The 57,671-nt window shown below is 59.9% G+C and carries 47 protein-coding genes, 2 tRNA genes, 2 pseudogenes and 1 riboswitch (2 of these 52 only partly in view); of the genes and pseudogenes, 39 read left to right on the top strand and 12 right to left on the bottom strand.

What is annotated here, in order from left to right; genetic code table 11:
* Positions 1-52 carry the end of a hypothetical protein gene (locus tag LT42_RS17875; RefSeq protein ID WP_152597691.1) on the top strand. It extends 176 nt beyond the left edge of the window, so the window shows 52 of its 228 coding nt (coding positions 177-228); the start codon falls outside the window, past its left edge; its stop codon occupies positions 50-52.
* A gap of 296 nt (positions 53-348) precedes the next feature.
* Here the strand turns inward: LT42_RS17875 and LT42_RS17870 are convergent, their stop codons facing one another.
* The gene (locus tag LT42_RS17870) at positions 349-1,788 is read right to left on the bottom strand and encodes a TolC family outer membrane protein (RefSeq protein WP_037015836.1); all 1,440 of its coding nucleotides are present in this window, start codon (positions 1,786-1,788) and stop codon (positions 349-351) included.
* Between the two features lie 180 nt (positions 1,789-1,968).
* Positions 1,969-2,073, top strand: a riboswitch (TPP riboswitch).
* Positions 2,074-2,243: 170 nt separating this feature from the next.
* Here LT42_RS17870 and thiC point away from each other — a divergent pair.
* Positions 2,244-4,145: a phosphomethylpyrimidine synthase ThiC gene (gene thiC / locus LT42_RS17865; protein WP_037015833.1), complete on the top strand. Its 1,902-nt coding sequence runs from the start codon at positions 2,244-2,246 to the stop codon at positions 4,143-4,145.
* A 135-nt stretch (positions 4,146-4,280) separates the two neighbouring features.
* The gene (gene cytX, locus LT42_RS17860; RefSeq protein ID WP_037015830.1) at positions 4,281-5,570 is read left to right on the top strand and encodes a putative hydroxymethylpyrimidine transporter CytX; all 1,290 of its coding nucleotides are present in this window, start codon (positions 4,281-4,283) and stop codon (positions 5,568-5,570) included.
* Here cytX and LT42_RS17855 read toward each other — a convergent pair.
* Positions 5,539-6,285, bottom strand: coding sequence for an RsiV family protein (locus tag LT42_RS17855; protein ID WP_037015827.1), 747 nt, complete (start codon positions 6,283-6,285; stop codon positions 5,539-5,541). The two genes, cytX and LT42_RS17855, sit on opposite strands and share 32 nt — an antisense overlap.
* Before the next feature lie 221 nt (positions 6,286-6,506).
* Between LT42_RS17855 and LT42_RS17850 the strand changes: the two genes are divergently transcribed.
* The 10 genes from LT42_RS17850 (at position 6,507) to LT42_RS17805 (ending at position 16,446) form a co-directional block, all read left to right on the top strand.
* Positions 6,507-7,124, top strand: coding sequence for an NUDIX domain-containing protein (locus LT42_RS17850; RefSeq protein WP_037015825.1), 618 nt, complete (start codon positions 6,507-6,509; stop codon positions 7,122-7,124).
* Positions 7,115-7,567: a DUF1249 domain-containing protein gene (locus LT42_RS17845; protein ID WP_037015821.1), complete on the top strand. Its 453-nt coding sequence runs from the start codon at positions 7,115-7,117 to the stop codon at positions 7,565-7,567. The genes LT42_RS17850 and LT42_RS17845 overlap by 10 nt, the downstream gene beginning before the upstream one ends.
* 182 nt (positions 7,568-7,749) lie before the next feature.
* A complete protein-coding gene (locus LT42_RS17840; RefSeq protein WP_037015818.1) occupies positions 7,750-8,106 on the top strand; it encodes a hypothetical protein in 357 nt (118 codons plus the stop codon).
* 112 nt (positions 8,107-8,218) lie between these two features.
* The gene (cpdA, locus tag LT42_RS17835; RefSeq protein WP_037015797.1) at positions 8,219-9,028 is read left to right on the top strand and encodes a 3',5'-cyclic-AMP phosphodiesterase; all 810 of its coding nucleotides are present in this window, start codon (positions 8,219-8,221) and stop codon (positions 9,026-9,028) included.
* Between the two features lie 142 nt (positions 9,029-9,170).
* Positions 9,171-9,788: a YqiA/YcfP family alpha/beta fold hydrolase gene (locus LT42_RS17830; protein ID WP_037015794.1), complete on the top strand. Its 618-nt coding sequence runs from the start codon at positions 9,171-9,173 to the stop codon at positions 9,786-9,788.
* Positions 9,789-9,889: 101 nt separating this feature from the next.
* On the top strand, positions 9,890-11,794 hold the full coding sequence (gene parE / locus LT42_RS17825; RefSeq protein WP_037015791.1) for a DNA topoisomerase IV subunit B: 1,905 nt from the start codon (positions 9,890-9,892) through the stop codon (positions 11,792-11,794).
* The gene (locus LT42_RS17820) at positions 11,794-12,771 is read left to right on the top strand and encodes an esterase-like activity of phytase family protein (protein ID WP_037015789.1); all 978 of its coding nucleotides are present in this window, start codon (positions 11,794-11,796) and stop codon (positions 12,769-12,771) included. The genes parE and LT42_RS17820 overlap by 1 nt, the downstream gene beginning before the upstream one ends.
* Positions 12,772-12,806: 35 nt before the next feature.
* Positions 12,807-13,289 carry a retropepsin-like aspartic protease family protein gene (locus LT42_RS17815; RefSeq protein ID WP_052075322.1) on the top strand — a complete coding sequence of 161 codons (483 nt, stop codon included), beginning with the start codon at positions 12,807-12,809 and terminating at the stop codon, positions 13,287-13,289.
* Positions 13,290-13,299: 10 nt separating this feature from the next.
* The gene (gene parC, locus LT42_RS17810; RefSeq protein ID WP_037015783.1) at positions 13,300-15,558 is read left to right on the top strand and encodes a DNA topoisomerase IV subunit A; all 2,259 of its coding nucleotides are present in this window, start codon (positions 13,300-13,302) and stop codon (positions 15,556-15,558) included.
* 180 nt (positions 15,559-15,738) lie between these two features.
* On the top strand, positions 15,739-16,446 hold the full coding sequence (locus LT42_RS17805) for a PqiC family protein (RefSeq protein ID WP_037017498.1): 708 nt from the start codon (positions 15,739-15,741) through the stop codon (positions 16,444-16,446).
* A gap of 59 nt (positions 16,447-16,505) precedes the next feature.
* Here LT42_RS17805 and LT42_RS26580 read toward each other — a convergent pair.
* Positions 16,506-17,210 (bottom strand): annotated as a pseudogene (locus tag LT42_RS26580) (histidine kinase); the annotation flags it as partial.
* 72 nt (positions 17,211-17,282) lie between these two features.
* Positions 17,283-18,035: pseudogene (locus LT42_RS26575) on the bottom strand (AhpA/YtjB family protein); the annotation flags it as partial.
* Positions 18,036-18,165: 130 nt separating this feature from the next.
* Here LT42_RS26575 and serB point away from each other — a divergent pair.
* Complete coding sequence (serB, locus tag LT42_RS17795) at positions 18,166-19,383, top strand: phosphoserine phosphatase SerB (protein ID WP_037015778.1); 1,218 nt, start codon at positions 18,166-18,168, stop codon at positions 19,381-19,383.
* A 45-nt stretch (positions 19,384-19,428) separates the two neighbouring features.
* Here the strand turns inward: serB and LT42_RS17790 are convergent, their stop codons facing one another.
* From LT42_RS17790 to LT42_RS17775, 4 genes are all read right to left on the bottom strand, one after another.
* Positions 19,429-21,213 carry a hypothetical protein gene (locus tag LT42_RS17790; protein ID WP_037015777.1) on the bottom strand — a complete coding sequence of 595 codons (1,785 nt, stop codon included), beginning with the start codon at positions 21,211-21,213 and terminating at the stop codon, positions 19,429-19,431.
* Between the two features lie 270 nt (positions 21,214-21,483).
* Positions 21,484-22,353: an archaetidylserine decarboxylase gene (asd, locus tag LT42_RS17785; RefSeq protein WP_162835419.1), complete on the bottom strand. Its 870-nt coding sequence runs from the start codon at positions 22,351-22,353 to the stop codon at positions 21,484-21,486.
* A 50-nt stretch (positions 22,354-22,403) separates the two neighbouring features.
* On the bottom strand, positions 22,404-23,219 hold the full coding sequence (locus tag LT42_RS17780; protein WP_037015771.1) for a rhodanese-like domain-containing protein: 816 nt from the start codon (positions 23,217-23,219) through the stop codon (positions 22,404-22,406).
* 46 nt (positions 23,220-23,265) lie between these two features.
* Complete coding sequence (locus LT42_RS17775) at positions 23,266-24,801, bottom strand: HDOD domain-containing protein (RefSeq protein WP_037015767.1); 1,536 nt, start codon at positions 24,799-24,801, stop codon at positions 23,266-23,268.
* 211 nt (positions 24,802-25,012) lie between these two features.
* Between LT42_RS17775 and motA the strand changes: the two genes are divergently transcribed.
* Positions 25,013-25,864 (top strand): flagellar motor stator protein MotA, encoded by an 852-nt coding sequence (motA, locus tag LT42_RS17770; protein ID WP_037015764.1) that lies wholly within the window; start codon positions 25,013-25,015, stop codon positions 25,862-25,864.
* A 3-nt stretch (positions 25,865-25,867) separates the two neighbouring features.
* On the top strand, positions 25,868-26,923 hold the full coding sequence (motB, locus tag LT42_RS17765; protein ID WP_037015761.1) for a flagellar motor protein MotB: 1,056 nt from the start codon (positions 25,868-25,870) through the stop codon (positions 26,921-26,923).
* A gap of 263 nt (positions 26,924-27,186) precedes the next feature.
* Here motB and rsgA read toward each other — a convergent pair whose 3' ends face one another.
* Positions 27,187-28,218, bottom strand: a complete 1,032-nt coding sequence (gene rsgA / locus LT42_RS17760) for a small ribosomal subunit biogenesis GTPase RsgA (RefSeq protein WP_037015758.1) — start codon at positions 28,216-28,218, stop codon at positions 27,187-27,189.
* Positions 28,219-28,332: 114 nt separating this feature from the next.
* On the opposite strand from rsgA, the gene orn reads away from it, so the two are divergent.
* Together orn and LT42_RS17750 are read left to right on the top strand one after the other, a co-directional pair.
* Positions 28,333-28,869 carry an oligoribonuclease gene (gene orn / locus LT42_RS17755; protein WP_037015755.1) on the top strand — a complete coding sequence of 179 codons (537 nt, stop codon included), beginning with the start codon at positions 28,333-28,335 and terminating at the stop codon, positions 28,867-28,869.
* A 117-nt stretch (positions 28,870-28,986) separates the two neighbouring features.
* Entirely contained in the window at positions 28,987-29,598 is a 612-nt protein-coding gene (locus LT42_RS17750; RefSeq protein WP_037015750.1) for a trimeric intracellular cation channel family protein, read from the top strand.
* A gap of 10 nt (positions 29,599-29,608) precedes the next feature.
* Here the strand turns inward: LT42_RS17750 and queG are convergent, their stop codons facing one another.
* Positions 29,609-30,727, bottom strand: a complete 1,119-nt coding sequence (queG, locus tag LT42_RS17745; protein WP_276209544.1) for a tRNA epoxyqueuosine(34) reductase QueG — start codon at positions 30,725-30,727, stop codon at positions 29,609-29,611.
* A gap of 62 nt (positions 30,728-30,789) precedes the next feature.
* Here queG and LT42_RS17740 point away from each other — a divergent pair, with 62 nt between their 5' ends.
* From LT42_RS17740 to LT42_RS17685, 12 genes are all read left to right on the top strand, one after another.
* Positions 30,790-32,286: a bifunctional ADP-dependent NAD(P)H-hydrate dehydratase/NAD(P)H-hydrate epimerase gene (locus LT42_RS17740; protein WP_037015743.1), complete on the top strand. Its 1,497-nt coding sequence runs from the start codon at positions 30,790-30,792 to the stop codon at positions 32,284-32,286.
* On the top strand, positions 32,274-32,744 hold the full coding sequence (tsaE, locus tag LT42_RS17735; protein WP_037015740.1) for a tRNA (adenosine(37)-N6)-threonylcarbamoyltransferase complex ATPase subunit type 1 TsaE: 471 nt from the start codon (positions 32,274-32,276) through the stop codon (positions 32,742-32,744). The genes LT42_RS17740 and tsaE overlap by 13 nt, the downstream gene beginning before the upstream one ends.
* A gap of 25 nt (positions 32,745-32,769) precedes the next feature.
* On the top strand, positions 32,770-34,197 hold the full coding sequence (locus tag LT42_RS17730; RefSeq protein WP_037015737.1) for an N-acetylmuramoyl-L-alanine amidase: 1,428 nt from the start codon (positions 32,770-32,772) through the stop codon (positions 34,195-34,197).
* A gap of 32 nt (positions 34,198-34,229) precedes the next feature.
* Positions 34,230-36,179 carry a DNA mismatch repair endonuclease MutL gene (gene mutL, locus LT42_RS17725; protein WP_162835418.1) on the top strand — a complete coding sequence of 650 codons (1,950 nt, stop codon included), beginning with the start codon at positions 34,230-34,232 and terminating at the stop codon, positions 36,177-36,179.
* Positions 36,179-37,150 (top strand): tRNA (adenosine(37)-N6)-dimethylallyltransferase MiaA, encoded by a 972-nt coding sequence (gene miaA / locus LT42_RS17720; RefSeq protein ID WP_037015733.1) that lies wholly within the window; start codon positions 36,179-36,181, stop codon positions 37,148-37,150. Before mutL ends, miaA begins: the two co-directional genes overlap by 1 nt.
* Positions 37,151-37,240: 90 nt before the next feature.
* Positions 37,241-37,501, top strand: coding sequence for an RNA chaperone Hfq (hfq, locus tag LT42_RS17715; protein WP_037015731.1), 261 nt, complete (start codon positions 37,241-37,243; stop codon positions 37,499-37,501).
* A gap of 12 nt (positions 37,502-37,513) precedes the next feature.
* Positions 37,514-38,815: a ribosome rescue GTPase HflX gene (gene hflX, locus LT42_RS17710; protein WP_037015730.1), complete on the top strand. Its 1,302-nt coding sequence runs from the start codon at positions 37,514-37,516 to the stop codon at positions 38,813-38,815.
* A gap of 96 nt (positions 38,816-38,911) precedes the next feature.
* Positions 38,912-40,090: an FtsH protease activity modulator HflK gene (gene hflK, locus LT42_RS17705; RefSeq protein WP_037015727.1), complete on the top strand. Its 1,179-nt coding sequence runs from the start codon at positions 38,912-38,914 to the stop codon at positions 40,088-40,090.
* Positions 40,090-40,959 carry a protease modulator HflC gene (hflC, locus tag LT42_RS17700; RefSeq protein WP_037015724.1) on the top strand — a complete coding sequence of 290 codons (870 nt, stop codon included), beginning with the start codon at positions 40,090-40,092 and terminating at the stop codon, positions 40,957-40,959. Before hflK ends, hflC begins: the two co-directional genes overlap by 1 nt.
* A 289-nt stretch (positions 40,960-41,248) precedes the next feature.
* Entirely contained in the window at positions 41,249-42,436 is a 1,188-nt protein-coding gene (locus LT42_RS17695) for an ATP phosphoribosyltransferase regulatory subunit (RefSeq protein WP_037015721.1), read from the top strand.
* A 54-nt stretch (positions 42,437-42,490) separates the two neighbouring features.
* Positions 42,491-43,783, top strand: coding sequence for an adenylosuccinate synthase (locus LT42_RS17690; protein ID WP_037015720.1), 1,293 nt, complete (start codon positions 42,491-42,493; stop codon positions 43,781-43,783).
* A gap of 151 nt (positions 43,784-43,934) precedes the next feature.
* Positions 43,935-45,869 carry a methyl-accepting chemotaxis protein gene (locus LT42_RS17685; RefSeq protein WP_037015717.1) on the top strand — a complete coding sequence of 645 codons (1,935 nt, stop codon included), beginning with the start codon at positions 43,935-43,937 and terminating at the stop codon, positions 45,867-45,869.
* Between the two features lie 53 nt (positions 45,870-45,922).
* Here the strand turns inward: LT42_RS17685 and LT42_RS17680 are convergent.
* Both LT42_RS17680 and LT42_RS17675 read right to left on the bottom strand, forming a co-directional pair.
* A tRNA-Leu gene (locus LT42_RS17680) sits at positions 45,923-46,009 on the bottom strand.
* A 190-nt stretch (positions 46,010-46,199) separates the two neighbouring features.
* A tRNA-Leu gene (locus LT42_RS17675) sits at positions 46,200-46,286 on the bottom strand.
* A gap of 213 nt (positions 46,287-46,499) precedes the next feature.
* Here LT42_RS17675 and rnr point away from each other — a divergent pair.
* From rnr to LT42_RS17630, 9 genes are all read left to right on the top strand, one after another.
* Positions 46,500-49,109, top strand: a complete 2,610-nt coding sequence (rnr, locus tag LT42_RS17670; RefSeq protein ID WP_037015714.1) for a ribonuclease R — start codon at positions 46,500-46,502, stop codon at positions 49,107-49,109.
* Positions 49,106-49,855: a 23S rRNA (guanosine(2251)-2'-O)-methyltransferase RlmB gene (gene rlmB, locus LT42_RS17665; RefSeq protein WP_037015712.1), complete on the top strand. Its 750-nt coding sequence runs from the start codon at positions 49,106-49,108 to the stop codon at positions 49,853-49,855. Before rnr ends, rlmB begins: the two co-directional genes overlap by 4 nt.
* Positions 49,856-50,125: 270 nt before the next feature.
* Entirely contained in the window at positions 50,126-50,548 is a 423-nt protein-coding gene (gene rpsF / locus LT42_RS17660) for a 30S ribosomal protein S6 (protein ID WP_037015709.1), read from the top strand.
* A 28-nt stretch (positions 50,549-50,576) separates the two neighbouring features.
* The gene (gene rpsR / locus LT42_RS17655; protein ID WP_037015707.1) at positions 50,577-50,807 is read left to right on the top strand and encodes a 30S ribosomal protein S18; all 231 of its coding nucleotides are present in this window, start codon (positions 50,577-50,579) and stop codon (positions 50,805-50,807) included.
* 38 nt (positions 50,808-50,845) lie between these two features.
* Complete coding sequence (locus tag LT42_RS17650) at positions 50,846-51,742, top strand: YybS family protein (RefSeq protein WP_037015705.1); 897 nt, start codon at positions 50,846-50,848, stop codon at positions 51,740-51,742.
* 20 nt (positions 51,743-51,762) lie between these two features.
* Positions 51,763-52,209, top strand: a complete 447-nt coding sequence (gene rplI, locus LT42_RS17645) for a 50S ribosomal protein L9 (RefSeq protein WP_037015702.1) — start codon at positions 51,763-51,765, stop codon at positions 52,207-52,209.
* A 148-nt stretch (positions 52,210-52,357) separates the two neighbouring features.
* Positions 52,358-53,755 carry a replicative DNA helicase gene (gene dnaB, locus LT42_RS17640; RefSeq protein WP_037015699.1) on the top strand — a complete coding sequence of 466 codons (1,398 nt, stop codon included), beginning with the start codon at positions 52,358-52,360 and terminating at the stop codon, positions 53,753-53,755.
* Between the two features lie 112 nt (positions 53,756-53,867).
* The gene (locus LT42_RS17635) at positions 53,868-56,168 is read left to right on the top strand and encodes a YgiQ family radical SAM protein (protein ID WP_037015696.1); all 2,301 of its coding nucleotides are present in this window, start codon (positions 53,868-53,870) and stop codon (positions 56,166-56,168) included.
* 231 nt (positions 56,169-56,399) lie between these two features.
* On the top strand, positions 56,400-57,671 hold the beginning of the coding sequence (locus LT42_RS17630) for a transglutaminase family protein (protein ID WP_037015693.1). It continues 2,022 nt past the right edge of the window; 1,272 of the gene's 3,294 nt are visible here — the first part of the coding sequence; its start codon is at positions 56,400-56,402; the stop codon falls past the right edge of the window.

Raw genomic sequence — 57,671 nt, 5'->3', positions numbered from 1 at the left:
TTATGAATGTGACGCCACCATCGTAGGAGCGCGCTTGCCCGCGAATCGATGACCGCCACAACGCTGCATCCCCTGGCTGCTGACCTACATTCGATGAAGCAACACGCACTGACTGCTGGCCTGCGTTCGATGGAGCAACACTGCTGCTGCTCTGCATTCGATGGAGCAACGCGCACTGCTGCTGCTCTGTATTCGATAGTGCAACGCGCACTGCTGCCGATCTGCACTCGAAGGCGCAAAACGCATCTGTAGGAGCCGGCTTGCTGGCGAACGCGGGGTGTCAGCCGGCCACCTCGCTAAATTTGCCAATGTCCCCAGGCAAGCGCGTACACCTTCAACGTTCGTTGATTACCGCTGCGTCGGCCGCTCGAAATTCTTTGCCGCTTCCTTTGCAAGGTCCGGCGGCAGGAAGTCTTTGTCGGGGTTGTAATCGGCTTTGAGGAAGCGGGACAGGTCCTGCAAGTCCCCAGGGCTCAGCGTGCCGGCGGCTTGTTTCAGGCGCAGGTTGTCGAGAATATAGTCGTAGCGGGTGTTGTTGTAATCGCGCACCGACGCGTACAACTGCCGCTGTGCATCCAAGACGTCGACGATGTTTCGCGTGCCGACCTGATAGCCGATTTCAGTGGCCTCCAGCGCGCTTTGGTTGGAGATGATGGATTGCTTGCGCGCCTGCACCTGCTCCACATCGGTATTAACCGCACGGTGCAGGTTTCGGGTGTTTTCCACGACTTGCCGGCGCATGCCTTCACGCTGTTGTTCGCTTTGGCCGAGACGGGCATAGGCCTCGCGTACCTGCGAGCTGGTCAGGCCGCCGCTGTAGATCGGGATGTTTACCTGCAAGCCGATGGTGCGTTGCTCGACGCTGCCGTGAAAGCTCTGTCCGGTGTAGTTGGGATTGGTGAAGCCCAGCGGGTCGTTGTCGCCCTTCTCATATTGGGCGACAGCATCCACGGTGGGCGCATGCCCCGCCTTGCGCTGACGAAGGGTCTCCTCGGCGGCGCTGACCGCGTAATTACTGGCCAGCAAATTCAGGTTCTGCTGCGTTGCAGTGTCTACCCAGGCCTTGGCGTCATTGGGCGTCGGAGCCAGCACCGGCAAGGTATGCACGATGCCTTCGATCGAGTTGTAATCGCGATTGGTCAGGGTGATCAGCGCCTGAAATGCATCATCAACCTGTCGCTTGGCGACGATCCGTGCAGCTCGCGCGGTGTCGTAGCTGGCTTGCGCCTGAAGCACATCGGTTTTGTCCGAGAGACCGACGTCGAAGCGCTCCCGGGCCTGATCAAGTTGGCGCTTGAAGGCTGCTTCTTCGGCCTTCGTCGACGCCAGATTGTCCTGCGCGCGCAAGACGGAGAAGTAGTCCTCGGCGCTTTGCAAAATCAGGTTCTGCTCGGTGGCAGACAGCTGCAAAAGCGCCTGCTCGCTGACATCCTTCGCTGCCTTGAGCTGAAACCAGCGGTCAGCACGAAAGATGGGCTGGCTGAGCGTCGCCCGATAGACCGTCCCGCTGCGGCTGATGACGGCGGAGGGCTGATCTATCGAGGTGCGAGTGTCATTGATGTCGGCGCCGCCCGAGATGTTTGGCAACAGGCCAGCACGCGCCTGAGGCACAATTTCCTTCTGGGCGTCATAGCTGGCGCGGGCTGCAGCCAAATCAGCATTGTTGTTCACCGCCTCCTGATACACGCTGACCAAACCGGTCCTGGTTGGCAACGGCATGTCTGCTGCCCCGGCCATTGCACTCGAAGCACACGACACGGCAAAGGCCAGTGAAAGTTTGCGCAGCATAGACATTCCCTAGTAATTCAAGCGGTATGAAGACGGTGACGTTGCGTCTGATCCAGATGCCTTTGGCGCCGCGTAGCGAGTGTAGTTCCGGAGGGTGGGGACAACAATCGGGCAAATCAGACATTTGACGCACGTTTGAATTCCGCTTGGCGTTTGCCGCGCGCGGCGACTAGACTGGTGCCGTTCTTGTCGGGGTGCCTTGATATGAGGCTGAGATCGGATAATCCGGATCCCGTTGAACCTGATCAGGTTAACGCCTGCGTAGGGAACAAGATTTCTCGTCTCCCGGCGAGTCCTCTTGAGTGTCGTCCGGGGTCGTCTTTGTTCATTTTCTGAACAGTCCGCGCCGCTCGATCTCAGCATCCATGCCGTCTCAGGGTGCAACCCGTCCGTGTCCATCAGGCTCAAGCTCCGACAATTCATTCCGCCGCTGGATGATGTCTGGAGAGCCCGTGATGAGTACAACACTAAAAAATGCCAACCTGAGTGAATCCGCCCAAGTCGATTCGGGGTCGGTTCAGCCGTTTACCCGCTCGCGAAAAATCTACGTTCAGGGCTCCCGTCCGGACATTCGCGTGCCCATGCGTGAAATCAGCCTGGACGTCACCCCTACGGGCTTTTCCGGGACCGGTGGCAGCGGTGAGATCAACGCGCCGGTGTGCGTGTACGACACGTCCGGCCCTTACACCGACCCCAACGTCATCATCGATGTGCGCAAAGGCCTGGCCGACGTGCGTTCGCCCTGGATCGAGTCTCGGGCTGACACCGAACGCCTGCCAGGACTGACGTCGAACTTCGGCCAGGAGCGCCTGGCCGATGCCGAACTGACAAAATTGCGTTTCGCCCACGTTCGCAACCCGCGCAGGGCGAAGGCGGGGGCAAACGTCAGCCAGATGCACTATGCGCGTCAGGGCATCATCACCGCCGAGATGGAATACGTCGCGCTGCGCGAAAACATGAAGCTGCAGGAAGCCCGGGCCGCCGGCCTTCTGACTCAACAGCATCCCGGCCATAGCTTCGGTGCAAGCATTCCGAAAGAGATCACCCCTGAGTTTGTCCGCGAAGAAATTGCCCGCGGCCGCGCGATCATTCCCGCCAACATCAACCACGTGGAGCTCGAGCCGATGATCATCGGCCGCAACTTTCTAGTGAAGATCAACGGCAACATCGGCAACAGCGCGCTGGGTTCTTCAATCGAAGAAGAAGTCGCGAAGCTGACGTGGGGCATTCGTTGGGGGTCGGACACGGTCATGGACCTGTCCACCGGCAAGCACATTCACGAAACCCGGGAGTGGATCATCCGCAACTCGCCCGTGCCCATCGGCACCGTGCCAATTTATCAGGCGCTGGAAAAAGTCGGCGGGGCGGCTGAGGACCTGACGTGGGAACTGTTTCGCGACACCCTGATCGAGCAAGCGGAGCAAGGCGTTGACTACTTCACTATCCACGCCGGCGTGCTGTTGCGGTATGTGCCGCTGACGGCCAAACGCGTGACCGGGATCGTCAGCCGTGGCGGCTCCATCATGGCCAAGTGGTGCCTGGCGCATCACAAAGAGAATTTCCTTTACACCCACTTCGACGACATCTGCGAAATCATGAAGGCGTACGACGTCAGCTTCTCGCTGGGTGACGGCCTGCGTCCGGGGTCGATTGCCGACGCCAACGACGAGGCGCAGTTTGGTGAGCTGGAGACCCTTGGCGAGCTGACCAAGATTGCCTGGAAACACGACGTGCAGTGCATGATCGAGGGCCCGGGGCATGTGCCGATGCAGTTAATCAAAGAGAACATGGACAAGCAGCTGGAGTGCTGCGACGAGGCGCCGTTCTACACCCTCGGTCCGCTGACGACGGACATTGCGCCAGGCTACGACCACATCACTTCCGGCATCGGCGCGGCCATGATCGGCTGGTTCGGTTGCGCGATGCTGTGTTACGTCACGCCCAAGGAACATTTAGGGCTGCCGAACAAGGATGACGTCAAAACCGGGATCATCACCTACAAGATCGCTGCCCACGCAGCTGACCTTGCGAAAGGGCATCCAGGTGCGCAGATTCGCGACAATGCGCTGAGCAAGGCGCGCTTCGAGTTTCGCTGGGAAGACCAGTTCAACCTCGGGCTTGACCCGGACACCGCCCGCGCCTACCACGATGAAACGCTGCCAAAAGACTCGGCCAAGGTCGCGCATTTCTGTTCCATGTGCGGGCCGAAGTTCTGCTCCATGAAAATTACCCAGGAAGTGCGCGAGTACGCCGCCAACCAGAAGATCGACGCGGTGGATGTGTCGGTAATTGAAGGTATGCGCGAACAGGCCGAGCGGTTCAAGCAGGAAGGCAGTCAGCTTTATAAGAAAGTGTGAGCGACAAGCGGCAAGCGGCAAGTCACAAGCTGCAAGGAAAAGCAGGCCCGCGTTTGATCTTCTCTTGCGGCTTGCAGCTTGCAGCTTGCAGCTTGCAGCTTGCACCTCATAACGGCTCTTCAGCGAGACACAAAAGTGAACACACCCGGCACCTATTCACCCGACGCCCCCGTGCCCGCCGCCAAGCGGGTTTTTGGTGGGCGTGATCTGTTTTCTCTGTGGTTTTCCCTCGGCATCGGCCTCATGGTCCTGCAGACCGGCGCATTGCTCGCACCGGGCCTGGGCATGTCCGGGTCGATGGCGGCGATCGTTCTGGGCACGCTGGTCGGCGTATTGCTGCTGGCCGCTGTCGGCGTCATCGGCAGTGACACCGGCCTTTCGTCGATGGCTGCGCTCAAGCTCAGCCTTGGCAGCAAGGGCGCAGGTGTGCCGGCGGTCCTTAATCTGCTGCAACTGGTGGGCTGGGGCTCTTTTGAAATCATCGTCATGCGCGACGCCGCCAGCCTGTTGGGCGCCGGCGCATTCTCCGAAGGCAGCCTGTGGGCCAGTCCGCTGCTCTGGACTGTCGTGTTCGGTGCGCTGGCGACGTTGCTGGCGGTCAGCGGTCCGTTGGCCTTCGTCCGGCAAATTTTGCGTAAGTGGGGCATCTGGCTGTTGCTGGCAGCGTGCGCCTGGCTGACATTCAACCTGGTCAGCAAGGCCGATCTGACGGCCTTGTGGTCACGCGCGGGGGACGGCTCGATGCCGTTTGCTGTGGGCTTCGACATCGCTATCGCCATGCCGCTTTCCTGGCTGCCGCTGATTGCGGACTATTCCCGATTCGGCAAGCGCGCCACCGCAGTCTTCGGCGGCACAGCGCTGGGCTTCTTCATCGGCAATTTCTGGCTGATGACCCTCGGCGTCGCCTACACCCTGGCCTTTGCACCCAGCGGCGAAGCCAATGCCCTGCTGATGGCGCTGGCGGGCGCAGGGATGGGCATTCCGCTGCTGCTCATTCTTCTGGATGAATCGGAAAACGCGTTCGCCGACATTCACTCCGCTGCAGTGTCGAGCGGGATTCTTCTCAAGGCCAAAGTCGAACACCTGGCGCTGGCCATCGGCATCATCTGCACACTGATCGCCTGCTTTGCGCCGCTGGCCCAATACCAGAACTTCCTGTTACTGATCGGCTCGGTGTTCGCGCCATTGTTCGGCGTGGTGCTGGTGGATCACTTCGTCCTGCGCCGCCGCCGACAGGGCGTCGCGACGACGGGCTTGCGCTGGACGACTTTCCTGGCATGGATTGGCGGGATTTGCACCTACCACCTGCTGGCGAATCTTTATCCGGATATCGGAGCAACGTTGCCAGCGCTGATCATCGCTGGCTTGTTGCAGCTCATATTCAATAAAGCGATCAGCTCCGGCCGGGGAACAGCTCAGGCTTGATGATGCCGTTCAACTGCGGATAAGGAATCTTCAGCTCGATGTGGCCCATGGCGTAGGGCGCGATGGTCGAGACCGGGTATTTGAGGATCACTGCACCGTACGTCAGAGCGACGTTTGAAGTTTGCTTGAATGCCCACATGTTCTGGAACTCGGCGTCCTTGTCCAGCTTGCTGCTAATCAGCCAGGCCTGATGAGCCAGGCGGGCCTTGTCCCAGAACGCGGCTTCCTGACCCGGGACCAGCATATCGGCCAGTGTCAGGACACGCTGCTGCTGGCGCGAGTAGTTGATGAACGCGCGGCCCGGATTGCCCTGGCCGCTGCCGGAATCCAGATAGCTCGACAGCTCAATGACCACGATTCCGTCATGCTGCTCACGTACCTTGGCCTGCAAGTAGCTGCTGTTGCGTGCTTGCGCCCGGCTCAGGAACTGCTCCTGATAAGCCTTTAATGTAGGCGGCACCGGACCATCGCTGTCGCTGCGCGTCAGTTGCAGCAAGGTGCGCTGGACGATCCCGTCCAGTTTCGGCTCGTCCGGGAAGTGTACGGTGTCGATGTTCACCAGTGGGCAATCGTCAGTGGTGCAACCAGGCTTGATCAGTTCCGAAGCGTCGCGCTGAACCGTCAGCGGGCTGCGCAGATTAGGTTGGAAGAAGCTTTGGCAGGCGCCCAAAATCAGGGCCAGGCAGGCCATTGAAATGATCTTCAGAAAAGACATGTTGATCCTTGGCATCGGCATATAAAGGGACGTCACGGGGGAGGTGACGGCAACGTCCTTCGACTATAGGCGGCGCAATCAGTTCGCCATCGGACGGATTAGAGTGCTTTCCCTGCCAGCCGTCCACTGCGGCGACCGGTTTTGCCAACTCAAAGGGCTGCATCCCGCACGACAGCGCGTTAGGATGGGCCGGAACACAGCGCTCAAGCAGTGAGAAATATATGACCGACAGCAACAGATCGATACCGACCAGGCACGAAATCACACACCGCGAGACCTGCTTCAAGGGGTTCTACCAGCTCGACCGCCTTCAGTTGCGCCACGAGTTGTTCGCCGGTGGCATGAGCCCGGAAATAAAGCGCGAGCTGTTCGTTCGCCATGATGCAGTGTGCGTACTGCCCTACGATGCCAAGCGTGACGAAGTCGTGCTTATCGAACAGTTTCGGGTCGGCGTCATCGGCAAGCATGACAACCCTTGGCTGATCGAGATGGTCGCCGGGCTGATCGATAAACAGGAAGAACCCGAGCAGGTTGCTCACCGTGAGGGAGAAGAGGAAGCTGGACTGGTCTTCAACGCTCTGTGGCCGATAACCAAGTACTTCCCGTCGCCCGGTGGCAGCAACGAGTTCGTGCACCTCTATCTGGGCAAGTGCGAAAGCGAAGGAGCTGGCGGGTTGCACGGTCTGGAAGAAGAAGCCGAAGATATCCGGGTTTCGGTGTGGTCATTCGACGACGCGATGCAAGCCGTCAAGGACGGTCGCATCGTGAACGCCGCAACTATCATTGCAATGCAGTGGCTGGCGCTCAATCGCGCCGAAGTAAGGGGGCTATGGTCGTGAATCTTTTGCGCGAGCGCTATCGGGTCGACCTCGCCGGGCTGCAGGCAGCCTGTGAGGCCAACTACGCGCGCTTGATGCGTTTGCTGCCCGATATGCGCAATCAACAACGCTCCCGTAAGGTCGCCGTAACTCAAGGCGACCAGATGCTGGGCGTCCTGGCGGTCGAGGTCATCCTCGATTGCCCGTATACCACCACGTTACAAGTTCGGCAGGAACACAGCCTGCCATGGCTGCCGGTGCCCGTGCTCGAAGTGCAGGTTTACCACGACGCACGCATGGCCGAAGTCATCGGCGCCGAACATGCACGTCGCTTCCAGGGCATTTACCCCTATCCCAACGCCGACATGCACCAGCCCGATGAAAAGGCTCAGCTCAATGTGTTTCTGGGTGAATGGCTGAGCCATTGTCTGGCATGCGGGCATGAGTTCGAGGCGGTGCGCTGAGGTTTGACAAACAGGCGACTGCTCCACTTAATCAGGGTTTATGTAGGACAGGTCTGTAAGTAGCTTCTGAAAATTATCACCGGCTGGACTTTTTGGTTTTATCGAGCATCCCCCACGTCTATGTTTCGCGTTTTCTTCGGAAAGCGCGATATGAACTTCGCTGGAATCAACAGTCATTTGCTATGGCGATGAAATGGATAAAGGTCGTGCTGATCGCGATATTGTCCGGCTTCGGGGCGCCGCCATTAGTGGGACTTTTTTTATATCAAGGCGAGCCATTGCAGCCGATCGTTTGCGCACTTTTTACAGCCCTGGGACTTGGAGCAGGCGCCTTTGCATCGCGCTACATTTCATGGGGATGGGCGGTCGGCGGTTTTGCGGGCTTGTTGTTGGGACTGTTTGGCCCAATGCCGCTTATGTTTGTTTTCCCTGATGCGCGCTATGAGGCAGTGCTGCCCTGGCTTGTTTGCAGTGCTGTAGTCGGTATGCTCGTCGCAGGCTACCTAACTGATAAGGTATTCATATCGCGGTGGCCGTAGAGCCGGGATCGAAGCGTAATCCTCGTAACCGCGAAAGGGTGCGCATTTCTTGGTTTGATCCGCCCTCGTTCAGCCATCATAATCCGGCCACATCCGCTCAAGGAGATGGCCATTGTCGAGCGCATCCTCTCAGTCCTCATCCGTGTTGGTCGTGCAACTGACCGACAGCCACCTGTTCGCCGAGGCGGACGGCACGCTGCTGGGCATGCCCACGCGTGCCAGTCTGGACGCTGTGGTCGAGCTCGTACTGCGCGAGCAACCTGCGATTGATCTGGTGCTGGCAACGGGGGATTTGTCCCAGGACGGTACGGTCGAGTCGTATCAGGCGTTTCGCGACGTGAGTGATCGTCTGGATGCGCCCAAGCGCTGGATCCCCGGGAATCACGATGAGCTGAGAGAAATGTCGATTGCTGCGCAAAACAGCGATTTTCTTGAGCCGGTCGTCGACGTTGGCCAGTGGCGGATCACGATGCTTGATTCCGCCGTCTCCGGGTCAGTGCCCGGGTATCTGGAAGACACGCAACTCCAGTTGCTGGCGCAGGCCTTGAGCGAGGCTCCGCAACGGCATCATCTGGTCTGCCTCCATCATCATCCGGTGCCCATCGGGGCGGCTTGGATGGAGCCCATCGGGCTGCGAAATCCTGATGCGCTGTTTGCCGTACTGGAGCGCTTTCCCCAGGTTCGCGCGGTGCTGTGGGGCCACGTGCACCAAGCATTCGATCAGCTTCGCGATGGCGTGCGGCTGATGGCTTCGCCTTCGACCTGCATTCAGTTCGCGCCGAACAGCGTCGATTTTGGCCTCGACTCGGCTGCACCCGGCTACCGCTGGCTGCGCCTGCACCATGACGGGCAGATCGAGACCGGTGTTTCACGGATCGACCCGGAGCTGTTCGAGGTTGACCTCGATGGAGCGGGCTATTGAAAGAAACGTCCTCAAATGTCAGCGATTTATCATCGGGCGAGTTTTCGTGCAGTTGACCCTGTAAACTGCGTGGCTTTGCCCCGATGGCTGCCGAAGCAAGAGCCGTCCGGGAGGGATCGATAGCCGTTTGGGGAGGCACAGCGTGAGTCAGGATCAGTCGACGCTTCTTTATATTCATGGCCTGAACAGCTCAGCCAGGTCGCAAAAGGCCACACAGCTGACGGCATTAATGGGCCGTTTGGATTTGAGCGAATACCTGCGTGTGCCTGAGCTGCATCATCACCCGCGTCAGGCGCTGGCTCAGTTGGAGGCTGCGATTGAGGAGCTCGGTCGGCCGCTGCTGGTCGGCAGCTCGCTCGGCGGCTACTATGCCACGCACTTGGCTGAGCGCCATGGCCTCAAGGCCGTGTTGATCAACCCCGCGGTCAACCCGCACCAGCTCTTCGATGGCTTTCTTGGCACCCAACAAAACCTTTACACCGGCGAGAGCTGGGAGCTGACGCACGACCATGTGACGGCGTTGGCCGAGCTGGAAGTGCCTGCCCCACAGGATCCGCAACGTATTCAGGTGTGGCTGCAAACCGGCGACGAGACACTGGATTACCGCCGGGCGCAGAGCTTCTATCGAGCCTGCGCATTGCGCATCGAAGCGGGCGGCGATCACGGATTTCAGGGCTTCGCTGCAAAGATGCCGGCGCTGTTGAGCTTCGCCGGGTTCGCTCCCGCGTTGCTCCAGGGTGTCGATCTGACCAGGCTCTGACCGGAGCCATGGCTGCAACAAAGCTGCACTAAATATGTAGAACCGACTTGTACAAACAGTGCTACTCCGAAATTTCATGAACGACTTGATGACGAGACCCCATGGCCAATCCCAGCGCTAGCTCTTATAACGCAGACGCCATCGAAGTCCTCTCGGGCCTCGACCCGGTCCGCAAACGGCCGGGCATGTACACCGACACCGCACGGCCCAACCATCTGGCGCAGGAAGTCATCGACAACAGTGTCGACGAAGCGCTGGCAGGCCACGCCCGGTCTGTGCAGGTCATTTTGCACGCCGACAATTCCCTTGAAGTCGCGGATGACGGCCGCGGCATGCCCGTGGATATCCATCCGGAAGAGGGCGTGTCGGGCGTCGAGTTGATCCTCACCAAACTCCACGCTGGCGGCAAGTTTTCCAACAAAAACTACCAGTTCTCAGGCGGCCTTCATGGCGTCGGGATCTCCGTGGTCAACGCGCTTTCGACCCAGGTCCGTGTGCGGGTCAAGCGCGATGGCAACGAATACGAAATGACGTTCGCTGACGGCTATAAGGCCAGCGAACTGGCGGTGATCGGCACCGTCGGCAAGCGTAATACCGGCACCAGCGTGTACTTCGCCCCGGACCCCAAATACTTCGATACCCCCAAGTTCTCTGTCAGCCGCCTCAAGCACGTGCTCAAGGCCAAGGCCGTGCTCTGCCCGGGCCTGCTGGTCAGCTTCGAAGACAAAGGCACGGGCGAGAAAGTCGAGTGGCATTACGAAGACGGGCTGCGCTCGTACCTCCAGGACTCGGTGGCAGACTTTCTGCGCCTTCCGGACGAGCCGTTCTGCGGCGTGTTTGCGGGCAATAAAGAGGCCGTCGACTGGGCACTGCTGTGGCTGCCCGAAGGTGGCGACAGCGTGCAGGAAAGCTACGTCAACCTGATCCCGACCGCGCAGGGTGGCACCCACGTCAATGGTCTGCGCCAAGGCCTGCTGGACGCAATGCGGGATTTCTGCGAGTTCCGTAATCTGCTGCCGCGCGGCGTGAAGCTGGCGCCCGAAGACGTCTGGGAGCGCATCGCTTTCGTCCTGTCGATGAAGATGCAGGAGCCGCAGTTCTCCGGTCAGACCAAAGAGCGATTGTCCTCCCGCGAAGCCGCCGCTTTTGTCTCGGGCGTGGTAAAGGACGCTTTCAGCCTGTGGCTTAACGCCCACCCTGAACTGGGCATGCAACTGGCCGAACTAGCGATCAGCAATGCCGGTCGTCGTCTCAAGGCCAGCAAGAAGGTTGAGCGCAAACGCATCACCCAGGGCCCGGCGCTGCCAGGCAAACTGGCTGATTGCGCAGGGCAGGATCCGATGCGCTCGGAACTGTTTCTGGTTGAGGGTGACTCGGCGGGTGGTTCTGCCAAACAGGCCCGGGACAAGGAATTTCAGGCCATCCTGCCCTTGCGCGGGAAAATTCTGAACACATGGGAAGTCGATGGCGGCGAGGTGCTTGCCAGCCAGGAAGTGCATAACATTGCCGTGGCCATCGGGGTCGATCCAGGTGCGGCAGACATGAGCCAGTTGCGCTACGGCAAAATCTGCATTCTGGCCGACGCTGACTCCGATGGCTTGCACATTGCGACGCTGCTGTGCGCACTTTTTGTTCAGCACTTCCGTCCGCTGGTGGATGCCGGCCACGTCTACGTGGCGATGCCGCCGCTGTATCGAATCGACCTGGGCAAAGACATTTATTACGCCCTGGACGAGGCCGAGCGCGACGGCATTCTTGACCGGCTGGTGGCCGAGAAAAAACGTGGCAAGCCCCAAGTCACCCGATTCAAGGGACTGGGTGAGATGAACCCGCCACAGCTGCGAGAGACCACCATGGACCCGAACACGCGTCGACTGGTGCAACTGACCCTCGACGACTTCGCCGCCACCTCGGAAATGATGGACATGCTGTTGGCCAAGAAGCGAGCGGGTGACCGCAAGAGCTGGCTCGAGTCCAAAGGCAACCTGGCCGAGGTGCTGGTTTGATGCGGGGCTGGCTTGCAGCGTTGGTATTGATCGCCACGCCTGTCTTCGCGGCGCCATTGCCCGAACTCAAGCTGCTGTCGGAGCATCCGGTGGATGACATGATCGGCGGCAATCTGTCCGGCCTCGCGTCATGCAACGGCGTGCTGTGGACCGTCTCGGATCGTGACGACACCCTGCTCTACAGTCTTGATACCTCGGCTACGGTCTGGAAAGCCAAGGCACAAACGCTCGAAATTCCGCCGATTCCAGACAGCGGGCTGTCTGCGACCCTGCGCGGCATGGCCAAGGCCTCGGCGCTGATTCGTGGCGGCGATCTGGACTTCGAAGGCGTGAGCTGCGATGCCGAGGGTAACCGCTACATCGTCAGCGAAGCCTATGCCACGGTGCTCAAAGTGCCGGTCAAGGGAGCGCCTGTGTGGCTGGACCTTCCTAAAAAGATCGTCGAAGAAGCGCAGGCGGCCGGCATGCTGCAGCATTTCAACGCCATCTTCGAAGGAATCGCGATCAATCCGGCAGGTGACCAACTGTGGCTCGCCGCCGAGCGGGACAAGCGCGGGCTGCTGACTGCGCACCTTGGCAAGGAAGGTTGGGCCTGTGACGCCAGCTGCATCCTGCGGGTGGAGTCAGGCGAGGACCTTTTGCCCCCGGAGGTTAGCGGCAAGCGGGTCTCCAAAGACCTTTCCGATATATCGCTGCACAAGGGCAAGCTGTTCACGCTGGAGCGCGCGGCTTACCGGATCTGTCGCCGCACCCTGGCGACGGGGCAGCTGGAAGCCTGCTGGTCGTTTGCCAGGGAGGCGCTGCAGCCCAATCGACGATATGACCAGAAGTACGGCCTGACCGAGGCGTTGATCGTCGACGACAAAGGCGCGTGGATCGGTACTGACAACAACTTCGGTGTCCGCGCCGATGGTGAAAAACGCCCTGTCGTGTGGCGCTTTGCTGCGCCGGAAGGTGGCTGGGGCGGCAAGCCTTGACCCAGGCACCTCCTGGCCGACGCGCCGGGCGGATCATGATGATTATCGCCTGGGCTGCAGCGCTGTTTCTGGCCACACGCTTTTTCGGCGAGTGGGAGCAGCGTCAGGAAAATCCGAACACGGTCGTTGCCTCCGAGCACGGCGACGGCTATGTCGAGGTGAAGCTTACGAGCAATCGTGACGGACATTTCGTCATGACCGGGCAGATAAATGCCCGCCCTGTGCAGTTCATGCTCGACACAGGGGCGACCAACGTCGCCGTGCCGGAGAGCGTCGCACAGACGCTGCGTCTTGAGCGCGGCGAGCGTGTTCAGGTGAGTACGGCCAACGGGCGCACCGATGCGTTCCGGACCACCCTGCATCGGCTGCAGATAGGCGACATCGTCCTGAACAACGTGCGCGCCCTGGTGGTGCCCGGCCTGGACGGTGAACAGGTGCTGCTGGGCATGAGCGCCGTGAAACAACTCGAATTCACACAGCGTGGCGGCACTTTGCTGCTGCGCCAGACGACAAAATGATGAGGCCCGCATGAGCGATTCCCTTGACCTCAGCCTGGACGGCGTAGAACGCCGATCGCTGGCTGACTTCACCGAACAGGCCTATCTCAACTACTCCATGTACGTGATCATGGACCGGGCGCTGCCGCATATTGGCGACGGCCTGAAGCCGGTGCAGCGACGCATCGTCTACGCGATGAGCGAGCTGGGCCTGGACGCTGACGCCAAGCACAAGAAGTCGGCGCGTACCGTAGGTGACGTCCTCGGCAAGTTTCACCCGCACGGCGACTCCGCCTGCTACGAAGCAATGGTGCTGATGGCGCAGCCTTTCAGCTATCGCTACACGCTGGTCGATGGCCAGGGCAACTGGGGTGCGCCGGACGACCCCAAGTCGTTCGCAGCCATGCGATACACCGAAGCCCGGCTTTCGCGGTATTCCGAGGTACTGCTTTCCGAGTTGGGACAGGGTACGGCCGACTGGGTGCCGAACTTTGACGGCACGCTGGACGAGCCGGCCGTTTTGCCTGCGCGCCTGCCAAATATCCTGCTCAATGGCACCACCGGCATTGCTGTCGGCATGGCCACTGATGTCCCGCCGCACAACCTGCGAGAGGTCGCGTCGGCGTGTGTGCGCCTGCTCGACGAGCCGAAAGCGACCATCGAACAGCTGTGCGAACACATTCAGGGTCCTGATTACCCGACAGAAGCGGAGATCATCACCCCGCGTGCCGACCTGCTGAAAATCTACGAAACGGGTCGTGGCTCGGTGCGGATGCGTGCGGTTTATCGTGTTGAAGACGGCGATATCGTCGTCACCGCGCTGCCGCATCAGGTCTCGGGCGCCAAGGTGCTGGAGCAGATCGCTGCGCAAATGCAGGCCAAGAAGCTGCCGATGGTGGCGGACCTGCGTGATGAGTCGGACCACGAGCATCCGTGCCGCATCGTGATTATTCCACGTTCAAATCGCGTGGACCCAGAAGAGCTGATGCAGCATCTGTTTGCCACCACCGAGCTGGAATCCAGCTATCGGGTGAACGTCAACATCATCGGTCTGGACGGCAAGCCGCAGCTCAAGAATCTCAAAGCACTGCTGTCGGAGTGGCTGACCTTCCGTATTAACACCGTGCGCCGCCGGCTGCAGTTCCGCCTGGATAAAGTCGAGCGTCGTCTCCACCTGTTGGAAGGCTTGCTCACCGCGTATCTGAACCTGGATGAAGTGATTCATATCATCCGTACCGCCGAGCACCCGAAAGCCGAGCTGATCGCGCGTTTTGCGTTGTCCGAGATTCAGGCTGATTACATCCTCGACACACGGTTGCGTCAGCTGGCCCGTCTGGAAGAGATGAAGCTGCGCGGCGAGCAGGATGAACTGCTCAAGGAGCAAGCCAAGTTGCTCGCCCTGCTGGGCAGCGAAACCAAGTTGCGCAAGCTGGTACGCACTGAACTGATTGCTGATGCCCAGACCTACGGCGATGACCGTCGCTCGCCCATTGTTGAGCGTGCGGAGGCCAAAGCGCTGTCGGAAAACGAGCTGATGCCCACAGAACCGGTCACCGTGGTGCTGTCGGAAAAAGGCTGGGTGCGCTGCGCCAAAGGTCACGACATCGACGCTACCGGGCTTTCGTACAAAGCAGGCGATGGCTTCAAGGCAGCAGCAGCGGGCCGGTCGAACCAGTTTGCGGTGTTCATCGACTCGACAGGGCGCAGCTATTCGCTGGCGGCGCATACGTTGCCGTCCGCCAGAGGGCAGGGCGATCCGCTGACGGGTCGCCTGACACCGCCACCGGCCGCCACGTTCGAATGCGTGCTGCTGCCAGAGGACGACGCCTTGTACGTGGTTGCTTCCGACGCCGGCTACGGTTTTGTGGTCAAGGGTGAAGACCTGCAGGCCAAGAACAAGGCGGGCAAGGCGCTGCTGAGTCTTCCGGCCGGGGCTAAGGTGATTCTGCCGCGCCCTGTGCCTGACCGCGAACAGAACTGGCTCGCTGCGGTGACCACTGAAGGTCGCCTGCTGGTATTCAAGATCAGCGACCTGCCACAGCTGGGCAAAGGCAAAGGCAACAAGATCATTGGTATTCCGGGCGATCGTGTTGCCAGCCGGGAGGAGTACGTCACCGACCTGGCCGTCATCCCCAATGGCGCAACACTGGTGCTGCAGGCCGGTAAGCGCCATCTGTCGCTCAAACCCGACGATCTCGAACACTACAAAGGCGAGCGCGGACGCCGGGGTAACAAGCTGCCGCGCGGATTCCAGCGCGTCGATGCCTTGCTGGTGGAAAGCGCCAGCTAAAGCGGCTGGTTGCGCAGTCGCTCTTCGTTTCGTCACGAGAGCGACTCAGAATTGCTGGAGTCAGCGCACATATTCACGGATGATATGACGTCATCTGGCGCCGCCGTGGCGGAATGCCTTCATGTCTTCAAAGCATTTAACAGCGTGAGCGCGTTACACGGCGTTCACTTGGACGGGATGATGAATTTTCTACGTGTTCCCCGTGTTCTGTTGTTAGCCGGCGTTTTGGGTTTGGCCGGTTGCAGCGTTCATCAGCCCACGTCGCTCTATCAGCTCGACAGCGGCGAACCTGGGCAACCGAAACAAAATGGCGGGGTCGCAGTTGTATTGGGCCCGGTGGCAATCGCCGACTATCTACAACGCGAAACCTTACTTCAGCGTCAACCGGATGGCAGTCTCACAGCATCCACCGAGGGTCGCTGGGCGGGTAGCCTGTCCTCTGATATTGACCAACTGCTTCTGCGCCAGCTGGCCTGGAAGCTCGACAGCCAACGGGTAGTCATGGCGCCTGCAGCGGCCAACTTCACGCCGGATGTGCAAGTGGTGCTGTCGATCACCCGACTGGATTCGGGTGTCAAACAACCCGCGGTACTTGATGCCCAGTGGCGTTTGCTCGACCGCCGCGGCAACGTTCGCGACAGCAAGATCATCCACCTGGAAGAACCGCACGCTGGCTCTTCCGCTGCGCAGGTCAAGGCTCAAGGGGTCTTGCTGCAACGCCTGGCAGACAAGCTGAGCGTCGCGGTCAAACCTATCGCCAGTCAGCCGCTGGTGGCGGACGAGCCCAAGCGAGCAGCTACGCCAGCCAAGACCCGTACCGATCAGGACAAGCCCAAGATCCCGATGGCGTCACCGATCCGGACCGACCTGGAAGTGTTTCGCTTCTAGGATTCGCGGCCACAAAAAAGCCCGCAGCGATGCGGGCTTTTTTTTTGCTGCGATAACCGTCAGACCTTGCGGGCTTCGTGCATACGCGCCAGTTGGCGTTCGAGCATCGATGGATAGGGCTCCATCAAACGCTCCACGCAGCTTGCACCCTCCGGGCTGGCGATCGGGCGTATGCGCGCACGCTGGCGAATGGTCGGGTCTTCGCTGATCTTGCGTTCCACCAGCAGCAAATTGCGGCTGTGCTGAGAAAGGGCCAGCGCGTCCTGGGCGGTTTCGGTCAGCAGCAGATCGATTTGATTCATCCCGTGAAGACCCTCGCCCAACGTCAGGCCCAGCTGAAGCTGAAGGGTGATCCCGCTGTCGGCGACTTCGATCTGCAACGCATGGCTCAACGCACGCAGCAACTCGCCGCAGCAGATTGCGTTGGTCAGGTAATCGTCCCCGCTGTCCTGCGTGCTGAAAACCATCAGCGAGCTGCCGTCGTTCAATGTGTGCAGTTCGCTGTCGTACAGCGAAGCGGCTTGATCGATACAGTCGCGGTAGCGCTCTAGCAGTTCGGTCAGACGCGTGCGTGGGAGCCGGCGAAGCTGCTCCTGAGAACCCAGTTGCACCGCCAGTACGGCGCTGTACTGAGGCTGCGAGGGGACGACAGGCAAAATCGGCCGTGGCGCAGGTTTCGGCGCAACGGGGGAGTGATCGCGAAGGTCCGCGAACGGGTCTTCTTCGTCGTCTTCATCTTCCTCGGCGACGATGCGGCGCGCCGGAATCACCGTGGCACGTGGCTTGGGCGCGTCGTCGAAGTCAGGGTCGGAAAGATCACTGCTATCGAACTCGGGGGAGGCGTCCTCTTCATCCTCGACCTGTACAGGCTCGGGAACAGGCACCGGCTCTGGCTCGGGCGGCGCATACGAGGTCTTCAGCTGGCGAGCCAGGTCCCCGATTTCGTCCTGACGCTCTGTGGCCGGCGTATAGGGGTCGATGTAGCGCAACCACATGCGCAGTTGCAGCATGGGCGTGGAAATGTGCCGTCCCAGACGAAGGCTCAAGGCCAGCGCCAGTGCCAGCAGGATACCGGCCAGAATGGCCATGCTCTGCAGGCTGATGGTCAGTGGCTGTTGGAATTGCCCCATGTCCAGGCTGATGCGCAGCGTCCCGGCGACCACGTCCTGGAAGGTGATCTTGATTTCGTAGAGCCCCTCCGCTTCGCCCAGCAAACCGTTTTTCGGGCGCTGGCCGGCTTCGGCAAGGATGCGGTTGTCGGGGCTATAGATCGCCGCATGGGCCACCAGCGGATTTTTCACCAGATTGCCCAGGAGCACGTTCAGGCTGAGGATGTCATTGGACACCAGCAGCTCGGTCGCGGACGTGGCGGTCTGTGTGGTCAGGGCTTGCCCCAATGCGTCGGCCTGTTCGTGCATGGCTTGCTTGAACTGCAAACCCATGACGCAGGCGTAGATCACCAGAGCCAACGCGACGAGGATCACGTTATGGCTGGCGATGCGCAAAGCAATCGGTACACGTCGATGACGCAATGCCCGGAAGATCAGCAAGAAGAAATTATCGGTTTTTACTGGCGTGGGCCGGTTCACTGAGCACGGCTCTCTTGGTGAAGTTGGGGCGCAGTATAGCGAGCGACCCTGTAGCGGCAAAGCGCTGGCTGTGCCCGGCGGTCACTGAAAGTGCGTAGAATGCGGTTTTTTTCAACTGCGGGGGTGCGACTTGCGCGAAATCGTCCTGATAAACATCACCGGTGCAGACCGTCCCGGCCTCACTGCAGCCATCACCGGTGTGCTGGCCGAAGGCGGCGTGAACATTCTCGACATCGGTCAGGCGGTGATTCATGACGTGCTGTCCTTCGGCCTCTTGATCGAACTGCCTGATACCGAATCAGGCGCGTCCGTGCTTCAGAGCCTTCAAGCGGCTGCTGACGAACTGGGCCAGCAAGTGCGTTTCAGCCGCGTCAGCGAAGCCGACTACCAGCATTGGGTCGACGGGCAAGGCAAGGCGCGGCACATCGTGACGCTGCTGACGCGCAAGGTCACCGCCGAGCAATTGCAGACCGTCAGCGCGATCACCGCCAAGTACGGTTTGAATATCGATCGAATCGACCGGCTTTCTGCGCGCGTGCCGCTGGACGCGCCAAGCGCGAAAGGCAAGGCCTGCGTCGAGTTCTCCGTACGCGGTGAACCGGCGGATGCCCAGCAGATGCAAGCCGAGTTCCTGCAGGTTGCACAAGCGCTGAACGTCGACATCGCGTTCCAGCAGGATTCCCTGTACCGCCGCAATCGCCGCCTTGCAGTGTTCGATATGGACTCAACCCTGATCGAGGCCGAGGTCATCGACGAGTTGGCCAAGGCCCATGGCGTCGGCGAGCGTGTTTCGGAGATCACTGAGCGCGCGATGCGCGGCGAGCTCGATTTTCGGGCCAGTTTCAAAGAGCGGCTGGCGCTGCTCAAAGGACTGGACGTCAAGGTGCTCGATGAAATCGGCGCTTCGTTGCGCTTGACTGAAGGCGCCGAAACCCTGTTCGCCGAACTCAAGCGGCTGGGCTATAAAACCGCGATTCTGTCGGGCGGCTTCACCTACTTCGCCCGCCAATTGCAGGCCCGGTTGGGCATTGACTACATTTTCGCCAACGAACTGGAAGTGGTCGATGGCAAGTGTACGGGCAATGCCATCGAGCCTATCGTGGACGCTCAGCGCAAGGCCGACCTGTTACGGGAGTTGGCGAGCAAGGAAGGCCTGAGTCTGGAGCAGACCATTGCAGTTGGCGACGGCGCAAACGACTTGCCAATGCTTGCCATCGCCGGTCTCGGCGTTGCGTTCCGCGCCAAGCCGCTGGTCAAGCAGTCGGCAAAGCAAGCCATCTCGACCCTGGGACTGGACGGCGTGCTGTATTTGCTGGGGGTTCGTGATCGGGAAGGGCGGGGCTTTTAAACGGCACCGACGTCGTCGAGGCATTCAGAGGGATGCCTCACTGGCTCAAAGCACGGTCCACAGTGAATCAAATTCCTGCTCCGGGCCGCCATCGTTTGAAGGCGTGGTCTTCTTCGGCCCCTCGATGATCTGATACTCGAACTGGTTATAGCTGCCCGTCGTCGCACGGCGGTTGCTCAGGCTGGCGCGCCGCTCTTCGCCGCTGGTATTGATCAGCACCCTGGAGCCATCCTCGAATGGTACACGCGGTGCGATAACCGTCGCGGGCACGTCTATGGCGCGAACCTCTGGCAGCAGCAAAGCGCGCAGGAACTGGCTGCTCTGCTCGGCACGCGTCAACTGCATGCCGCACGCCTGGGCAAACGGGGCGATGAGCTCGACCCCCATCTGCATGCCGCCGCCCCGCACCTGCCGTACCCAGCGCACGACCGCAATACTCCAGCCGTGGCCGTGATCCTGGATACCGATCATCTCGCCTGCCTGCAACTGGTCAGGCACTTCTTTCGGCCAGGCGAGGCAATAGCCGCCAGGGCTGTGATTGACGATGTGCAGAGCATAAGTCGGAAAGCTTTTCTGCCCGTCCGAAGCAGCGTTGCCTTCGGCATCGTCGCGCTTATATTCGATTTCCTCGAACGGCAACATGGTGTTCGCAGTGCCCGGGCGGGCTGCATCTGCGGCCTCCGCCCACGGATCATGACGGCCCGGCTTGAGCGGCTGAAGGCTGAATTCGGCCGCTCTAGACAATGTCGACATCCGCAACAGGTCGCTGAAAGACTGCTGACCGCCGACGTAGTAATGCAGGGCGCTCATGCCCACGCAAACAGTCAGCGTGCCTTGCCCTGGCGTGCGTTGAAAGGCGCGCTCGGAGACATCGCCCCAGGCGGCAGCAAGGTGCTGCAGCACGTCCATGGACAAACCTGGCGGAACCTTCAGCGGTGACTTTCCGCGTTCCGCCGGGGGCAGTTCCATGTAGCGTTCCAGCGCTGCCGAAAGGGGGCGAGGGTCGATGCCAAGCAGGTTCGCCCGTTGGTCATCGTCGTATAGGGCAGCATAACGAGGCGCCATGTCGGTGCCGGGCGCCACAGCGTACAAGCTCTTGTCATCCAGAGGTTGCTGCAGCGTAACCATCGCGCTCCAGGCATCAAGCGCTTCGGCCAGCTTGCCGATATTGTGCTGGCGCATCTGGTTGCAGCGGGAGCAGCCCATCATCAGGGCAACGAGGTACGTGTGCTCGACGCTCATGGCCTGAGTGTTGAGGGCCAGGCTATCGGCCACCGGCACGTTGTGCAGCCGATGCTGACGAGCAATTTGGTAAATCTGGTGCAGTTCAAGCCACAAGCCATCTTGCACCGGACAGTAAAGCTGGTTTGCGCGGATCAGCGGCCCGTTCAGACAGCTTAGCGCGCGCTGGAGCGCAGTGGTCAGCAGCCCGACACGATCCTTGCTGAGCTTGGGAGCCACCCGCGCGATGATCTGCTTGTAGCCGATGGCCAGATGGTTTTGCAGCGCCTGGCAGAGGTTGGCCACTTTGCGCGGACGCTCTTCGAGCACCACCGACTGGTTGAGAAAATGGCGCTCCAGGTGCTTGCACACAAAGAACACCTCCGGACGAAGCAATTCCAGAAGCTGCATGCGATTGTCACTGGGCGTGAGCAACTGATTCAGCTCGCCCAGACCCTGGTAAAGCTGACGCGCCATCTCACCGAGGTTGGCCTTGGGCAATGTCGCGATCCAGCGCTTCATGTCTTTTGGGGTCGCGTCACAGAACGACAGGCTCGACTGCGTCGGCACAGGGGCGCGCAACAACAGCGGGAGGCTTAAATTACTCATGTGACGGGCAAACTCCAACAGCAGGCCTGAACGGCGGCGTCCAACTCCGGGGCGAACCACCCTCACCGGGCGAAAAGAGCACGTTTACGTCCAATGAAAGTGAAGTTTCCTACTGCACTGACATGGAACTCTAGCAGCATCCGACACGAGCCGCCGCTGACCCTGAGCACAGAAAATCGTCCCGGCGGGCCGTTGACGGTTACCCCTGCAGGCCAACCGTCGCGTCAGAAAAACAGCATCGTGCTTTCAGTCCGTAGACCTACGCAAGAATCAGGCCTGCACAGGCAAAGCGAGCCCTTCGCCCATTCGAACAGGCGAACCGGCCGCCAGCAGTTCGGACCATTTCACCTGGTTCGGGCCAAACAACACGATGGCGGTAGAGCCCAGTTTGAAGCGGCCCAGCTCCGCACCCTTCTCGAGATGGATAGGAGCACGCGCGGCCTCGTCGTAGCGGAACGTTTTTAGCTCACGCTTGGGCGGCGTAACCAGGCCCGCCCAGACGGTTTCGATCGATGCAACGATCATCGCGCCGACCAGTACCACCGCCATCGGACCGCGCTCAGTGTCGAACAGGCAGACCACCCGTTCGTTGCGGGCGAAGAGCTCAGGCACGTTTTCCGCAGTGGTCTGGTTGACCGAGAACAGCCGGCCAGGCACATAAACCATTTCGCGCAGGGTGCCGGCGAGCGGCATGTGAACGCGATGGTAATCCTTGGGTGACAGGTAAACGGTCGCGAATTCGCCACCCATGAACGGCGCAGACAGACGCGCATCACCGCCAAGCAGTTCCAGTGCGCTGTAGCTGTGACCCTTGGCCTGGAAAATCCGGCCATGTTCAATCGGACCCAATTGACTGACTGCGCCGTCGGCGGGGCAGAGGATCGCGCCCGGCGTTTCGTCCAGCGGGCGAGCGCCTGGCTTGAGTGAGCGGGTGAAGAAGTCATTGAAGTGCTGATACGCGGTGATGTCCTCGACCTGAGCCTGGGACATGTCAACCTGATAGCGGCGTACAAACCATTGGGTAAATGCATTCTTGAACCAGCGCACCCGGCATTCGGCAACACAGCCCGCCAGACGCGACAGCAGATGGTGGGGAAGCAAATACTGGAAAAGAATAAACAGACGCTGTTTCATCAAGATTCCTAAACGTTTGGAAAGGGAAATGCACATTGCGCCCATTGGGCGTCGATTCATTTTTCGACCGGGGTGTCCGGGTGATTGCCCCATTCGCCCCACGACCCGGCATAGCCTTTCACTCTCGGGTAGCCCAGTGCCTTGGCCACCAGATAGGTGAAACCGGAGCGGTGGTGGGTCTGGCAGTGCGTAATGATCTCTTTATCCGGCGTGATGCCGAGGCTTTCGAGGATCTGGGGCATGTCTTTACGGATACGCAGATTGCGCCTCTGATCCATGCCCGCAGTCCATTCGAAATTCACCGCGCCCGGTATATGGCCGCCTTTGGCCGCGACGACCTTTTCACCGGAATACTCCGTCGGTGCGCGAGCATCCCAGATCGCCAGATCAGCGGCGCCAAGACGGCTGTGCAGATACTCACGGGTCGCAGTGGGCTCGTCGTGCAACGTCAGCTGAACAGGACCACCCGCGGCAGCTGGCACGTCTGTCGACAGTTGCAGACCTTCGCCTTGCCAGGCCAGCAGGCCACCGTCGAGATAGTGATACTTTTTGTGTCCGATCACGTCGAGCAACCAGATGAAGCGGCCTGCCCAACCGCCGCCTTCGTCGTCGTAAACCACGTAGACGGCGTCAGGATTGTGGCCCAGTTCACCGAACAGAGCCTCCAGTTGCGTCTGGGTTGGCAACAGCCCCGGCGCAGGGGGCAAGCCCAGTTGTGTGCGTTTCGGATCGACAAAACGTGCGCCGGGCAGGTGCCCGGCCTCGTAGCGGGCCGGGCTGGTCAGGTCGACCAGAATAAGCTCGGGAGCGCTGAGGCGGGCCTGCAGGTCTGCGGGCTCGATGACCAGCGGCAAGCTTGAAAAGGCAGACATTTGGCGTCTCCGGATCGCGAAAAGGTTGCGAATTGTAGCTCAGCTGTCAGCCGTTGCGATGGCTAAAGGTCGTGAGCGCTTTCTCGATGCACTGTCCGGTTTTGCCGAACGCCTGCACGGACATTTCAGAAAAAGGCCCACCCCCCTGATCGGCCATCACCAACATCACCACGCGACCATTGCTGGCAAGTGAGCGGATCAAGAGATGTTCGCCGCTGAACAAATGGCGCAGTTGTGCCGGCAGCAGCGCCGAGAACTGCGCGTTGTTCGCAGGTGTCAGGCGGAGCTGTGTGGGCTGTGCAAGCAGGCGCTGCAGCAATGTACTGTTGTTGTAGGGAACCAGCAGCGCGGCGGCTGACTTGTCCAGCCCTGCGATTTGATGCACACGCAGGCTGTCGGTTTTTCGATCAGTCATCAGCAACACCACCCGCTGCATACCGGCCGCCACCAATGCATCCCGAGCGCAAGTTGTCAGGTGCATCGCGTTGATGAAAATGCCGGGCTCTTTGAGCAGGTCGGCGCAATGCCTGCGCCATACCTGCAGCGCATCGGGCGTGGGCGCCGGCGCTGGCAGCATGCCTTTATGCACGCGGCGCGCGTTCCACGGCCAAAGCAGCGCCTGTGCCGGATGCCAGATGTCCGGGGTCGAGTGCTGACGCGCGCTGGCCACAGCGTTTTGGTGAACCTGCTGTTGAAGCTGGTCCAGCGGCTGCTGCAGATAAAGACTGGTCAACAGTTGCCAGCGCAGGCTGTGCGGCGTGTCCCAGGCTTGATGCGCGGAAAGCGCCAGGCCGTTGGCCAACAAAATCGTGTTGGCGGGCTGATTGAGCCAGCGTCGAAGAGGCAGATCGGCATCGAGCTGCTGCCGCTGCTTGAGTGCGTCGTCGTTGCCGTGAGCGATGCGCAGGACTTTGACCAGACTGCGCTGCTGAGAGGTCAACAGTTCGTACCCTTGGGTCACCCAGACAGGCAGGCGCCAGTGGTGTGCCAGCGCCTGACAGAGATGCACCAGCCGTACGCCAAACAGCGAGTTTTCCACCGACTTGGCGCATTCACCTTTGTGGATAACCCGCAGCTCCCATTCTTCCAGTAGCGTGGGGTGTGCCAGCGCCATGGGCCAGAGCGGCGAGAGAAAGAGCAGACTGCCCAGGTGGATGTCCTGCCACAGCCGTGCCAGTTGATTGGCAAATAAACCGTAAGCCTGTTGCATCGCGTGCTGGCTGATCATCTGCAATTGGCGCAAGGCCACCGGAATCTCGCGTGCGTCGACGCTGGGCAAGCGCGCCAGCAGCGCTTCCGTACGCGCCAGGCCCAGGCGATTGATGGCTACCTCAAGACTCTCCGCAGGCTGAGTCAGGGCGTTATTGGCCAGGTTGGCCTCGCGCAGAACATTGAGCACCAAGGCCGGGCTGTCTTGCATGAGGTCTGCGATGTCACGCAACGAGCGACGGCTGTCGGTCAACGCGGCCTGAACTCGCTGATGCGCCACTGCGGGCACCGGCAACGCGATGCTGTCGAGCTGCTTTATCCATTGATCCAGGCTGCGGGGGACAGGGAGCGACGTAGCTTTATCTGATTGCATTCACAACACCCGTACGGCTGGGAGATTAGATCGACGTCGAGTACTGGCATCATGCTGGCCCTTGCAGCACACGGTCCGGCGGCACACATCGGTCAGGATTTTCGCGTGTTCTGACTATAGTCTGGCGCATTCATGCCGATAAGCAGGACAAGAGTTTCAGGCGCTTCTCGCGCAATGACCATGAACCCGACTCAGTAAGTATTTTCTACCTATGGCAAAAATTATCGGCATCATCGTCGTTTTCGCGAGCGTTCTCGGCGGATACGTACTGTCCCACGGTCAGATCGCTGCGTTGATCCAGCCTTTCGAGGTCATGATCATCGGCGGTGCGGCGCTGGGTGCATTCCTGCAAGCCAACCCGGGCTATATGACCATGCTGGTCATCAAGAAGTCCTTGAAGATGTTCAGCACCCGGTTCACCCATGGTTACTACCTTGAGGTGTTGGGCCTGGTCTACGAGATCCTCAACAAAAGCCGTCGCGAAGGCATGATGGCCATTGAAGGGGACATCGAAGAACCTGAGAACAGCCCGATTTTCGCCAAATATCCAGGCGTGCTCAAAGACACCCGCATGATCGCGTTCATCTGCGATTACCTGCGCATCATGTCCTCCGGCAACATGGCGCCGCACGAGCTGGAAGGCTTGTTCGACATGGAGCTGCTGAGCATGAAAGAAGAGCTTGAGCATCCTTCCCATGCGGTCACCGGGGTGGCCGATGCGATGCCCGGTTTCGGTATCGTCGCTGCGGTACTGGGTATCGTTGTGACCATGGCGTCCCTGGGTTCGGGCGACAAGGCCGCGATCGGCATGCACGTAGGTGCGGCGCTGGTCGGTACGTTCTTCGGTATTTTGGCGGCCTACGGCTTCTTCGGCCCGCTGGCCACTTCTCTGGCTCACGATGCCAAAGAAGAAATGAATGTCTACGAATCGATCAAGGCCTCGCTGGTTGCGTCGGCGTCCGGTGTGCCGCCTTCGCTGGCTGTAGAGTTCGGTCGCAAGGTGCTTTATCCAGCCCATCGCCCCAGCTTCAGTGAGCTGGAACAAGCTGTCCGCGGTCGTTGATCCATGGAAAATAATCAGCCGATTATCATAAAGCGCGTCAAGCGCTTTGGCGGGGGGCACCACGGCGGCGCCTGGAAGATTGCCTTCGCCGACTTTGCGACGGCGATGATGGCGTTCTTCCTTGTGCTCTGGCTGATGTCGTCGGCCACGCCCGAGCAACTGGTCGCTATTGCCGGTTACTTCAAGGACCCGGTCGGTTTCTCCGACAGCGGCTCGCCCTATGTGATCGACCTGGGCGGCTCGCCGGAGATGTCTCCTGACCAGACGCTCAACCCGGAAGTCAAATCGACGCCTGCACCAGACCGCGTGCCGGTTGATGCCGATCAGCAGGACTCGGCTGCCGAGCAGGTTGAGCAGGACCGTCTGGAGATGTTGCTGCAGGAACTGCAGACCAAGGTGAACGAGAACCCGCAACTGGCGAAGTTCAAGGACCAGATTCTGTTCGAGATTACTCAGGACGGGTTGCGTATCCAGATCACGGACGCGGACAACCGCCCGATGTTTGATATCGGCAGCGCGAAGCTTAAACCGTATTTCGAAGACATCCTGCTGGCCATGGCTGACACCATCAAAGCGGTGCCGAACAAGGTCAGCATCAGCGGTCACACCGATGCGACGCCTTACGTGGGCAACAACGGCTTCGGTAACTGGGAGCTGTCGTCAGGTCGCGCGAACGCCGCACGACGGGCGTTGGTGGCGGGAGGTTACCCCGATCCGCAAGTGGCGCGTGTGGTGGGTTACGCCTCGTCGGCGCTGTACGACAAGCAGCACCCGCAGAACCCGATCAACCGCCGTATCGACATCGTGGTGATGACCAAGAAAGCGCAGCAGCGTATCGAAGGCGCGCAGAACTCGGGTGAAGCACCGCAAACGCCGGATGCACCGAGCGGCGCTGCGCCAGCGCCGACGCCAGGCGCCATTGCACCTGCCAATCAACCGGGGGCATCGATCTCGACGCCCGCCGTTGATCCCCAGGCGTATGCCCAGCCGCACGAGATTCGGCAGAAGCTGAACATTTTCGATCAGGGCCAGCTGAAGATCGACGAAACCAGGAACTGACGCCTGGCTGCACAAATAAAAACGCCGCGATGATCGCGGCGTTTTTGTTTCAGCTTTTTGACAGTCCGACTTGCCGGCCTTGCGGACGGCAGCTTCTGCTAATAGTGCGAAGTGCAGAAGGCGGGTCTGGAGCAATCCGCGTGTAGGAGCGCGCTTGCCCGCGAAGGCGATTCGTCTGCTTCATCAATGTCGCCTGACCGACCCCATTCGCGGGCAAGCGCGCTCCTACAATCTGTCGCCGAATCTGGATGCCATGGAGAGGCTCAGTAGCTGCTCTCCGGCAAGCTCGCGATGATCGAACGATAGCTGTTCATCCGCTGCTGTTGCACGCGACCGTCTGCCAGGCCTTGCAGCAATGCACAGCCGGGTTCGCGGTCGTGTTTGCAGTCGCGGAAGCGGCATCTGCCCAGCAGGTCGTTGAACTCGATGAAGCCCGCTTCGACGTCAGCTCGGCTGACGTGGCCCAGTCCGAATTCCCGGATGCCGGGGGAGTCGATCAAGTCGCCGCCACGCGGAAAGTGGAACAGACGCGCGGTGGTCGTGGTGTGCGTGCCCTGACCTGAATATTCCGACAACGGCCCCACGCGGGTGCCGACTTCCGGCAACAGGCTGTTCACCAGCGAGGACTTGCCGACGCCGGACTGACCGACGAACACACTGATGTGGCCATCAAGCTGGTCTTGCAACTGCTGCATGCCGTCGCCGTGGTGCGCTGAAACTTCCAGCACTGGATAACCCAGCGTGCGGTACACCGCCAGCAGCGCATTGAGTGCAGGAGCGTTTTGATCGTCGATCAAGTCGAATTTGTTGAGCAGCAATAGCGGGCGAATGCCAGCGTGCTCGGCGGCCACCAGATAACGGTCGATCAGGTTGGCGTGGGGTTCGGGCATGGGTGCGAAGACGATGACGATAAGGTCGACGTTGGCGGCGACCGGCTTGAGCTGGCCCCGGCTGTCCGGGCGGCTCAGTTCGGTGTCCCGCGGCAGCTGCGCCACGATGACTCCGATGCCTTGATTGCCGGCGCGCCACACAACTCGGTCGCCAGTCACCAGGGCCGGGAGGTTGGCGCGCAAATGGCAGCGGAAAACCTGACCCTGCAGCTCGCCGTCCTGCGCCTCGACTTCCACTTGCACGCCAAAGTGCGCGATGACCAGACCCGTTTGCTCGGGACCCAGATCGCCGCCTTCCAGCGTTTCGAGGGCGTTTGATTCGCGTTTGGCGGCACGTGCTGCACGTTCGCCCTGAATCTTTTCGATGCGCCAGTTCTGGCGGCGGTTGAGTTGGCGTTTGGCCATGGGTGTTCAATGTTCCGTTTGAAGACGCATAAAAGCTGCTGATTTGATAGAGCGCGAGCGAGTCTAGCACGCCCGGGTGGGCTAAACTGCGCGCCAACGCTGAGGAGCCGACATATGCAGAACAAACAGAATCTTATCTGGATCGACCTGGAAATGACCGGTCTGGACCCGGATAACGACGTCATCATCGAGATGGCAACCATCATCACCGACAGCGAGCTCAACACGTTGGCCGAGGGCCCGGTCATCGCGGTTCACCAAAGCGATGAGCTGCTGAACGGCATGGACGAATGGAACACCCGTCAGCACGGTGGTTCCGGCCTGACCCAGCGCGTGCGCGAGAGCAAAATCTCCAACGATGAAGCCGAGGCCATGACGCTTGAGTTCATCAAGCCATGGGTGCCCGAGCGCAGTTCGCCCATCTGCGGCAACAGCATCTGCCAGGATCGCCGCTTTTTGTACAAGCGCATGCCGACGCTGGAAAACTACTTCCATTACCGCAACCTCGACGTATCGACCCTCAAGGAACTGGCTGCGCGCTGGTCGCCGGAACTGAAGTTCAAGAAGGGCAGCACTCACCTGGCGCTGGACGATATCCGCGAATCGATCGCCGAGCTGCGTTTTTATCGCGAGCACTTCATCAAGGCATAAGGGCAGGGCGTCGGTCGCCGGGTCTCGCCGACAAGATAGCGCCCAGCTAGAAGTGCTCTCTATGGGTGCTTCGGTTGAATGGTTAGACTGCGCCCCTTTCTCGCAGGGACTGCCACCATGTTGTTGATGCTCTACCTGATCGCTATTACTGCAGAAGCCATGACCGGCGCGCTGTCTGCCGGTCGCCGCGGTATGGACTGGTTCGGTGTGGTACTGATCGCCTGCATCACCGCACTGGGCGGCGGGTCGGTTCGCGATGTGCTGCTGGGGCATTACCCACTGACCTGGGTCAAGCACCCCGAGTATCTGATTCTCACCAGCATCGCGGCGCTGGTGACTATCTTCATTGCGCCGCTGATGCGGCATTTACGTTCGTTGTTTCTGGTGCTCGATGCGCTGGGTCTGGTGGCGTTCACCCTGATTGGCTGCATGACCGCGCTGGACATGGGGTTGAGCATGACCGTCGCCGCCGTGAGCGGTGTGATCACGGGCGTGTTCGGCGGGATTCTGCGAGACATCTTCTGCAACGACATCCCGCTCATCTTTCGTCGCGAGCTGTATGCGAGCGTGTCATTTGCAGCGGCGTGGTGCTTTTTGCTGTGTCAGTACGCCGGGCTGCCAGTGGAGCAGGGCACGCTGATCACGCTGTTTGGCGGGCTGTTACTGAGGCTGCTCGCGATCAGGTTTCGCTGGGAGATGCCGAAGTTTGTTTACAAGGATGGCCACTGACAGAGCGCTGCTACACGATGCGCGCTGCAGCCTTGATCTCATGCTGTTTCAGCGCCCATTCCACATGCTCGCGCACCATCTCCGACGGATGGCCCAGCCGGGCTTTCAGGGCTTCGATCACCGGAATGGTAGACGGTGCATTGCCCAGTCCCACCGCTAGATTCCTCAGCCAGCGCTCATAGCCGGCGCGCCGCAGGGGCGACCCTTCGGTATTGCTCAGAAACGTCGTTTCGTCCCACAAAAACAGCGTCGTCAGCTCAGCGTTGTCGAGGCCGTGGCGCGGTTTGAAATCCGATTGATCAGTCGGCCGGGCGAAGCGATTCCAGGGGCAGACAATCTGGCAGTCATCACAGCCAAACACCCGATTGCCGATCAGTGAGCGCAAGTCTTCGGGGATCGACGTTTTCAGCTCGATCGTAAGGTAAGAGATGCACTTGCGTGCATCCAGCACGTACGGTCCGACAAAGGCGTTGGTCGGGCACACATCCAGGCACGCCGTGCAGCGACCGCAATGTTCCGTCGCGTGCGGCGCATCGACGGGCAGGGGCAGGTCAACGAACAATTCACTCAGGAAGAAGTAACTGCCGGCCTTACGATTGAGCACCAATGTGTTCTTGCCGATCCAGCCAAGCCCTGCCTGCTCGGCGATGGCCTTCTCCAGCACCGGTGCACTGTCGACAAAAGCCCGGAACCCAAAGGGGCCGATGGCCTGCTGGACGCGTTCGGCCAACTGCTGTACGCGCTTGCGAATGAGCTTGTGATAGTCACGGCCCAGCGCATAACGGGAGACGTAGGCTTTTTCCCGCTGACCCAGCAACTGCGCCATTTGCGTATCGCCGGGCAGATAATCCATCCGCAACGACACCACCCGCAGCGTTCCCGGCACCAGTTCGTCCGGATGCGAACGTTTGCTGCCGTGCGCTGCCATATAGTCCATCTCGCCGTGGTAACCCGCTTCGAGCCAGCGCTCAAGGTGCCGCTCATGTTCAGCCAGGTCCAGCCCCGAGATCCCGACTTGCTGAAAGCCGAGCTCACGCCCCCATTCCTTGATCGATTGGGCAAGGTCAGTCAGTTCGGCTGCCGTGAGGCGCACTGAGGCTGTGGATGGATCTACAGTTATCGCGGACATGCAAGGAGGACACCGGGGCGCAGGTGCGTATAATTCTGCCAGACATCGGAGCCCGAAGACGCATGTTGCACAGCAAACCCCTATTTCCCGACGCACTGTATAGCGCCGCCCAGGTGCGCGACCTCGACGCGCGCCTGATTGCCGCGGGCACACCCGGATTCGAGCTGATGCAGCGTGCCGCTCATGCTGCGTGGCGTGCGATACGTCGCCGCTGGCCCGATGCCAAGCAACTCACGGTAATGGCCGGTCGCGGCAACAACGCTGGCGATGGCTACCTTATTGCAGCGTTGGCCAAACGCGCCGGCTGGCAAGTCACCGTACTGGCGGTAGGCGATTGCGCCGCTTTGGCGGGCGACGCCAGGTCAGCCTACGAAGAGGCGATGGCCGCACACGTCGACATCCAGCCGTGGCAGCAGCAAGCGCTGACCGGCATTGTCGTCGATGCGCTGTTGGGTACCGGGCTCAAAGGAGATGTGCGCGCGCCTTATGCACAGGCTATCGAGGCGATCAACGACAGCGGCCGGCCCGTGGTAGCCGTCGACCTCCCTTCGGGACTGTGCGCAGACACCGGAAGAACGCTGGGGTGTGCTGTTCGCGCTGACCTCACCGTCACCTTCATCGGTCTGAAGATTGGCCTGTTCACAGGCGATGCGGCCGATCAAGTGGGGGAGTGCGTGTTCGATGATCTGCAGGCGGATCCTGACATCATTCGCCAAACGCCAGTCAGCATCAAACGGCTGGACACCTTCAACCTGCCAAGGTTGGCGCCTCGTCCACCGACTGCGCACAAGGGCATGTTCGGTCGAGTGTTGGTAGTGGGCGGCGATCTGGGTTTTGGCGGCGCTGCGCTGCTCGCCACTGAAAGCACGCTGCGGTGCGGTGCTGGCATGGTCACGCTGGCAACGCGTCCGGAACACATCACCGCTGCACTGGCGCGGTTTCCGGAGGTCATGAGCGCTGGCGTCAGCTCTGCCAATCAACTTTATGCCCTGATCGAGCCCGCCTCGGTGCTTGTGGTCGGTCCAGGCCTGGGCCAGCACGGTTGGGGGCGTAGCCTCCTGTCCGCTGCGGCGAACGCTTCACGGGCGCAGGTCTGGGACGCCGACGCCTTGAACCAGTTGGCGACAGGTGCAGTGCGGCTACCTGCGGACAGCGTAATCACACCGCACCCGGGGGAAGCCGCGCGCTTGCTGGGTATCGATACGAAAGCGGTGCAGGCCGATCGTCCGGCTGCGGCCCGGGCGCTGGCAAAGAAATTCAATACCGTGTGTGTCTTGAAAGGCAGCGGCAGTCTGGTCGCCAATCCAGCGGGCGACCTCGCACTGGCCAATCATGGTCACCCGGCGATGGCGACCGGTGGCTTGGGCGATGTGCTGTCCGGTGTCATCGGCGCGCTGATGGCGCAAAAGATGCCGGCCTACGACGCTGCCTGTCTGGGCGTCTGGCTCCATGCGCTGGCGGGCGAGAAATGCGGCGCCAGCGGGCGCGGGCTCGCTGCCGCTGATCTGATTCCTGTTATTCGTCAGCTTCTGGAGGAGCACCAGCCGTGTCTGAGTTAACCCTGGACCTCATGGGTGAAGAAGCCATGACCCAATTCGGCGCACGTATCGCCCAAGTGACTGAAAGCAATGGGATTATCTTTCTGGAGGGTGACTTGGGGGCGGGCAAGACCACATTGTCCCGAGGCATTATCCGCGGGCTGGGGCATGCCGGCGCGGTCAAAAGTCCTACATTTACGTTGGTAGAACCTTACGAAATTGGGAGAAACCGCGCGTATCACTTTGATCTCTACCGACTTGTTGACCCGGAAGAGCTAGAATTCCTCGGCATCCGGGACTACTTCGAGGGCGACGCTCTTTGTCTGATCGAGTGGCCCAATCTGGGTGCAGGCTTTTTGCCAAAGCCCGACCTGATCATTACCATAAGGCCGCGTGATGAGGGTCGGACATTGACCCTGAGCCCAAAAAGCTCGCGTGGCGAGACGTGGTGTGCCGCTTTGGCGCCGGAATTCAAATAGACATTCAATAGATATGGGGTTTGGTATGCGCATGCGCGCGCTGGTTACTGTGATTGGACTGCTGATGGCGACACTGGCTGTCGACGCGTTGGCCGCTTCACAGGTACGAAGTGTCCGCTTATGGCGTGCTCCGGATAACACTCGGTTGGTTTTCGACCTGTCCGGGCCTGTTCAGCACAGCGTTTTCACCCTGCAATCTCCTGATCGTCTGGTCATCGATATCAATGGCGCTACCCTCGGCGGTGCGCTGAATGTGCCGACAGCCAACACCCCGATCACCAGCATGCGCTCCGCTCAGCGCACCCCCGACGATTTGCGCGTAGTCATCGACCTGAAAAAGGCAGTGACGCCGAAAAGCTTCACACTTGCGCCCAATCAGCAATACGGCAATCGTCTGGTGGTCGATCTGTACGACAACGCCGCGGATGCCAACCCCGCGCCTTCCATTGCCGATACACCTGCGGCGGCGGCTCCCGCGACGCCTGCGGTGCCAATCTCCCCGTCCAAGCCTGAAATCAAACTCACCCCGGTGCCTAATGGCAAACGAGACATCGTCGTTGTCATTGATGCCGGGCACGGCGGGGAAGACCCGGGCGCTTCCGGTGGCAGAGGCGAGAAAGAAAAGAACGTCGTGCTCGCAATTGCCAAGGAGTTGCAGCGCCAGATCAATGGCGAGAAAGGTTACCGCGCCGAGCTGACGCGTACCGGCGACTACTTCATCCCGCTGCGTAAACGCACGGAAATCGCTCGGGCCAAGGGTGCTGATCTGTTCGTGTCCATTCACGCTGACGCAGCGCCCTCTTCGGCGGCGTTTGGCGCTTCGGTGTTCGCCTTGTCCGAGCGCGGCGCGACGTCAGAAACGGCGCGCTGGCTGGCCGACAGTGAGAACCGTTCCGACCTGATCGGTGGCGCCGGCGCCGTGAGCCTGGACGACAAGGACCGCATGCTCGCTGGCGTATTGCTGGATTTGTCCATGACCGCATCGCTGACGTCGAGCCTCAACGTCGGGCAGAAGGTCTTGACCAACATCGGGCGGGTTACGTCACTGCACAAGTCCCGGGTCGAGCAAGCTGGCTTTATGGTGCTCAAGTCGCCCGATATTCCGTCGATCCTGGTCGAGACGGGTTTCATCTCCAATGCCGCCGAAGCCAACAAGCTGGAAGGTGCGAGCCATCAGCAAGCCTTGGCGCGCTCGATCACGGCTGGCGTGAAACAGTTCTTCCAGCAGAATCCGCCGCAAGGGACCTACATTGCCTGGCTACGGGATAACGGAAAGCTGGCCATGGGTCCCCGCGAGCATACGGTGCGGCCCGGTGAATCGCTGAGCATGATCGCTGCGCGCTACGACATGACCATGCCGATGATCCGTGCGGTCAACCACATGAGCTCCGACGAATTGAAAGTCGGTCAGCAACTCAGGATTCCCAGCGCGGAACTGGCGGGTGAGCCGTGACTGACCTGCTGCTCGGCGATCAAGAGCTCGACATTGATGTAAGCGCCGAAGCGCCTGCTGCGGAGGCTGCACGCATTCAGCTGCTGAGCCCCCGACTGGCCAACCAGATTGCAGCGGGCGAGGTCGTCGAACGACCGGCCTCGGTCATCAAGGAACTGCTGGAGAACAGCCTCGACTCCGGCGCGCGGCGCATTGATGTCGACGTCGAACAGGCCGGCATCAAGTTGCTGCGCGTGCGTGACGACGGGGGCGGTATTTCTTCAGATGACCTGCCCCTCGCCCTGGCGCGACATGCCACCAGCAAGATTCGCGACCTGGAAGACCTTGAGCGGGTGATGAGCCTTGGTTTTCGCGGTGAGGCGCTGGCGTCGATCAGCTCTGTGGCGCGCCTGACCCTGACGTCTCGGACCCGCGATGCCGATCAGGCCTGGCAGGTCGAGACCGAAGGCCGAGACATGGCCTCGCGGGTTCAGCCGGCTGCGCATCCTGTTGGCACCTCCGTCGAAGTGCGGGACCTGTTTTTCAACACCCCTGCGCGGCGCAAGTTTCTCAAGGCCGAAAAAACCGAATTTGACCATTTGCAGGAAGTGATCAAGCGCATGGCGCTGGCGCGTTTCGACGTCGCCTTTCATTTGCGCCATAACGGCAAAACCGTTTTGAGCCTGCATGAGGCCCGGGATGATGTGGCGAGGGCGCGACGCGTCTCGGCGATTTGCGGCCCTGGCTTCCTGGAGCAGGCACTGCCCATTGAGGTTGAACGCAACGGCTTGAAGTTGTGGGGATGGGTGGGGCTGCCAACCTTCTCTCGCAGCCAGGCCGACTTGCAATATTTCTTCGTGAATGGCCGTGCCGTGCGCGACAAACTGGTTGCCCATGCGGTTCGGCAGGCTTATCGCGACGTGCTGTTCAATGGCCGTCACCCTACGTTCGTGTTGTTTTTTGAAGTTGATCCTGCGGTGGTAGACGTCAACGTCCATCCCACCAAGCATGAGGTGCGCTTCCGCGACGGGCGCATGGTTCATGATTTTCTTTACGGCACGCTGCACCGAGCACTTGGTGAGGTCAGGCCTGAAAATCAGCTCGCCGGAACGACCTCTGTCACGGCGCTGGTGCGGCCGACCGGGCCGGACGCCGGCGAGTTCGGGCCGCAGGGCGAAATGCGCCTGGCCAATAGCGTGCTGGAAACCCCGCAGGGGCAGGCCTGGAATACACCGGCCGGTTCCGCGCCCGGCTCTGGCAGTGGCGCGGGCTATCAATACCAGTACACGCCACGGCCGTCATCGGTGCTGCCTGCTGAAGAGGCGCGCGCCGCGTACAGCGAATTCTTTGCCCCGTTGCCGGGCGCCTCTGCACCTCCAGTTACTGGCGCTGTTGCGCTGCCAGATTCCCAGGGCGATGTTCCGCCCTTGGGGTATGCCTTGGCACAGCTCAAAGGCATTTATATCCTCGCTGAAAACGCCCACGGGCTGGTGCTGGTCGACATGCACGCGGCTCACGAGCGAATCATGTACGAGCGCCTGAAGATCGCGATGGCCAGCGAAGGCCTGAGTGGCCAGCCTCTATTGGTGCCCGAATCAATTGCAGTCAGCCAGCGTGAGGCAGACTGCGCCGAAGAGCACATGGCAATTTTCCAGCAGTTGGGCTTTGAATTGCAGCGTCTTGGCCCTGAAAGCCTGGCGATTCGACAGATTCCCGCGCTTCTCAAACAGGCCGAAGCAAATCGGCTGGTACATGACGTACTGAGTGACCTGATGGAGTACGGCACGAGCGACCGTGTCCAGGCGCACATGAATGAGTTGCTCGGCACCATGGCATGTCACGGTGCCATTCGCGCCAACCGCCGGCTGGCCATTCCGGAAATGAACGGCCTGCTGCGTGATATGGAAAACACCGAGCGCAGCGGTCAGTGCAACCATGGACGGCCCACCTGGACCCAGTTGGGTCTGGATGATCTGGACAAACTGTTCCTGCGCGGTCGCTGATGAGCAGTCTACCTCCGGCCATCTTTCTGATGGGGCCGACCGCCGCGGGCAAAACCGATCTGGCCATCGAGCTGACTAAAGTGCTGCCATGCGAGCTGATCAGCGTCGACTCTGCACTGGTTTATCGTGGCATGGACATTGGCACTGCCAAACCATCCAAAGCGCTTCTGGACGAGTATCCGCATCGGTTGATCGATATTCTCGATCCGAGCCAGAGCTATTCTGCGGCGGAGTTTCGTGCCGATGCCTTGCAGGCGATGGCTGAAATTACCAGCCGAGGAAAAATTCCTCTGCTGGTGGGCGGCACGATGTTGTATTTCAAGGCTCTATTGGAAGGGTTGGCCGATATGCCTGCCGCCGACCCTGAAATTCGTACGCAAATCGAAGCGCAAGCGGCCAGTCAAGGCTGGCAGGCCTTGCACGACGAGTTGGCGAGCATCGATCCGGTGTCGGCAGCCAGAATTCACCCAAACGATCCTCAGCGGCTGGTTCGCGCGCTGGAGGTCTTCAGGGTCAGCGGCATGAGCATGACAGCGCACCGTCAGCAACAAACTGAGCAAAGTGCTCAAGCGAGCGCTTCGGGGCGTCATCAATTGCCCTATACTGTCGCAAATCTCGCCATTGCTCCGACGGATCGCAAGGTGCTGCACGACCGAATTGCTGTTCGTTTCAGGCAAATGCTTGATGAAGGGTTTGTTGAAGAGGTCTTAGCGCTACGTTCGAGGGGTGATCTGCACTCGAATTTACCGTCCATAAGAGCTGTAGGGTATCGCCAGGTCTGGGATCACCTGGACGGCAGACTGACTTGGGACGAGATGCAGGAGCGGGGCGTCATCGCCACGCGCCAGCTGGCCAAGAGGCAGTTTACATGGCTGCGCAGCTGGCAGGATCTGCACTGGCTGGACAGCCTGGCTTGCGACAATCTGCCACGCGCCTTGAAATACCTGGGGTCGGTCTCCATATTGAGCTGAGTCCTTGCAATAGCCGTCTATCCTTGGGGGGTAACGGCCCAAGCCAACGTTTTCGAAATTATTCTATTGATCCTTAAAGGAGTGCGGCACATGTCAAAAGGGCATTCGCTACAAGACCCTTACCTGAACACTTTGCGTAAAGAAAAGGTTGGGGTTTCGATCTATCTGGTAAACGGTATCAAGCTGCAAGGCACTATCGAATCTTTTGACCAGTTCGTTATTTTGCTGAAGAACACGGTCAGCCAAATGGTTTACAAACACGCTATCTCGACTGTCGTTCCTGTTCGCCCAATTCGTCTGCCTAGCGCTTCCGAATCCGAACAGGCTGACGCCGAGCCAGGTAACGCCTGATAGGAGTCTGCTTTGTTCTTTGAGCGCCACAGTGGTGGTGAACGGGCCATACTCGTTCACTTGGATGGTCAGGACCCTGAGGCGCGCGAAGATCCGCAGGAGTTCCGGGAGCTGGCGCTGTCGGCAGGCGCCGACATCGTCTCGTTCGTCAACGTGCCCAGGCACCGTCCGACGGCCAAGTATCTGGTGGGTAGCGGCAAGGTCGAGGAGTTGCGTGACCTGGTCAAAACCGAAAAGTCAGATATCGTCATCTTCAACCATGTTTTGACCCCCAGTCAGGAACGCAACCTTGAACGCGTGTTCGAGTGCCGCGTGCTTGACCGTACGGGTTTGATCCTGGATATCTTTGCGCAACGCGCGCGTACTCATGAGGGCAAGCTGCAAGTCGAACTGGCCCAGCTTGAGCACATGAGCACGCGTCTGGTGCGAGGCTGGACTCACCTTGAGCGCCAGGGCGGCGGTATCGGCCTGCGCGGTCCGGGTGAAACGCAGCTCGAGACCGACCGTCGTCTGTTGCGTGTGCGTTTACGCCAGATCAAAGGCCGGCTTGAAAAAGTCCGCAGTCAGCGGGATCAGGCCCGCCGCGGCCGCTCCCGTGCCGATATCCCTACGGTTTCGATCGTCGGCTATACAAACGCCGGCAAGTCAACGCTCTTCAATGCGGTGACCGACTCCGACGTCTACGCAGCCGATCAGCTGTTTGCGACCCTCGACCCGACTCTGCGTCGTCTTGAGATAAACGACCTTGGTCCGATCGTGCTGGCCGATACGGTGGGTTTCATCCGTCATCTGCCGCACAAGCTGGTCGAGGCCTTTCGAGCTACGCTCGAAGAGTCCAGCAACTCCGACCTTTTGCTCCATGTGATCGACTCTCACGAGCCCGAGCGTCTGGAGCAGATCGAGCAGGTCATGGTGGTATTGGGTGAGATTGGTGCCCAGGACTTGCCGATGCTTGAGGTCTATAACAAACTCGATCTGCTTGAGGGGGTTGAGCCTCAGATCCAGCGAGATGCCGATGGCAAGCCGCAGCGGGTCTGGGTCTCTGCCCGTGACGGGCGTGGTCTGGATTTGCTCAAGCAGGCCATTGCCGAGGTGTTGGGTAATGACCTCTTTGTAGGAACGTTGCGGCTGACACAACAATTTGCCCGGCTGCGTGCCCAGTTTTTCAAGCTGGGTGCGGTGCAGAGCGAAGAGCATGACGAAGAAGGGCAGAGCCTTCTGGCTGTACGTTTACCCCGAGTTGAATTCAATCGCCTGGTGAGTCGCGAAGGACTGCAGCCGCTGGAATTCATCGAGCAACACACTTTGCAATAAAAGCCTGACAAAGCGGTTGTACCGCTATGACGGGCATTCTGTAGCATTGGTCGGCGCGCCGTGGGCGCGTCTTTGCTTTATCAGATGGAGAGCGCTATGGCTTGGAATGAGCCGGGTGGCAACTCGAATAATCAGGATCCTTGGGGTGGTAAGCGCAAGGGCGGCGACCGCAAGGGGCCACCGGATCTCGACGAGGCCTTCCGTAAGCTGCAGGAAAGCCTGAATGGGTTGTTCGGTGGTGGTAAGAAACGCAGTGGCGATGGCGGCGGCAGCAGCGGTCGTTCGGGCAAGGGCGGTGGTCTGGGTCTGCTCGGCATCGGTCTGGTCGTGCTGCTTGCGATCTGGCTGTACAACGCCATCTATGTGGTCGACGAGCAGGAGCAGGCTGTTGTGCTGCGCTTCGGCAAATACTACGAAACCGTAGGGCCGGGTCTGAACGTTTATTTCCCGCCGTTTGATCGCAAATATCTCGAGAACGTGACGCGCGAGCGTGCTTACAGCAAGCAGGGTCAGATGCTCACCGAAGACGAAAACATCGTCGAGGTGCCGCTCACCGTGCAATACAAGATCACCAATCTGCAGGACTTCGTGCTGAACGTTGATCAGCCTGAAGTCAGCTTGCAGCATGCGACCGAAAGTGCCCTGCGGCACGTCGTCGGTTCTACTGCGATGGATCAGGTGCTGACTGAAGGTCGTGAACTCATGGCCAGCGAAATCAAGGAGCGCCTGCAGCGTTTCCTCGACACCTACCGGACCGGCATCACCGTCACCCAGGTCAACGTTCAGAGCGCTGCGGCGCCGCGTGAAGTCCAGGAAGCGTTTGACGATGTGATCCGCGCACGTGAGGACGAGCAACGTTCGCGCAACCAGGCTGAAACCTATGCCAACGGCGTGATCCCGGAAGCTCGTGGGCAGGCTCAGCGCATTGTGGAAGATGCCAACGGTTATCGTGACGAAGTGGTCTCGCGGGCCAAGGGTGAGGCGGACCGCTTCACCAAGCTGGTCACCGAGTACCGCAAGGCGCCGGAGGTCACGCGTGAGCGTCTGTATCTGGACACCATGCAGGAGGTCTTCAGTAACACCAGCAAGGTGCTTGTGACCGGCGACAAAGGTCAGAACAACCTGCTTTATCTGCCGTTGGACAAAATGATCGATAGCAGCCGTAACGGTTCCACTTCGTCTGGCGGCAGCACTGCTGCTCCTGTCGTTGATCCAGGCTCCAGAGCTGCGGATATGCAGCAGCAACGCGACACGCGCACTAGGGAGACTCGCTGATGAGCAATAAATCTCTGGTGGCCCTGATTGTCTGTGTCGTGCTGGCTGTGGTCGCATGGAACAGCTTCTATATCGTCGCTCAGACCGAGCGTGCGGTGTTGCTGCAGTTTGGTCGTGTTGTTCAGGCCGACGTCTCACCTGGCCTGCACGTGAAGATTCCTTACGTGAACCAGGTGCGCAAGTTTGATGGTCGACTGATGACCCTCGACGCGCCGACTCAGCGTTTTCTGACGCTGGAAAAGAAAGCCGTCATGGTAGATGCCTATGCCAAATGGCGCGTGAAGGACGCTGAGCGTTTCTATACCGCGACATCGGGCCTGAAGCAGATTGCCGATGAGCGCTTGTCGCGTCGTCTGGAATCGGGTCTGCGTGACCAGTTCGGTAAACGTACCCTGCACGAGGTCGTCTCGGGTGAGCGTGACGCGTTGATGGCTGACATCACCGCTTCGCTTAACACCATGGCCGGCAAAGAGCTGGGCATCGAGGTCGTCGATGTGCGGGTCAAGGCCATCGATCTGCCGAAGGAAGTCAACCGCAGCGTGTTCGAGCGGATGAGCACCGAGCGTGAGCGTGAAGCGCGTGAGCATCGCGCCAAGGGTAACGAACTGGCAGAAGGCATCCGTGCCGACGCCGATCGTCAGCGTCGTGTATTGCTCGCCGAAGCGTATCGCGAGTCTGAAGAGGCGCGTGGTGACGGTGATGCTCAAGCGGCTGCGATCTATTCGAAGGCATACGGTCAGGATCAGGAGTTCTATGCGTTCTATCGCAGCCTGCGCGCCTACCGTGAAAGCTTCGCGAACAAAAGCGACGTGATGGTGCTGGACCCAAGCAGCGAGTTCTTCCGCTATCTGGAAAAAGCCAAGCCGTAATCGCATCAGCACATGATCATCCCGCCGGGCGGCAAAACAGCCCGTCGGGGTGATCGCGCGACGAAACGTGTGTATGATGCGGCAGCCGGGAAATTCCCGGCTTTTTTGCGTCTGCACGATTGATTGGCCGTGGCGTGTTCCGTGCGCGGCAGTTTTTTCGAGGACGGTGTTCACCTTAACGCGGCGCATCAGGCACGGGACTTTTCCATGCCCGCGTCCGCAGAATGCTGTCTGCTTCACTCAAGGCTTGCCCAAGGGCCGGCCGCCCGGATCATAGGGGAAAGGCGTAATGGCAACGGTTGACCGCTGGCTGCTGCCGGATGGCATCGAAGAAGTACTGCCGCCGGAAGCTGCGCGCATTGAAGTCGCGCGTCGTCAGGTGCTGGATCTGTTTCAGAGCTGGGGCTACGAATTCGTCGTGACCCCGCACATCGAATACCTCGAATCACTGCTCACAGGTGCGGGCCAGGATCTGGATCTTCGCACCTTCAAGGTCGTCGATCCGCAATCGGGTCGGCAGATGGGCTTTCGCGCGGACATCACTCCGCAGGTCGCACGCATTGACGCACACACTCTGCGTCGCGAAGGCCCGAGCCGGCTCTGCTACGCTGGCAGCGTGTTGCATGCGCAGCCGCGTGCGCTGTCGTCTTCTCGCAGCCCGATCCAGCTAGGCGCCGAGCTGTACGGCGATGCAAGTCCGAGCAGTGACGTCGAGGTCATCAGTTTGATGCTGGCGATGCTGCAGTTGGCGGACGTTCCTGATGTCCACATGGATCTGGGGCACGTGGGAATCTACCGTGGCCTTGCTCGCGCTGCCGGCTTGTCTGGCGAAGTCGAGCAGCAGCTGTTTGATGCACTGCAGCGCAAAGCCATCGACGAGGTCATTGCGTTGACCGAAGGTCTACCCGCCGATTTGGCCGGCATGCTGCGGGCGCTGGTTGATCTGTGCGGTGACCGCACGGTGCTCGCCCAGGCGCGCGACCGTTTGGCGGCCGCGCCGGCGCCTGTCATTGAAGCGCTGGATGATCTGCAGGAAATTGCCGAACGCCTTTCGGCTCGTTTTCCTGAGCTACCGTTGTATTTTGACCTCGGCGAGTTGCGCGGCTACCACTACCACACGGGTGTGGTGTTCGCGGTATTCGTGCCGGGTGTCGGTCAGTCGATCGCTCAGGGCGGCCGTTACGATGACATCGGTGCCGATTTCGGTCGCGCCCGCCCGGCAACGGGCTTTTCCACTGATTTGAAGACTCTGGTGACGCGAGGTCGAGCGCAGATCGAGCTGCCATCGGGTGGTATCTGGATGCCCGACAGCACCGATGCAGCATTGTGGCGAAAGGTTTGCCAGCTGCGTGCCGACGGTCAACGTGTGGTCCAGGCGCTGCCAGGACAACCGGTTTCGGCGGCAAAAGACGCCGACTGCGACCGGCAATTGATTCAGCAAGGCGAGTTTTGGCAAGTACTGCCGCTGGCCTCTTGAGTTTCCCTGCCGGCCGCTGCCGGCACCAAGTTTGCGCGAATGAGGACAAGTGTTATGGGTAAGAATGTCGTAGTCCTGGGCACCCAATGGGGTGATGAGGGCAAAGGCAAGATCGTTGATCTGCTGACCGAACATGCAACGGCGGTGGTGCGCTATCAAGGTGGCCACAACGCCGGCCACACGCTGGTGATCGACGGTGAAAAAACCGTCCTGCACCTGATCCCTTCCGGTGTACTGCGCGAAGGCGTGCAGTGCCTGATCGGTAACGGCGTGGTTGTCGCACCCGACGCCCTGATGCGTGAGATCACCAAACTGGAAGAGAAGGGTATTCCGGTGCGCGAGCGTCTGCGCATTAGCCCGTCCTGCCCTTTGATCCTTTCCTACCACGTGGCTCTGGATCAGGCGCGCGAAAAAGCCCGCGGCGAACACAAGATCGGTACGACCGGTCGCGGTATCGGCCCGGCTTACGAAGACAAGGTTGCGCGTCGTGGCCTGCGCATCGGTGATCTGTTCCACCGTGAGCGCTTCGCCGCCAAACTGGGCGAGTTGCTGGATTACCACAATTTCGTGCTGGTCAATTACTACAAAGAGCCGGCGATCGACTTCCAGAAGACACTCGACGAGTGCATGGAATACGCAGAGCTGCTCAAGCCGATGATGCTCGACGTGACGGCGGTGCTGCACGAAATGCGTCGTGCTGGCAAAGACATCATGTTCGAGGGTGCTCAGGGTTCGCTGCTTGATATTGACCACGGTACTTACCCGTACGTCACCAGTTCCAATACCACTGCGGGCGGCATCGCCACGGGTTCCGGCATGGGGCCGATGTACCTGGATTACATCCTGGGCATCACCAAGGCTTACACCACTCGAGTGGGTTCGGGTCCGTTTCCGACTGAGCTGTTCGACGATGTCGGCGCGTTTCTGGCCAAGCGTGGTCATGAGTTCGGTGCAACCACCGGGCGCGCCCGTCGCTGCGGCTGGTTCGATGCGGTTATCCTGCGCCGCGCCATCGACGTTAACAGCATCTCCGGCATCTGCCTGACCAAGCTTGACGTGCTGGACGGTCTTGAGACCATCAACATCTGCGTGGGTTACAAGAACGAAAACGGTGCAGTCATCGACGCACCGACCGACGCTGACAGCTACATCGGCCTGGAGCCCGTGTACGAAGAAGTGCCGGGTTGGTCCGAGTCCACGCTGGGTGCCAAGACGCTGGAAGAGCTTCCTGCCAACGCTCGTGCGTACATCAAGCGCCTTGAAGAACTGGTCGGCGCGCCAATCGACATTATTTCGACGGGCCCTGACCGCAACGAAACAATCGTTCTGCGTCACCCGTTCGATTGATAAGTCGTTGAAACACAAACAAAGGGTCGCCTCGGCGGCCCTTTGTTTTGCCTGTTGAAAACTGCGCTGCGCTGCGGCACGACCCTTGCTGTGAATCCATTTATAAGACGATGCCATCATTTTACTGGCGTGTGTTGTGGGGGGATTTCCTGTGTCAGCCGTTACTTCTCTTCTGCGCAGCCGTTTGCTGCGCCCCGTGTTCATTGCTCTTGGAATTGCGCTTCTGGTGCAGGTCCTGATTGCCGTCGCCCTCACTCGGAGCACGGTTACCGCGCTTGAAGCTGAACTGGCGACGCGTCTGGGTGCGGATTCGCAGCGCTTGTCCGGCGAACTGGAGCAGGCGAGCCGCGATGTAACCTCCAGTCTTGACGGCTTATCGCAGAGTACGCGTCAGCGCCTGAGCGCCGGGCTTTCCGCACGCCTCAAGGACGAGCAAAAGCAGCTGCGCGCGACACTTGAGAAGGACCTCAAGGACTCGGCGACAGACATGGCCGAGTTACTGGCCGCCGTCGCGCCACGAGCCATGTGGGATGGTGATACGCCGACACTGTCTGAGTTCGCGCGCCGTGCGCAGCGCAATCCGAACGTTCTGTTTGTGGTGTATGACGATGCTCAGGGCGAGCACCTGACGCGTTATCTGAACCGCGAAAACGAGTCGATCAAGGCTTTGCTGGCCAAAGGCGAGGGCGAGCGTGCGATGGACAAAGTTCTGAACGCCGCCCAGAAAGATCCTTCGGTGTATTACGTCGAAGCATCAATCAGCCCTAACGGTGTCGAGATCGGCAAGGTGCGGATGGGTGTATCCACGGCGTCCGTTGAGGAAAACCTTGCGGCCCTGGACAAGCGATTTATTGCGCTGATCGGTAGCGGCGACCAGTTGGTATCTGAAAGCCTTGGCGGCGCTGCGGCGGAGAGTTCTTCTGCGTTGCGTTCGCGACTGCAAACGGCTCAGGCGTCCGCAGCTGCGATGGCGACCAATACCCGCTCTGCGGTGCAAGGCGCCGCAAGTACCCTGCGCTGGAGAATCGGCGTGGGCTTGTCTCTGGTCGGGTTGGGTGTCTTGGTTTTGCTGGCCATTGTGCTGGGGCGCCGCGTCGTGCTGCGCCTGCAGTTGCTCAATCGCGCGCTGGATGATCTGGCAGCGGGCGAGGGTGATCTGACCAAGCGGGTCAAACTCAATAGCAACGATGAAATCGGTGACATGGCTGCGGCCGTCAATCGCTTTGTCGACAAGCTGCAACCCATTGTTCGCGAGGCGGGCGACGTGGCTCAGCAGACGGGGCTGGAGATCGGCGCCATGAGCAAGCGCAATGCCGGTGCTGGCGCCGCGGCCGAGTTACAGCGCGATGAGGTAGCCGCCAGTCTTCAAGCGTTGGCGCAGATGGCAGACGAAGCGCAGGCCGAAAGCCAGGCGATGCAGGCCGCGCTTCAGCAGGTGGTCGATATCCGTCAAGCGACGGACGAAAACACACGAACCTCCAACCAGGTCGGCGGCCTGATCGAGGCGCTGGCCGGCCAGGTAGAGACCGGTGCTCAGGTAATCGAGCGATTGGCGTTGCAGAGCCAGCAGATTGAAGTGGTGCTGGAGGTGATCCATGGCATCGCCGAGCAGACCAACTTGCTCGCCCTCAACGCTGCTATTGAGGCTGCACGTGCCGGCGAAACTGGCCGAGGGTTTGCTGTCGTGGCCGACGAAGTCCGCGCCCTGGCCAGCAAGACGCAGAGTTCGACCGGGGATATCCAGGAGCACATCGCCAAACTGCAATCTGGCGCGCGCGAGGCGGTGGCGACAATCGGTCTGGCCGGGCGCCAGGCAAAAGAGGGGTTGGCGGTGTTAAAAGACAGTACCCGGTTGCAGCAGTCGGTGCAGGCTTCGGTCGAGCAGGTGCACGCGGCAATCGGTCTTGCCACCCGGGCGGCAGAGCATCAGGCTCAAGGTGCCCAGGCGGTGCGAGGTCGAGTCGAGGTCATTCACGCTCAGGCGGAAAAGGCCGCCCAGGCGGTTGTGGAAACGACCGCCAGCGGCAAGACGCTGGACAAGCTGGCTGCGCAACTGAAGGCAAGCCTTGGTCAGTTCCGCGCATAGCAGGTGTACCCCAGAAAGCACAAAACCGAGCACTTGGCTCGGTTTTGTTTGTTTGGTGCCCAGAAGAAGACTCGAACTTCCACGACCTTGCGGTCACCAGCACCTGAAGCTGGCGTGTCTACCAATTTCACCATCTGGGCATGGCGCTGATTTAATTAGATTTTTAGTGATTGTGCAACTGAATTTTTGAATTTCTTGGAAGGATGATGGAGACGTGCGAGGAGGGCGGACATCCAAGGATATGTGATCTAAGCTCATGGCTGCCTGATGGAGCTGATTTTTCGGAACGCAAAAAGCACAAAACCGAGCCTGAGCTCGGTTTCGTTGAATTGGTGCCCAGAAGAAGACTCGAACTTCCACGACCTTGCGGTCACCAGCACCTGAAGCTGGCGTGTCTACCAATTTCACCATCTGGGCAGTTCGTTGATTTCATTCGATAAATCGATCGATTTCAATTACAACTAGGCAGTGCCGTCGTTGTGGGGCGCATCTTACGGATGAGATTAATGGCTGTAAAGCCCCTTCACGAAAAAAAATTGAAATAGCGAAAAGTCTCAGCAAATGCTGTCTTCGCGTTTCAATCTGGTATATGCCAAACTAATTACATACAGATAAGGTGAACTCATTCTAATGGCCGATTGGCAGTCCCTCGATCCCGAGGCCGCTCGTGAAGCGGAAAAATACGAAAACCCCATCCCTAGCCGTGAGCTGATCCTGGCTCACCTCTCCGAGCGCGGGTCGCCAGCGGCCCGTGAGCAGTTGGTGGAAGAATTTGGCCTGACGACTGAAGATCAGATCGAGGCCCTGCGTCGCCGGCTCCGTGCCATGGAGCGCGACGCGCAGCTCATCTACACCCGCCGTGGCACCTATGCGCCGGTCGACAAGCTGGACCTCATTCTGGGTCGCATCAGTGGCCACCGTGACGGTTTCGGTTTTCTGATCCCGGATGACGGCTCTGACGATCTGTTCATGAGCCCTGCGCAAATGCGTCTGGTGTTCGATGGCGACCGTGCGCTGGCGCGCGTTTCAGGTCTGGATCGTCGCGGTCGGCGCGAAGGCGTGATCGTCGAAGTCATCTCCCGCGCGCACGAGACCGTGGTTGGGCGCTACTTTGAAGAAAGCGGTATCGGCTTCGTCGTGCCGGACAACCCGAAGATCCAGCAGGAAGTGCTGATCACTCCGGGTCGCAATGGTGGCGCCAAGGTCGGCCAGTTCGTTGAAGTGAAAATCACCCACTGGCCGACCCCGCGCTTCCAGCCGCAAGGTGACGTGGCCGAGGTCGTGGGCAATTACATGGCGCCCGGCATGGAGATTGATGTCGCGCTGCGTACCTACGACATTCCTCACGTCTGGCCAGAGGCAGTGCTGAAAGAAGCCGCCAAGCTCAAGCCGGAAGTCGAAGAAAAGGACAAGGAAAACCGCGTTGATTTGCGTCATCTGCCATTCGTCACCATCGACGGTGAAGATGCGCGCGACTTCGACGACGCCGTTTTCTGCGAAGCCAAGCCAGGGAAACTGCGCCTGTTCTCCGGCGGCTGGAAGCTTTACGTCGCGATTGCCGATGTGTCCAGCTATGTGAAGCTCGGCTCGGCACTCGATGCCGAATCACAGGTGCGTGGCAACTCGGTTTACTTCCCCGAGCGCGTCATCCCGATGTTGCCTGAGCAACTGTCCAACGGCTTGTGCTCGCTGAATCCCCTGGTTGATCGTCTGGCAATGGTGTGCGAGATGACCATCTCCAAAACCGGCGAGATGACCGATTACGTTTTTTACGAAGCCGTTATCCACTCCCATGCCCGTCTGACCTACAACAAGGTCAGCTCGATGCTGGAGCACCCGAAAGCCGCAGAAGCCAAGCAGTTGCGCGAGCAATATGGCGACGTGGTCCCGCACTTGAAACAGCTTTATGCGCTGTACAAGGTGCTGCTGGGTGCGCGACACGTGCGCGGAGCCATTGACTTCGAAACTCAGGAAACCCGGATCATTTTCGGCACTGAGCGCAAAATCGCGGAGATCCGTCCGACGACGCGCAACGACGCGCACAAGCTCATTGAAGAGTGCATGCTGGCTGCCAACGTCGCGACTGCAGAATTTCTGAAGAAGCACGAAATTCCGGCGCTTTATCGTGTCCATGATGGACCGCCGCCCGAGCGGCTCGAAAAGTTGCGCGCCTTCTTGGGCGAGCTGGGTCTGTCTCTGCACAAAGGCAAGGACGGTCCAACGCCGAAGGACTATCAGGCACTGCTTGAAACCATCAAGGACCGCCCTGATTATCATCTGATCCAGACCGTCATGCTGCGCTCTCTGAGCCAGGCCGTTTACAGCTCGGATAATCACGGCCACTTCGGCCTGAATTACGAGGCGTACACGCATTTCACGTCGCCTATCCGTCGCTACCCGGACTTGCTGACTCATCGCGCGATTCGCAGTGTCATCCGTTCCAAGCAGGAAACACCGCACGTCCGTCGTGCCGGCGCGGCCGCGATCCCTAAAGCGCGTATCTACCCGTACGACGAAGCCATGCTTGAGCAATTGGGCGAGCAATGCTCAATGAGCGAGCGCCGTGCCGACGAGGCGACCCGAGATGTCACGAACTGGCTGAAGTGCGAGTTCATGAAGGACCGCGTTGGCGAGTCGTTCCCCGGCGTCATCACCGCGGTCACCGGCTTTGGCCTGTTCGTCGAACTGACCGATATTTATGTCGAGGGCCTGGTCCACGTCACCGCGCTTCCTGGCGATTACTACCATTTCGATCCAGTACACCATCGTCTGGCAGGTGAGCGCACGGGGCGTAGCTTCCGCCTGGGTGACACGGTTGAAGTGCGCGTCATGCGCGTCGACCTTGACGAGCGCAAAATTGACTTTGAAATGTCGGAGAAGACCACCAGTGCCCCGATTGGCCGCAAGCGCCGATCAGCCGAACCTGCAGCGGCAGAGAAGGGCAAGGACACGTCCCCTGCCACCAAGTCAGGCCGCAAGACTGCGAAAGAGCCTGTTGTCGAGGCTTATCGCCCTAGTGATGCGGCTGCCAAAAATGCAGAGGTTCGCAAGAGCCGCGAGATGAAAAAAGCGCTGCTGACCGAAGCCAAGGGTGGTAGCAAGGCATCGTCGGGAAAGTCGGGGAGTGATGCCTCAGGCGCCTCTGGCAAGACGAGCAAGCATCGGAAAGGTTCTTCGAAGTCCGGCTCAGCTTCTGCCGCCAGCAGTGGCGGTGTGCGTAAACCTAAGGTCAAGTCATGAGTCAGCTGGAAAAGATCTACGGCGTCCATGCCGTAGAGGCGCTGTTGCGTCATCACCCCAAGCGGGTCAAGCAGATCTGGCTGGCTGAAGGTCGCAGCGATCCGCGGGTTCAAGTGCTGATCGAGCTTGCGGCGCAGAACCGCGTTTCTGTCGGACAAGCCGAGCGACGCGAGATGGATGCCTGGGTAGAGGGTGTTCACCAGGGTGTTGTTGCGGACGTAAGCCCTAGCCAGGTCTGGGGCGAGGCGATGCTGGACGAGTTGCTCGACCGCACCGAAGGCCCGCCGCTGATTCTGGTCCTTGACGGTGTCACTGACCCCCATAACCTGGGCGCCTGCCTGCGCACTGCCGATGCGGCAGGTGCTCTGGCGGTGATTGTGCCCAAGGACAAGTCCGCAACCTTGACGCCGACCGTTCGGAAAGTGGCATGTGGTGCGGCGGAGGTCATTCCTCTCGTGGCCGTGACCAACCTGGCGCGCACACTTGAAAAGCTCCAGCAGCGCGGCCTATGGGTTGTTGGCACTGCGGGCGAGGCCGAACAGGAGTTGTACCAGCAGGACCTGACCGGCCCGACCATCCTGATCATGGGCGCCGAAGGCAAAGGCATGCGCCGTCTTACTCGGGAGCATTGCGATTATCTTGTGCGCCTGCCGATGGCCGGCAGCGTGAGCAGTCTGAACGTTTCGGTGGCGACAGGCGTCTGCCTCTTCGAAGCCCTGCGCCAGCGCGCTGCCGCGAAGAAGTGATCGGTTAAGAGCGGCAAGCCTCAAGCCTCAAGCTACAAGCCGGTCATGCTGTAGCTTGTAGCTTGTAGCTTGTAGCTTGTAGCTTGTAGCTTGCAGCTGTTGTTCAAATATTCACCAATCTCCTTGCGCCGCTCAGACCCCTTCTCTACAATCACGCCCCTTGCTGTCATGGCAGGCGCGCATGTGCCTGTCGCTGAGCAAGATAAACCAGTGTTATTCACTCCTTGTCTGACCGCTTTGGCGGCAGGCTACAACCCGTAAGGAGCATTCATGCGTCATTACGAAATCATCTTTCTGGTTCACCCGGACCAGAGCGAGCAAGTCGGCGGCATGGTAGAGCGTTACACCAAGCTGATCGAAGAAGACGGCGGCAAGATCCACCGTCTGGAAGATTGGGGTCGTCGTCAACTGGCCTACGCAATCAACAATGTTCACAAGGCTCACTACGTGATGCTGAACGTTGAGTGCACTGGCAAGGCTCTGGCCGAGCTGGAAGACAACTTCCGTTACAACGATGCCGTGATCCGTAACCTTGTCATCCGTCGCGACGAAGCCGTTACCGGCCAGTCCGAAATGCTCAAGGCTGAAGAAAACCGCAGTGAGCGCCGTGAGCGTCGCGATCGTCCTGAGCACTCCGACGCCGAAGGCGTTGATGGTGATGACAGCGACAACAGCGATAACGCTGACGAGTAATCCACGGACCTTTTGAGGAGCCCATTACATGGCACGTTTCTTCCGTCGTCGTAAATTCTGCCGCTTCACAGCTGAAAATGTGAAGGAGATCGATTACAAAGATCTCAACACCCTGAAAGCCTACGTATCCGAAACCGGCAAGATCGTTCCTAGCCGCATTACCGGTACCAAAGCTCGTTATCAGCGTCAGCTGGCTACCGCTATCAAGCGCGCCCGCTTCCTGGCCCTGCTGGCCTACACCGACAGCCACGGCCGCTGAGACCAGGTAGTCGACAAACGCAGTAAGGGATAGATCGCATGCGCGCCATGGCTGAATTCATCATGCGCGGCCGCGTGCAGGCCACTCTTGTAGTGGTTGGATGTGCGGCATTGCCGCTGTTGTTCTGGTTGAGTGCTGCCGCAGGTTGCCTTGTGCTCCTGCGACGCGGGTTGAGTGACGCCATGGGCGTACTCGCCTGGGCTTTGCTGCCGGCTTTGGTCTGGTGGTATTTCGGTGAACCTCGCACCCTTATGGTGTTGCTGGGTTCATGGGGGTTGGCGGCCGTATTGCGCGCCAGCGAGTCCTGGGTCCGCGTGCTGCTGGTCAGCGTAGTGGCTGGATTGTTGTACGCAGTTGTTTTGGGCGCGGTATTTCGCGAGCCCATCGAGGCCATGGCGGGAGAGCTGCAAAAACTCTTGCCCCATGTCTTCGGTGAAGCCTACCAGCAGATGTCGGTAGAAGAGCGAGCGCGTCTGGGAGCACTGATTACCCCGGTCCTTAACGGCCTGATCGCAGCGTTGTTGCAGATCGTCAGCGTGGTATGCCTGATCCTTGGGCGGTACTGGCAGGCGTTGTTGTATAACCCGGGCGGTTTCGGGCGCGAATTTCGCAGCCTGAAACTCCCGCGGGCACCGATGCTGGTGCTGCTGGTGTGCATGTTGGTGGGGCCGAATTTCGGTCCCCAGCTGGCGATGCTGACACCGTTGTGCAGCGTGCCGCTCATGTTCGCGGGCCTGGCCTTGATTCACGGTCTGGTGGCTGCAAAGCGCCTGACCCGGTTCTGGCTGGTGGGGTTGTACGTCACGCTGTTGCTGTTTATGCAGCTGATCTATCCGTTGCTGGTGGTGTTTGCCATTGTCGACAGCCTGATTGATTTTCGCGGCCGTCTGGCGTCGAAAGATGCCGATAACGGTTCTGCGAACGGTGAAGGTTAAAGTTAAGAGGTTATTACCAAATGGAACTGATCCTGCTGGAAAAAATCGCCAACCTGGGCAACCTGGGCGACAAAGTAAACGTTAAGGCCGGCTACGGTCGTAACTTCCTGCTGCCTTTCGGCAAAGCAACCGCTGCAACCGCTGCCAACGTGGCTGCGTTTGAAGAGCGTCGTGCAGAGCTGGAAAAAGCCGCCGCCGAGAAGAAAGCTTCTGCTGAAACTCGTGCTGCTCAACTGGCTGAGCTGGAAGTGACTATCACTGCCACCGCTGGTGACGAAGGCAAGCTGTTTGGTTCGATCGGTACTCACGACATCGCTGACGCACTGACCGCTTCTGGCGTTGAAGTGGCCAAGTCTGAAGTTCGTCTGCCGAACGGCACCATCCGTAACGTTGGCGAATACGACGTAGCCGTGCACCTGCACAGCGATGTTGAAGCTACCGTACGCGTCGTTGTTGTAGCTGCGTAAGCAGTCTGGTTTCTGCGCTTCGGTGCAGAAGTCTGACCGGCTGGTGGCTCGCGCCTCGGCCGGTTAGCATTGGGCACGTTCCTGTTCGCAGGTCGTGCCCTTTGTCATTTCTGAGTATCCTGATTCCATCCCCTGATTCCGTGTGGCCATGAACGACATCTCCGCTCCCGAGCAATATGACCTGCAAACCGCTGCCCTGAAGGTGCCGCCGCATTCCATCGAGGCCGAACAGGCCGTGCTTGGTGGTTTGATGCTGGACAACAACGCCTGGGAACGCGTGCTTGATCAGGTGTCGGATGGCGATTTCTATCGTCATGACCACCGTTTGATATTCCGCGCCATTGCCAAGCTGGCGGATCAAAACCAGCCGATCGACGTGGTGACCCTGGCCGAGCAGCTGGACAAGGAAGGGCAGACTTCGCAGGTAGGCGGCCTTGGTTACCTCTCGGAGCTGGCGAAGAACATCCCGTCCGTTGCGAACATCAAGGCGTACGCCCAGATCGTTCGCCAGCGCGCGACGCTGCGCCAGCTGATCGGCATCAGCACCGAGATCGCCGACAGTGCGTTCAACCCTGAAGGGCGCACCGCTGAAGAGATTCTCGACGAAGCCGAGCGGCAGATCTTCCAGATCGCCGAGGCGCGGCCCAAGACGGGCGGCCCTGTCAGCGTCAACGACCTGCTGACCCGCGCGATCGACCGTATCGACACGCTATTCAATATCGGCGACGGTATCACCGGTCTTTCCACCGGCTACACCGACCTGGATGAGAAAACCAGCGGCCTGCAGCCTTCTGACCTGATCATCGTTGCAGGGCGCCCGTCGATGGGTAAAACCACCTTCGCGATGAACCTGGTTGAAAATGCGGTGCTGCGCAGTGACAAAGCAGTGTTGGTCTACTCGCTCGAGATGCCAGGCGAGTCGCTGATCATGCGTATGCTTTCATCGCTGGGCCGAATCGATCAGACCAAAGTGCGTTCCGGCCAATTGGACGACGATGACTGGCCGCGTCTTACCTCGGCGGTCAACCTGCTTAACGATCGCAAGCTGTTCATCGACGACACGGCGGGTATCAGTCCGTCGGAAATGCGTGCGCGCACGCGTCGTCTGGTTCGCGAGCACGGCGAAGTCGGTCTGATCATGATCGACTACCTGCAGTTGATGCAGATCCCCGGCTCAAGCGGCGATAACCGTACGAACGAAATCTCCGAGATCTCGCGTTCCCTGAAGGCGCTCGCCAAAGAATTCAATTGCCCTGTGGTCGCGCTCTCTCAGCTCAACCGCTCCCTCGAACAGCGTCCGAACAAACGCCCGGTGAACTCCGACTTGCGTGAATCCGGAGCCATCGAGCAGGATGCCGACGTCATTATGTTTGTGTACCGGGACGAGGTGTATCACCCCGAGACCGAACACAAAGGCATCGCTGAAATCATCATCGGCAAGCAGCGGAACGGCCCTATCGGGTTTATCCGGCTGGCCTTCATCGGCAAGTACACCCGTTTCGAGAACCTCGCGCCGGGCAGTTACAATTTTGACGATGATGAATAGGTAGCCGCTAATCCGACCACTGTGGTCGGAATTGGTTATTTTTTGTGCTATTCTCCGCGCCCGCGAATTTCCACAAGAAATCGCCCCCCAGACACGAACACTGGTCATCGATATGCAAGCAGCCAAGCCGTTATTTGACTATCCGAAGTACTGGGCCGAATGTTTCGGACCAGCGCCTTTCCTGCCCATGAGCCGGGAAGAAATAGATCAGCTTGGCTGGGATTCATGCGACATCATCATCGTGACCGGTGATGCCTACGTCGATCACCCTTCGTTTGGCATGGCGATCATCGGCCGGCTGCTGGAGTCACAAGGCTTCCGCGTCGGGATCATCGCCCAGCCAGACTGGAAGTCAAAAGACGACTTCATGAAGCTCGGTGAGCCGAACCTGTTCTTCGGCGTCGCTGCCGGCAACATGGATTCGATGATCAACCGCTACACCGCCGACAAGAAAATCCGCTCCGATGACGCGTATACGCCTGGCGGTATGGCCGGCAAGCGTCCGGACCGCGCGAGCCTGGTTTATAGCCAGCGCTGCAAGGAAGCGTACAAAAACGTCCCGATCGTTCTGGGCGGCATCGAAGCATCGCTGCGCCGTATTGCTCACTACGACTACTGGCAGGACAAGGTTCGCAACTCGATCCTGATCGATGCCTGCGCCGACATCCTGCTGTATGGCAACGCCGAGCGGGCCATCGTCGAAGTCGCTACACGTCTGTCCTATGGCGAGACCATCGAAAGCATCACCGACGTGCGCGGCACGGCATTCATTCGTCGTGACACGCCGGAAGGCTGGTACGAAGTCGACTCCACGCGCATTGACCGTCCAGGCAAGATCGACAAGATCATCAACCCGTACGTGAACACTCAAGACACCCAGGCCTGCGCCATCGAGCAGGAGAAAGGTGACGTCGAGGATCCGAACGAAGCCAAGGTCGTGCAGATTCTGGCTAGCCCGCGCATGACACGCGACAAAACCGTGATCCGTCTGCCATCGATGGAGAAGGTGCGCGGCGACGCTGTGCTTTATGCCCACGCCAACCGCGTGCTGCACCTGGAAACCAACCCCGGCAACGCCCGTGCGCTGGTCCAGAAGCATGGCGAGGTGGACGTCTGGTTCAATCCGCCGCCCATTCCGATGACCACCGAAGAAATGGACTACGTGTTCGGCATGCCGTACGCGCGTGTTCCACATCCGGTGTATGGCAAGGAGAAGATCCCGGCCTACGACATGATCCGCTTCTCGGTGAACATCATGCGTGGCTGCTTCGGCGGCTGCACCTTCTGCTCGATCACCGAGCACGAAGGCCGAATCATTCAGAACCGTTCCCACGACTCAATCATCCGCGAGATTGAAGAAATCCGCGACAAGGTCCCGGGCTTCACTGGCGTGATTTCAGACCTCGGCGGGCCGACTGCGAACATGTACCGCATCGCCTGCAAAAGCCCTGAGATCGAATCCGCTTGCCGTAAGCCGTCTTGCGTGTTCCCCGGTATCTGCCCGAACCTCAATACCGATCACTCGGCGCTGATTCAGCTGTACCGCAGCGCCCGCGAATTGCCCGGCGTGAAGAAAATCCTGATCGCTTCCGGTTTGCGCTATGACCTGGCCGTCGAGTCGCCGGAGTACGTCAAGGAACTGGTCACGCACCACGTTGGCGGTTATCTGAAAATTGCGCCGGAGCATACCGAAGAAGGTCCGCTCAACCAGATGATGAAGCCGGGCATTGGCAGCTATGACAAGTTCAAGCGCATGTTCGAGAAGTACTCCAAGGAAGCAGGCAAAGAGCAGTACCTGATTCCTTACTTCATCGCGGCCCACCCGGGCACCACCGACGAAGACATGATGAACCTTGCCCTGTGGCTCAAGGGCAACGGCTTCCGTGCTGACCAGGTGCAGGCGTTCTACCCGTCGCCAATGGCGAGCGCGACCGCCATGTACCACTCCGGCAAGAACCCGCTGCGCAAGGTCACCTACAAGAGCGATTCGGTCACCATCGTCAAGAGCGAGGAGCAGCGTCGTCTGCACAAGGCGTTCCTGCGATACCACGATCCGAAGGGCTGGCCGATGTTGCGCGAGGCGTTGGAACGCATGGGGCGCACCGATCTGATCGGCCCTGCCAAGCACCAGCTGATTCCTCTGCACCAGCCGGATACCGATGCCTATCAAAGCGCGCGTCGCAAAAACTCGACGCCAGCCGGTAGTCATAAGGTTGCCAAAACCACCAAGATCCTGACGCAGCACACCGGTCTGCCGCAGCGCGGCAGCGATGGCAGCAAGCCTTGGGACAAGCGCGAAGAGGCGAAGGCTGCGGCGGCTGCTCGTAACAAGCAGGCAGCCAAGGATCGTGCGGATGCGGCCAAACCCGGCAAAGGCAAGAAGCCAACGCGTCAGCCGGTCTTTCCACGCTAAACGACAACGGACAACAAAACGCCAGCTTTCGAGCTGGCGTTTTGCGTTTTGGAGCAAATAACCCCACCCGCCTCATTTCCGTGCGACTCTTGCACCATTCGTTGAGGCGGGCGCGTTTTTGGTGCTGTGCCTGACTGATCAGGCCCCCTCTACGCCGGAGGCACCTGACTGGCCAGGGTGGCATAAGTCTTGCGCAGCTCCGTTACCGTCCAGGCTCGCAGGAGGCACGCCGTGTCGATTCACATTGCCTTGCACCACGTCACGCATTACCGCTACGAACGCGCGGTTGAGCTGGGGCCGCAGATCGTCCGCTTGCGCCCGGCGGCTCACAGCCGTACCCGTGTGCTGTCGTACTCGCTGAAAGTGCTGCCTGAAAATCACTTCATCAACTGGCAGCAGGACCCTCAAGGCAATTATCTGGCGCGTCTGGTCTTCCCTGAAAAGACCAACGAGCTGCGCATCGAAGTCGACCTGGTCGCCGAGATGGCGGTGTTCAATCCGTTCGATTTCTTCCTGGAGCCCTACGCTGAAAAGATCCCCTTCAGCTATGCGAGGGAGGAGCACCATGAGCTACAGCCTTACCTGGAAAAGCTGCCGTTGACGCCGAGGTTTCAGGACTACCTGAACAGCATTGACCGTACGCCCATACCGGCCATCGACTTTCTGGTCGGTCTCAACCAGCGTCTGGCCAGCGACATCGGTTATCTGATTCGCATGGAGCCCGGCATTCAGACCCCTGAATTCACCCTGGAGAATGCCTCTGGCTCATGCCGCGATTCGGCGTGGTTGTTGGTGCAATTGCTGCGTCATCTGGGCCTGGCCGCGCGTTTTGTTTCCGGCTACCTCATTCAGCTCAAGGCCGATGTCAAAGCGCTCGACGGCCCTTCCGGTACCGACGTTGATTTCACCGATCTGCATGCCTGGTGTGAGGTGTATCTGCCCGGCGCCGGTTGGGTTGGCCTGGATGCTACGTCCGGCTTGTTCGCCGGCGAGGGTCATATTCCGCTGGCGTGCAGCCCTGAGCCGTCTTCGGCGGCGCCCATCAGCGGGTTGGTCGAACCCTGTAATACCGAATTCAGCCATGAGATGTCGGTTGAACGGGTCTGGGAAGCGCCGCGCGTCACCCAGCCTTACAACGACGAGCAGTGGCAGGACATTCAGGCGCTGGGCCGTCAGATTGACAGCGATCTGGTGGCTCACGACGTGCGCCTGACCATGGGTGGCGAGCCCACGTTTGTGTCCATCGACGACCGCGACGGCGACGAATGGAATACCGCCGCATTGGGTCCGAAGAAACGGCTGCTGTCAGCCGAGCTGTACCAGCGAATGCGCAACCATTACGCGTCACACGGCCTCGTCCATTTTGGTCAGGGCAAGTGGTACCCCGGTGAGCAGCTGCCTCGCTGGTCGCTGAACTGTTTCTGGCGCCGGGATGGGCAACCGGTGTGGCGCAACAACGCGCTGGTCGCAGACGAAACGCTGGATTACGGTGCCGACAGCGAG

The sequence above is a fragment of the Pseudomonas lutea genome (assembly GCF_000759445.1).
Lineage (GTDB): Bacteria > Pseudomonadota > Gammaproteobacteria > Pseudomonadales > Pseudomonadaceae > Aquipseudomonas > Aquipseudomonas lutea.
This window is presented reverse-complemented; position numbering and strand designations above follow the sequence as displayed.

Excerpts from the sequence above, each read along its gene's own strand:
- hflK (WP_037015727.1), top strand. The coding sequence starts at position 38,912 with ATGGCTTGGAATGAGCCGGGTGGCAACTCGAATAATCAGGATCCTTGG.
- LT42_RS17775 (WP_037015767.1), bottom strand. The coding sequence starts at position 24,801 with ATGCAATCAGATAAAGCTACGTCGCTCCCTGTCCCCCGCAGCCTGGAT.
- rplI (WP_037015702.1), top strand. The coding sequence starts at position 51,763 with ATGGAACTGATCCTGCTGGAAAAAATCGCCAACCTGGGCAACCTGGGC.
- queG (WP_276209544.1), bottom strand. The coding sequence starts at position 30,727 with ATGTCCGCGATAACTGTAGATCCATCCACAGCCTCAGTGCGCCTCACG.
- motA (WP_037015764.1), top strand. The coding sequence starts at position 25,013 with ATGGCAAAAATTATCGGCATCATCGTCGTTTTCGCGAGCGTTCTCGGC.
- LT42_RS17870 (WP_037015836.1), bottom strand. The coding sequence starts at position 1,788 with ATGCTGCGCAAACTTTCACTGGCCTTTGCCGTGTCGTGTGCTTCGAGT.
- hflC (WP_037015724.1), top strand. The coding sequence starts at position 40,090 with ATGAGCAATAAATCTCTGGTGGCCCTGATTGTCTGTGTCGTGCTGGCT.
- LT42_RS17820 (WP_037015789.1), top strand. The coding sequence starts at position 11,794 with ATGCGGGGCTGGCTTGCAGCGTTGGTATTGATCGCCACGCCTGTCTTC.
- dnaB (WP_037015699.1), top strand. The coding sequence starts at position 52,358 with ATGAACGACATCTCCGCTCCCGAGCAATATGACCTGCAAACCGCTGCC.
- rpsF (WP_037015709.1), top strand. The coding sequence starts at position 50,126 with ATGCGTCATTACGAAATCATCTTTCTGGTTCACCCGGACCAGAGCGAG.
- hfq (WP_037015731.1), top strand. The coding sequence starts at position 37,241 with ATGTCAAAAGGGCATTCGCTACAAGACCCTTACCTGAACACTTTGCGT.
- LT42_RS17780 (WP_037015771.1), bottom strand. The coding sequence starts at position 23,219 with ATGTCTGCCTTTTCAAGCTTGCCGCTGGTCATCGAGCCCGCAGACCTG.
- LT42_RS17730 (WP_037015737.1), top strand. The coding sequence starts at position 32,770 with ATGCGCATGCGCGCGCTGGTTACTGTGATTGGACTGCTGATGGCGACA.
- LT42_RS17850 (WP_037015825.1), top strand. The coding sequence starts at position 6,507 with ATGACCGACAGCAACAGATCGATACCGACCAGGCACGAAATCACACAC.
- rsgA (WP_037015758.1), bottom strand. The coding sequence starts at position 28,218 with ATGGCCAAACGCCAACTCAACCGCCGCCAGAACTGGCGCATCGAAAAG.
- rlmB (WP_037015712.1), top strand. The coding sequence starts at position 49,106 with ATGAGTCAGCTGGAAAAGATCTACGGCGTCCATGCCGTAGAGGCGCTG.
- LT42_RS17650 (WP_037015705.1), top strand. The coding sequence starts at position 50,846 with ATGCGCGCCATGGCTGAATTCATCATGCGCGGCCGCGTGCAGGCCACT.
- parE (WP_037015791.1), top strand. The coding sequence starts at position 9,890 with ATGGCCAATCCCAGCGCTAGCTCTTATAACGCAGACGCCATCGAAGTC.
- rpsR (WP_037015707.1), top strand. The coding sequence starts at position 50,577 with ATGGCACGTTTCTTCCGTCGTCGTAAATTCTGCCGCTTCACAGCTGAA.
- LT42_RS17635 (WP_037015696.1), top strand. The coding sequence starts at position 53,868 with ATGCAAGCAGCCAAGCCGTTATTTGACTATCCGAAGTACTGGGCCGAA.
- LT42_RS17855 (WP_037015827.1), bottom strand. The coding sequence starts at position 6,285 with ATGTCTTTTCTGAAGATCATTTCAATGGCCTGCCTGGCCCTGATTTTG.
- LT42_RS17690 (WP_037015720.1), top strand. The coding sequence starts at position 42,491 with ATGGGTAAGAATGTCGTAGTCCTGGGCACCCAATGGGGTGATGAGGGC.
- LT42_RS17840 (WP_037015818.1), top strand. The coding sequence starts at position 7,750 with ATGGCGATGAAATGGATAAAGGTCGTGCTGATCGCGATATTGTCCGGC.
- LT42_RS17740 (WP_037015743.1), top strand. The coding sequence starts at position 30,790 with ATGTTGCACAGCAAACCCCTATTTCCCGACGCACTGTATAGCGCCGCC.
- thiC (WP_037015833.1), top strand. The coding sequence starts at position 2,244 with ATGAGTACAACACTAAAAAATGCCAACCTGAGTGAATCCGCCCAAGTC.
- miaA (WP_037015733.1), top strand. The coding sequence starts at position 36,179 with ATGAGCAGTCTACCTCCGGCCATCTTTCTGATGGGGCCGACCGCCGCG.
- parC (WP_037015783.1), top strand. The coding sequence starts at position 13,300 with ATGAGCGATTCCCTTGACCTCAGCCTGGACGGCGTAGAACGCCGATCG.
- LT42_RS17750 (WP_037015750.1), top strand. The coding sequence starts at position 28,987 with ATGTTGTTGATGCTCTACCTGATCGCTATTACTGCAGAAGCCATGACC.
- LT42_RS17805 (WP_037017498.1), top strand. The coding sequence starts at position 15,739 with ATGAATTTTCTACGTGTTCCCCGTGTTCTGTTGTTAGCCGGCGTTTTG.
- LT42_RS17790 (WP_037015777.1), bottom strand. The coding sequence starts at position 21,213 with ATGAGTAATTTAAGCCTCCCGCTGTTGTTGCGCGCCCCTGTGCCGACG.
- LT42_RS17815 (WP_052075322.1), top strand. The coding sequence starts at position 12,807 with ATGATGATTATCGCCTGGGCTGCAGCGCTGTTTCTGGCCACACGCTTT.
- LT42_RS17845 (WP_037015821.1), top strand. The coding sequence starts at position 7,115 with ATGGTCGTGAATCTTTTGCGCGAGCGCTATCGGGTCGACCTCGCCGGG.
- rnr (WP_037015714.1), top strand. The coding sequence starts at position 46,500 with ATGGCCGATTGGCAGTCCCTCGATCCCGAGGCCGCTCGTGAAGCGGAA.
- orn (WP_037015755.1), top strand. The coding sequence starts at position 28,333 with ATGCAGAACAAACAGAATCTTATCTGGATCGACCTGGAAATGACCGGT.
- LT42_RS17695 (WP_037015721.1), top strand. The coding sequence starts at position 41,249 with ATGGCAACGGTTGACCGCTGGCTGCTGCCGGATGGCATCGAAGAAGTA.
- motB (WP_037015761.1), top strand. The coding sequence starts at position 25,868 with ATGGAAAATAATCAGCCGATTATCATAAAGCGCGTCAAGCGCTTTGGC.